General features: G+C 40.8%; 56 protein-coding genes (2 of these 56 cut by a window edge). 25 read left to right on the top strand and 31 right to left on the bottom strand.

From position 1 onward, the window contains the following. On the top strand, window positions 1-265 hold the final stretch of the coding sequence (locus tag AC6UDF_RS04440; RefSeq protein WP_500723919.1) for a winged helix-turn-helix domain-containing protein. The gene continues 485 nt to the left of window position 1, outside the view; only the last 265 of its 750 coding nucleotides appear in the window; its start codon lies beyond the left edge, outside the window; its stop codon occupies window positions 263-265. 39 nt (window positions 266-304) lie between these two features. Here AC6UDF_RS04440 and AC6UDF_RS04435 read toward each other — a convergent pair whose 3' ends face one another. Then, window positions 305-1,225: a metal ABC transporter solute-binding protein, Zn/Mn family gene (locus tag AC6UDF_RS04435; protein ID WP_500723917.1), complete on the bottom strand. Its 921-nt coding sequence runs from the start codon at window positions 1,223-1,225 to the stop codon at window positions 305-307. Between the two features lie 118 nt (window positions 1,226-1,343). Here AC6UDF_RS04435 and AC6UDF_RS04430 point away from each other — a divergent pair, with 118 nt between their 5' ends. From AC6UDF_RS04430 to phoU, 7 genes are all read left to right on the top strand, one after another. Beyond that, on the top strand, window positions 1,344-1,973 hold the full coding sequence (locus tag AC6UDF_RS04430) for a TetR/AcrR family transcriptional regulator (protein WP_500699614.1): 630 nt from the start codon (window positions 1,344-1,346) through the stop codon (window positions 1,971-1,973). A 179-nt stretch (window positions 1,974-2,152) separates the two neighbouring features. Then, on the top strand, window positions 2,153-3,040 hold the full coding sequence (locus tag AC6UDF_RS04425) for a phosphate ABC transporter substrate-binding protein PstS family protein (RefSeq protein WP_500706720.1): 888 nt from the start codon (window positions 2,153-2,155) through the stop codon (window positions 3,038-3,040). Window positions 3,041-3,059: 19 nt separating this feature from the next. Then, complete coding sequence (gene pstC, locus AC6UDF_RS04420) at window positions 3,060-3,983, top strand: phosphate ABC transporter permease subunit PstC (protein WP_500723915.1); 924 nt, start codon at window positions 3,060-3,062, stop codon at window positions 3,981-3,983. A gap of 2 nt (window positions 3,984-3,985) precedes the next feature. Beyond that, window positions 3,986-4,888: a phosphate ABC transporter permease PstA gene (gene pstA, locus AC6UDF_RS04415; RefSeq protein WP_500723966.1), complete on the top strand. Its 903-nt coding sequence runs from the start codon at window positions 3,986-3,988 to the stop codon at window positions 4,886-4,888. A 3-nt stretch (window positions 4,889-4,891) separates the two neighbouring features. Continuing rightward, window positions 4,892-5,692, top strand: a complete 801-nt coding sequence (gene pstB / locus AC6UDF_RS04410; RefSeq protein WP_500694046.1) for a phosphate ABC transporter ATP-binding protein PstB — start codon at window positions 4,892-4,894, stop codon at window positions 5,690-5,692. Window positions 5,693-5,702: 10 nt separating this feature from the next. Continuing rightward, entirely contained in the window at window positions 5,703-6,476 is a 774-nt protein-coding gene (gene pstB, locus AC6UDF_RS04405; RefSeq protein WP_500694047.1) for a phosphate ABC transporter ATP-binding protein PstB, read from the top strand. 11 nt (window positions 6,477-6,487) lie between these two features. Further along, window positions 6,488-7,183, top strand: coding sequence for a phosphate signaling complex protein PhoU (phoU, locus tag AC6UDF_RS04400; RefSeq protein ID WP_500709237.1), 696 nt, complete (start codon window positions 6,488-6,490; stop codon window positions 7,181-7,183). Window positions 7,184-7,227: 44 nt separating this feature from the next. On the opposite strand, the gene AC6UDF_RS04395 is transcribed toward phoU, so the two are convergent. From AC6UDF_RS04395 to AC6UDF_RS04385, 3 genes are all read right to left on the bottom strand, one after another. Further along, a complete protein-coding gene (locus tag AC6UDF_RS04395) occupies window positions 7,228-7,944 on the bottom strand; it encodes a gamma-glutamyl-gamma-aminobutyrate hydrolase family protein (RefSeq protein ID WP_500694049.1) in 717 nt (238 codons plus the stop codon). Between the two features lie 140 nt (window positions 7,945-8,084). Next, the gene (locus tag AC6UDF_RS04390) at window positions 8,085-10,031 is read right to left on the bottom strand and encodes an ABC transporter ATP-binding protein/permease (protein WP_500694050.1); all 1,947 of its coding nucleotides are present in this window, start codon (window positions 10,029-10,031) and stop codon (window positions 8,085-8,087) included. 95 nt (window positions 10,032-10,126) lie between these two features. Continuing rightward, window positions 10,127-10,357 (bottom strand): hypothetical protein, encoded by a 231-nt coding sequence (locus tag AC6UDF_RS04385; protein WP_500694051.1) that lies wholly within the window; start codon window positions 10,355-10,357, stop codon window positions 10,127-10,129. 78 nt (window positions 10,358-10,435) lie between these two features. Here AC6UDF_RS04385 and AC6UDF_RS04380 point away from each other — a divergent pair, with 78 nt between their 5' ends. Next, a complete protein-coding gene (locus AC6UDF_RS04380) occupies window positions 10,436-11,449 on the top strand; it encodes a zinc-dependent alcohol dehydrogenase family protein (protein ID WP_500694138.1) in 1,014 nt (337 codons plus the stop codon). A gap of 31 nt (window positions 11,450-11,480) precedes the next feature. Beyond that, complete coding sequence (locus AC6UDF_RS04375; RefSeq protein ID WP_500695811.1) at window positions 11,481-12,293, top strand: DUF6198 family protein; 813 nt, start codon at window positions 11,481-11,483, stop codon at window positions 12,291-12,293. Between the two features lie 51 nt (window positions 12,294-12,344). On the opposite strand, the gene spxB is transcribed toward AC6UDF_RS04375, so the two are convergent. The 3 genes from spxB to AC6UDF_RS04360 all read right to left on the bottom strand — a co-directional run bounded on the left by spxB (window position 12,345) and on the right by AC6UDF_RS04360 (window position 15,624). Beyond that, a complete protein-coding gene (gene spxB / locus AC6UDF_RS04370; protein WP_500723913.1) occupies window positions 12,345-14,090 on the bottom strand; it encodes a pyruvate oxidase in 1,746 nt (581 codons plus the stop codon). Between the two features lie 117 nt (window positions 14,091-14,207). Further along, entirely contained in the window at window positions 14,208-14,975 is a 768-nt protein-coding gene (locus tag AC6UDF_RS04365; protein ID WP_500694054.1) for an ABC transporter permease, read from the bottom strand. Next, window positions 14,968-15,624: an ABC transporter ATP-binding protein gene (locus AC6UDF_RS04360; RefSeq protein ID WP_500694055.1), complete on the bottom strand. Its 657-nt coding sequence runs from the start codon at window positions 15,622-15,624 to the stop codon at window positions 14,968-14,970. Before AC6UDF_RS04360 ends, AC6UDF_RS04365 begins: the two co-directional genes overlap by 8 nt. Before the next feature lie 117 nt (window positions 15,625-15,741). Between AC6UDF_RS04360 and rlmD the strand changes: the two genes are divergently transcribed. Both rlmD and AC6UDF_RS04350 read left to right on the top strand, forming a co-directional pair. Next, window positions 15,742-17,154 carry a 23S rRNA (uracil(1939)-C(5))-methyltransferase RlmD gene (rlmD, locus tag AC6UDF_RS04355; RefSeq protein WP_500723911.1) on the top strand — a complete coding sequence of 471 codons (1,413 nt, stop codon included), beginning with the start codon at window positions 15,742-15,744 and terminating at the stop codon, window positions 17,152-17,154. Window positions 17,155-17,164: 10 nt separating this feature from the next. Next, window positions 17,165-17,578, top strand: coding sequence for a hypothetical protein (locus AC6UDF_RS04350; RefSeq protein WP_500694057.1), 414 nt, complete (start codon window positions 17,165-17,167; stop codon window positions 17,576-17,578). A 61-nt stretch (window positions 17,579-17,639) separates the two neighbouring features. Here AC6UDF_RS04350 and rbsU read toward each other — a convergent pair whose 3' ends face one another. The 3 genes from rbsU to AC6UDF_RS04335 form a co-directional block, all read right to left on the bottom strand. Continuing rightward, window positions 17,640-18,560, bottom strand: a complete 921-nt coding sequence (gene rbsU / locus AC6UDF_RS04345; RefSeq protein WP_500694058.1) for a ribose/proton symporter RbsU — start codon at window positions 18,558-18,560, stop codon at window positions 17,640-17,642. A 122-nt stretch (window positions 18,561-18,682) separates the two neighbouring features. After that, window positions 18,683-20,200 carry a glycerol kinase GlpK gene (gene glpK, locus AC6UDF_RS04340; protein ID WP_500694059.1) on the bottom strand — a complete coding sequence of 506 codons (1,518 nt, stop codon included), beginning with the start codon at window positions 20,198-20,200 and terminating at the stop codon, window positions 18,683-18,685. Between the two features lie 114 nt (window positions 20,201-20,314). Continuing rightward, window positions 20,315-20,566: a hypothetical protein gene (locus AC6UDF_RS04335; RefSeq protein WP_010022943.1), complete on the bottom strand. Its 252-nt coding sequence runs from the start codon at window positions 20,564-20,566 to the stop codon at window positions 20,315-20,317. Between the two features lie 149 nt (window positions 20,567-20,715). Between AC6UDF_RS04335 and AC6UDF_RS04330 the strand changes: the two genes are divergently transcribed. Together AC6UDF_RS04330 and tyrS are read left to right on the top strand one after the other, a co-directional pair. Continuing rightward, on the top strand, window positions 20,716-21,510 hold the full coding sequence (locus AC6UDF_RS04330; RefSeq protein ID WP_500699606.1) for a tyrosine-protein phosphatase: 795 nt from the start codon (window positions 20,716-20,718) through the stop codon (window positions 21,508-21,510). Between the two features lie 250 nt (window positions 21,511-21,760). After that, a complete protein-coding gene (gene tyrS, locus AC6UDF_RS04325) occupies window positions 21,761-23,014 on the top strand; it encodes a tyrosine--tRNA ligase (protein WP_500723909.1) in 1,254 nt (417 codons plus the stop codon). 125 nt (window positions 23,015-23,139) lie between these two features. On the opposite strand, the gene apf is transcribed toward tyrS, so the two are convergent. The 4 genes from apf to AC6UDF_RS04305 all read right to left on the bottom strand — a co-directional run bounded on the left by apf (window position 23,140) and on the right by AC6UDF_RS04305 (window position 25,828). Next, a complete protein-coding gene (apf, locus tag AC6UDF_RS04320; protein ID WP_500723964.1) occupies window positions 23,140-23,793 on the bottom strand; it encodes an aggregation-promoting factor in 654 nt (217 codons plus the stop codon). A 280-nt stretch (window positions 23,794-24,073) separates the two neighbouring features. Further along, a complete protein-coding gene (trxA, locus tag AC6UDF_RS04315) occupies window positions 24,074-24,394 on the bottom strand; it encodes a thioredoxin (protein ID WP_500723907.1) in 321 nt (106 codons plus the stop codon). Beyond that, window positions 24,369-25,151: a TerC family protein gene (locus tag AC6UDF_RS04310; protein WP_500696965.1), complete on the bottom strand. Its 783-nt coding sequence runs from the start codon at window positions 25,149-25,151 to the stop codon at window positions 24,369-24,371. The genes trxA and AC6UDF_RS04310 overlap by 26 nt, the downstream gene beginning before the upstream one ends. Window positions 25,152-25,180: 29 nt before the next feature. Further along, window positions 25,181-25,828, bottom strand: a complete 648-nt coding sequence (locus tag AC6UDF_RS04305; protein ID WP_500707429.1) for a glycoside hydrolase family 73 protein — start codon at window positions 25,826-25,828, stop codon at window positions 25,181-25,183. Between the two features lie 187 nt (window positions 25,829-26,015). Between AC6UDF_RS04305 and AC6UDF_RS04300 the strand changes: the two genes are divergently transcribed. Together AC6UDF_RS04300 and AC6UDF_RS04295 are read left to right on the top strand one after the other, a co-directional pair. Then, window positions 26,016-26,939: a magnesium transporter CorA family protein gene (locus AC6UDF_RS04300; protein WP_500694066.1), complete on the top strand. Its 924-nt coding sequence runs from the start codon at window positions 26,016-26,018 to the stop codon at window positions 26,937-26,939. Between the two features lie 57 nt (window positions 26,940-26,996). Beyond that, window positions 26,997-29,732, top strand: coding sequence for an MMPL family transporter (locus AC6UDF_RS04295; RefSeq protein ID WP_500723905.1), 2,736 nt, complete (start codon window positions 26,997-26,999; stop codon window positions 29,730-29,732). A gap of 40 nt (window positions 29,733-29,772) precedes the next feature. On the opposite strand, the gene AC6UDF_RS04290 is transcribed toward AC6UDF_RS04295, so the two are convergent. From AC6UDF_RS04290 to AC6UDF_RS04280, 3 genes are all read right to left on the bottom strand, one after another. Beyond that, window positions 29,773-30,924, bottom strand: coding sequence for an MFS transporter (locus AC6UDF_RS04290; RefSeq protein WP_500723903.1), 1,152 nt, complete (start codon window positions 30,922-30,924; stop codon window positions 29,773-29,775). Between the two features lie 533 nt (window positions 30,925-31,457). Continuing rightward, window positions 31,458-31,895, bottom strand: a complete 438-nt coding sequence (locus tag AC6UDF_RS04285) for a MerR family transcriptional regulator (protein WP_500723901.1) — start codon at window positions 31,893-31,895, stop codon at window positions 31,458-31,460. Between the two features lie 17 nt (window positions 31,896-31,912). Continuing rightward, a complete protein-coding gene (locus tag AC6UDF_RS04280) occupies window positions 31,913-32,569 on the bottom strand; it encodes a histidine phosphatase family protein (RefSeq protein ID WP_500723899.1) in 657 nt (218 codons plus the stop codon). Window positions 32,570-32,703: 134 nt separating this feature from the next. On the opposite strand from AC6UDF_RS04280, the gene AC6UDF_RS04275 reads away from it, so the two are divergent. Together AC6UDF_RS04275 and AC6UDF_RS04270 are read left to right on the top strand one after the other, a co-directional pair. Next, complete coding sequence (locus AC6UDF_RS04275; protein ID WP_500723897.1) at window positions 32,704-34,842, top strand: LTA synthase family protein; 2,139 nt, start codon at window positions 32,704-32,706, stop codon at window positions 34,840-34,842. Between the two features lie 104 nt (window positions 34,843-34,946). After that, the gene (locus AC6UDF_RS04270; protein ID WP_500723895.1) at window positions 34,947-35,759 is read left to right on the top strand and encodes a hypothetical protein; all 813 of its coding nucleotides are present in this window, start codon (window positions 34,947-34,949) and stop codon (window positions 35,757-35,759) included. 40 nt (window positions 35,760-35,799) lie between these two features. Here the strand turns inward: AC6UDF_RS04270 and AC6UDF_RS04265 are convergent, their stop codons facing one another. Continuing rightward, window positions 35,800-36,768 (bottom strand): type I phosphomannose isomerase catalytic subunit, encoded by a 969-nt coding sequence (locus AC6UDF_RS04265; protein ID WP_500723892.1) that lies wholly within the window; start codon window positions 36,766-36,768, stop codon window positions 35,800-35,802. A gap of 86 nt (window positions 36,769-36,854) precedes the next feature. After that, window positions 36,855-37,844 carry an NAD(P)/FAD-dependent oxidoreductase gene (locus AC6UDF_RS04260; protein WP_500699598.1) on the bottom strand — a complete coding sequence of 330 codons (990 nt, stop codon included), beginning with the start codon at window positions 37,842-37,844 and terminating at the stop codon, window positions 36,855-36,857. 150 nt (window positions 37,845-37,994) lie between these two features. On the opposite strand from AC6UDF_RS04260, the gene AC6UDF_RS04255 reads away from it, so the two are divergent. Beyond that, window positions 37,995-38,954, top strand: coding sequence for a nucleoside hydrolase (locus tag AC6UDF_RS04255; RefSeq protein ID WP_500723890.1), 960 nt, complete (start codon window positions 37,995-37,997; stop codon window positions 38,952-38,954). 65 nt (window positions 38,955-39,019) lie between these two features. On the opposite strand, the gene AC6UDF_RS04250 is transcribed toward AC6UDF_RS04255, so the two are convergent. Together AC6UDF_RS04250 and spx are read right to left on the bottom strand one after the other, a co-directional pair. Continuing rightward, a complete protein-coding gene (locus tag AC6UDF_RS04250; protein WP_500723888.1) occupies window positions 39,020-39,829 on the bottom strand; it encodes a Cof-type HAD-IIB family hydrolase in 810 nt (269 codons plus the stop codon). Window positions 39,830-39,890: 61 nt separating this feature from the next. Beyond that, on the bottom strand, window positions 39,891-40,289 hold the full coding sequence (spx, locus tag AC6UDF_RS04245) for a transcriptional regulator Spx (protein WP_010022968.1): 399 nt from the start codon (window positions 40,287-40,289) through the stop codon (window positions 39,891-39,893). 202 nt (window positions 40,290-40,491) lie between these two features. On the opposite strand from spx, the gene AC6UDF_RS04240 reads away from it, so the two are divergent. Continuing rightward, window positions 40,492-42,036, top strand: a complete 1,545-nt coding sequence (locus AC6UDF_RS04240; RefSeq protein WP_500706736.1) for a bifunctional metallophosphatase/5'-nucleotidase — start codon at window positions 40,492-40,494, stop codon at window positions 42,034-42,036. Between the two features lie 43 nt (window positions 42,037-42,079). Here AC6UDF_RS04240 and rny read toward each other — a convergent pair whose 3' ends face one another. Further along, window positions 42,080-43,672, bottom strand: a complete 1,593-nt coding sequence (gene rny / locus AC6UDF_RS04235) for a ribonuclease Y (protein ID WP_500723886.1) — start codon at window positions 43,670-43,672, stop codon at window positions 42,080-42,082. Window positions 43,673-43,802: 130 nt separating this feature from the next. Between rny and AC6UDF_RS04230 the strand changes: the two genes are divergently transcribed. Continuing rightward, on the top strand, window positions 43,803-44,210 hold the full coding sequence (locus tag AC6UDF_RS04230) for a helix-turn-helix domain-containing protein (protein WP_500694080.1): 408 nt from the start codon (window positions 43,803-43,805) through the stop codon (window positions 44,208-44,210). Window positions 44,211-44,219: 9 nt separating this feature from the next. Then, entirely contained in the window at window positions 44,220-45,065 is an 846-nt protein-coding gene (locus tag AC6UDF_RS04225) for an SAM-dependent methyltransferase (protein WP_500699592.1), read from the top strand. 190 nt (window positions 45,066-45,255) lie between these two features. Here the strand turns inward: AC6UDF_RS04225 and AC6UDF_RS04220 are convergent, their stop codons facing one another. Both AC6UDF_RS04220 and AC6UDF_RS04215 read right to left on the bottom strand, forming a co-directional pair. Next, on the bottom strand, window positions 45,256-45,729 hold the full coding sequence (locus AC6UDF_RS04220; protein ID WP_500694082.1) for a hypothetical protein: 474 nt from the start codon (window positions 45,727-45,729) through the stop codon (window positions 45,256-45,258). A gap of 15 nt (window positions 45,730-45,744) precedes the next feature. Further along, window positions 45,745-46,164, bottom strand: a complete 420-nt coding sequence (locus tag AC6UDF_RS04215; RefSeq protein ID WP_500723884.1) for a hypothetical protein — start codon at window positions 46,162-46,164, stop codon at window positions 45,745-45,747. 136 nt (window positions 46,165-46,300) lie between these two features. On the opposite strand from AC6UDF_RS04215, the gene AC6UDF_RS04210 reads away from it, so the two are divergent. Beyond that, a complete protein-coding gene (locus AC6UDF_RS04210; protein ID WP_500694084.1) occupies window positions 46,301-46,741 on the top strand; it encodes a universal stress protein in 441 nt (146 codons plus the stop codon). Between the two features lie 52 nt (window positions 46,742-46,793). Continuing rightward, the gene (locus tag AC6UDF_RS04205) at window positions 46,794-47,678 is read left to right on the top strand and encodes an RluA family pseudouridine synthase (protein WP_500723882.1); all 885 of its coding nucleotides are present in this window, start codon (window positions 46,794-46,796) and stop codon (window positions 47,676-47,678) included. A gap of 56 nt (window positions 47,679-47,734) precedes the next feature. On the opposite strand, the gene AC6UDF_RS04200 is transcribed toward AC6UDF_RS04205, so the two are convergent. The 4 genes from AC6UDF_RS04200 to AC6UDF_RS04185 form a co-directional block, all read right to left on the bottom strand. Beyond that, entirely contained in the window at window positions 47,735-50,143 is a 2,409-nt protein-coding gene (locus tag AC6UDF_RS04200; RefSeq protein WP_500695833.1) for a phosphoketolase family protein, read from the bottom strand. A gap of 235 nt (window positions 50,144-50,378) precedes the next feature. Next, window positions 50,379-51,884 carry a glutamate--tRNA ligase gene (gene gltX / locus AC6UDF_RS04195; RefSeq protein ID WP_500694087.1) on the bottom strand — a complete coding sequence of 502 codons (1,506 nt, stop codon included), beginning with the start codon at window positions 51,882-51,884 and terminating at the stop codon, window positions 50,379-50,381. Between the two features lie 150 nt (window positions 51,885-52,034). Further along, window positions 52,035-52,760, bottom strand: coding sequence for a GntR family transcriptional regulator (locus AC6UDF_RS04190; protein WP_500694088.1), 726 nt, complete (start codon window positions 52,758-52,760; stop codon window positions 52,035-52,037). Window positions 52,761-52,873: 113 nt separating this feature from the next. Next, complete coding sequence (locus AC6UDF_RS04185; protein ID WP_500694089.1) at window positions 52,874-54,478, bottom strand: Nramp family divalent metal transporter; 1,605 nt, start codon at window positions 54,476-54,478, stop codon at window positions 52,874-52,876. Window positions 54,479-54,590: 112 nt separating this feature from the next. On the opposite strand from AC6UDF_RS04185, the gene AC6UDF_RS04180 reads away from it, so the two are divergent. Then, window positions 54,591-55,091, top strand: coding sequence for an aminoacyl-tRNA deacylase (locus tag AC6UDF_RS04180; RefSeq protein WP_500723880.1), 501 nt, complete (start codon window positions 54,591-54,593; stop codon window positions 55,089-55,091). 34 nt (window positions 55,092-55,125) lie between these two features. On the opposite strand, the gene AC6UDF_RS04175 is transcribed toward AC6UDF_RS04180, so the two are convergent. From AC6UDF_RS04175 to AC6UDF_RS04165, 3 genes are all read right to left on the bottom strand, one after another. Continuing rightward, window positions 55,126-55,767: an HD domain-containing protein gene (locus AC6UDF_RS04175; protein WP_500723878.1), complete on the bottom strand. Its 642-nt coding sequence runs from the start codon at window positions 55,765-55,767 to the stop codon at window positions 55,126-55,128. 79 nt (window positions 55,768-55,846) lie between these two features. Continuing rightward, entirely contained in the window at window positions 55,847-56,818 is a 972-nt protein-coding gene (locus AC6UDF_RS04170; protein WP_500701275.1) for an AEC family transporter, read from the bottom strand. A 133-nt stretch (window positions 56,819-56,951) separates the two neighbouring features. Further along, window positions 56,952-57,671: the 3' portion of an AEC family transporter gene (locus tag AC6UDF_RS04165; RefSeq protein WP_500695836.1), read on the bottom strand. Its footprint extends 252 nt past the window's final position; 720 of the gene's 972 nt are visible here — the last part of the coding sequence; its start codon lies off the right edge, out of view; the stop codon is at window positions 56,952-56,954.

The following is a 57,671-nucleotide window of genomic DNA, read 5'->3' as shown; positions in this document are numbered from 1 at the left end:
CAAAAACGGTACTTCGCTCCGACTAACGCCTAAAGAATTCAAGCTTTTAGAGTACTTTCTGACTCACCCTAAACGGATCCTGAGTCGTGAACAAATCCTAAACGGCGTTTGGAACGATCTTTACATTGACCAGTCCTCGCGGATGCTTGAAATGCACATCAGCCATTTAAGGGACAAGATTGAACCTAATCCCAAAGACCCCGTCTTAATCAAAACGATCCGTGGCTTTGGTTATGAATTTGAAGCGAAATTAAATAAACCATAATAAATGACATCCAAACCATTAACGGGCTTGGATGTCATTTTATTTGTTTTTCATTTCATTATTTTGAATTTTGACCACCTGCTGATAGGCATTATCCATCCACTCCAAGTAGTTTTTATCTTCAGGAATCGTTTCGGTCAATTTTACAACCGGCACATCATGATCCTTAGCTAATTTGACGAGGTTCTTGACCATTTTACTGTCAGCCTGCGTGTTATCAACAAAGAAAGCAATCCGATGGTGAGTGATATCATCCCTGATGTTTTGAATACTCTTAGGTGACGGGTCAATCTCCTTCTCGGTCGCATTGGCAAAATCAGGGTCATTTACCTTGTATCCCATGTAACTAAGGGCATCATCGAAAACCGGTTCACTGACGTCGACCTTGCGATTTAACTGGTAATCGTTCAGATTATCTCGTGCCTTTTCCGCCTGCTGCTTAACTGGTTCATATTCTTTTAAATACCGCTTGGCATTATCATGAAAATAACGTTTGTGATTCGGTTGTTTTTTGCTGTAGACGTCTGCGAGTCGGTAGACGAGCTTATTAACGGTGTCAGGATCATACCAAATGTGCTCGTTATCCCCATTTTTTCGGTTCATCACCTTTGAAACGTTGACAACCGACGTCTGATCACTTCCATTCTTTACCAGCTTTTTCATCCAATCGTCGTATCCAATGCCATTTTCAACAACCACGTCTGCTCTTGCAACTTGATTCGCATCACTCGTTGAAGGATCAAAATCGTGTGGGTCACCGCTTCCCTTAATAATCGGCTGAACGCTCCCCTGATTTCCCAAAACATTTTTCGCAATTTGACCATAAAAATTAGTTGAGGTAACCACTCTCAGCTTATGGTTGGCCCGTTCATCTCCTGATTTTTTGCCACAACCAACTAGCACGATGACACAAAATAAGATTAAAATTGCTGTTATACTTAACTTAAACTTTTTTATCATTGTTTTTCTCCTTTGAAACATCATCCGAAGTTAAGTTGACCATCATTAAACAAATAATACTCACTTAATATAACACTGTTATCTTAAATTGAGCAATCAATCCACTGGAGGAATTTTCATGGCAAACGTTCGTAACCAGGATAAAACCCATTCCCTATTACTAGAGGCCGGGTTTAAGGCCTTTCTAAAAAACGGGTTTGATAAGACAAAGATTCGTGAAATTTGCCGAAACGCTAACCGGACAACCGGTTCCTTTTACAAACACTTTGAATCAAAGGATGCGATTCTAGATGAAATTCTTGATCCCTTTATTAAGCAATTAAAAGACGAATATGAGAATCAGTTTAATCAGGGAATGGCTAAAATCAGTCCAGCCAGCGTTCAAACGGTGTGGAAACAAAACATTTTGAATATGAATCCAATCATCCACACCCTTTACGCTAATCCGAAGTATAAGGAATTAATTCTTTTTAAATCAGAGGGGTCGAAGTACGACAATCTAGCCGAAATGCTAACGAAGTACTTTACCCAAAAAATTGCTAACGCCATTGGGATCATGCAAGAACGTAACATCATCCTTGTTAGCTTTAAGTTTAACTACCAGGAACTGCATTTTCACGTGTTCTCGTTTTATGCTACTTTTTGTGACATTTTGAAACATCGGTATAACGAGCAAGAGGCCATCATGCTGTGTAACAACCTCTACGACTTCTTCTACCCGGGATGGATGGCATGGCTGTCCATTTAGTTTGTTTTTAATAACACCGTTATTTAAGAACCCTTTCAATAGCACTTGAAGGGGTTCTTTTTGGCTTTACCAAACATTTACATAAAAAGACCGTAAAATTTACTTAACATTTACATTCACCTTATATACTTGGTTCGTAAACAAAATAATGTCCATTTAAACCAAAGGAGATTTCGTCCATGTCATTAGGCAAAAAGAAAAAGGTTGCATTGATATTAACGTGTGGACTGCTGGCGCTGGGACTAGCCGCGTGCGGATCATCTTCTTCCACCAAGGCCAAAAACGGTAATAAGATTACCGCCGTTGGCTCCACGGCACTTCAACCACTGGTCGAGCAAGCGAGTCGAGAGTATCAGGTTAGTAACCCGAAAGTTAACATTAACGTCCAGGGTGGTGGATCTGGAACTGGCCTAAGCCAAATCCAACAGGGAGCCGTTAATGTTGGTAATTCAGATGTCTTTGCTTCCCAACAACCAGGTGTTACTGCTAAAGATTTAGTTGATCATAAGGTTGCCGTTGTTGGAATTGCCCCGGTCGCCAATAAAAAAGTGGGAGTGAAAAATCTCTCAATGAAACAACTTGAACAAATCTTCACTGGTAAAGTCACCAATTGGAAGCAGGTCGGCGGAAATAACGTCAAGATCGTGGTGATTAACCGGGTCGAAGGAAGTGGAACCCGGATGACCTTTGAACAATCCGTTTTAAAGGGCAAAAAAGCCATCAACGCTCAGCAACAAGACTCAAACGGAACGGTGCAACAGATTGTCTCATCGACTCCCGGTGCGGTTAGTTACCTCTCGTTTCCATATTTAAACAATAAAACGCAAAGTATTTCCATCGATAAGGTGCAACCAACCGACCCCAACGTGGAACATAACAATTGGAAAATTTGGTCGTACGAACACATGTATACCAAGGGCAAGCCCACTGGAACCACCAAAAAATTTATTGATTACATGCTTTCAGATCATGTTCAACAGAAATTAGTCAAGCAGATCGGATACATTCAAGTTAAAAACATGAAATTTGAAAAGAATGCTGAAGGTCAAGTTCAAGCGATTAAATAATTATGAAAGTGGTTTTTATATGAATGACATTAAAGAAAAATTACTGAAACCATCAAAAGAAACTCATCAAGATAAGGTTGGTCATTTTATCAGTCTCATATGTATCGGCCTGATCGGCATCCTCGTCATTACCATCCTCTTCTTCATCACCACCAAGGGACTGGCGACCTTTACTTCCGATCACGTCAGTATCATCGATTTCTTCACTAAGGGGGACTGGAATCCCAGTCAAACGGGACCAAATGGGAAACCAGAAGTTGGGGCACTTCCAATGATCGTCACCTCATTTGCGGTCACCCTACTATCCGCCATTCTTGCCACCCCATTTGCGATTGCCATGGCCCTTTTCATGACCGAAATTGCTCCCAAACGAGGGCAAAAGATTCTGCAACCAGTAATCGAATTACTCGTTGGAATTCCATCCGTTGTCTATGGGTTTATCGGCCTAATGGTCTTGATTCCCATTGTTAGAACGGTGTTTGGAGGGACCGGTTCTGGGATTTTACCAGCTACCATCGTTTTGTTCGTCATGGTTCTTCCGACCATCACCTCAATGTCAGTCGATGCTTTAAAGGCCGTCCCACGAGACTACCGGAGTGCTGCTCTTTCACTCGGAGCCACTAAATGGCAAATGATGTACAAAGTGGTCTTACGGGCTGCCACTCCGGGAATCCTTACCGCGATGATCTTCGGAATGGCGCGCGCCTTTGGTGAAGCACTAGCCGTTCAGATGGTCATCGGAAATGCAGTCTTCATGCCAACCAGCTTGACAAGTCCAACTGCAACTTTAACCAGTCAACTGACGACCCAAATGGGTAATACCATCATGGGAACGTTGCCTAACAACGCCTTATGGACATTGGCCTTAGTTTTACTAGTAATGTCACTAGTATTCAACGTCATCGTAAAACTAATTGGAAAGAGGAGTGCATTTAAAAAATGAAAATAAATGCCAAAAAAATTAATAAGTTCGCCATTGGGACCATCTGGGCCTTAGTCTTAGTCGTAGTTCTGATCTTAATCTTCCTACTCGGTTACATCCTCATTACCGGTCTACCCGATATCTCGTGGAAGTTTTTAACCACCACGTCCAGTTCAATCAGTGCCGGCGGTGGAATTAGAGATCAGCTCTTTAATTCCGTCTACCTGCTAATACTGACGATCATCATCTCGCTGCCAATCAGTCTTGGGGCCGGAATTTACCTGGCAGAGTACGCCAAGGACAACTGGCTCACAACGCTCGTTAAAACGGCCATTGAGGTTCTAAGTTCATTGCCTTCCATTGTCGTTGGTCTGTTTGGATACTTGGTGCTAGTAATCAAGTTTCAACTTGACTACTCCATTCTGTCAGGAGCGATTGCTTTAACCATCTTCAACCTGCCACTCCTTACCAGAAGTGTCGAAGATTCCATCGAAGAGGTGCCAAAGTTACAAAGAGAAGCCGGGTTATCGCTTGGACTCTCCAAGTTTAAAACCATAACTGGAGTTGTACTACCACTCGCGATCCCGGGCATCATCACCGGTGTCATCCTTAGTTCTGGTCGAATCTTCGGGGAAGCCGCCGCCTTGATTTACACTGCTGGTCAAAGTGCGCCAATCGTAAGTTACACCAACTGGAATCCTTTCAGTCCCAGCAGTTTCCTAAATCCCATGCGTCCAGCTGAGACCCTTGCAGTTCATATCTGGAAACTAAATACCGAGGGAATTGTTCCAGACGCGCACGTTGTTTCAAGTGGCGCTTCAGCGGTTCTTATCATTGTTATCTTAGTCTTTAACCTGTTGTCTCGGTTCTTAGGTAACTGGGCTTACCGCAAGATGACTGGGACTTCTAGAAAAAAGCGAGGTTAAAACATGGCTCAACAAAATTACGATTTAGACCACCATCAAATTATTACACCGCCAGGAGAAATGGCCCTTGAGACCGAGGACGTGAACGTCTTCTACGGTAAAAAGCAAGCTACCTTTGATGCTTCGCTGGCATTCTCAAGGTTCAAGATCACCGCCCTCATTGGAGCCTCGGGATCTGGCAAATCAACCTTCCTTCGCTGTCTCAATCGAATGAATGATGGTGTGGCAAACGTTACCGGTAGAATCATGTACAGAGACGTAGACATTAACCAAAAAAAATTAAACGTCTACGTCCTTCGAAAAAACATTGGCATGGTCTTCCAACACCCCAACCCCTTTGCCAAAACCATTCGTGAAAACATTAAATTTGCGCTTAGAAAACATGGCGTAAAAGATCCACAGGAACTTGATCAACGAGTAGAACAAAGTCTAAAAGCCGCTGCACTATGGGACGAAGTCAAAGACAAGCTGGATACAAGCGCCCTTGAATTATCTGGTGGACAGGCTCAAAGGCTCTGTATCGCTCGTTCAATCGCCATGCAACCTGACATCTTGTTGTTAGACGAACCAGCGAGTGCTCTTGATCCCATTTCAACCTCTAAGATTGAAGAAACGCTTCTAGAGTTAAAGAAAAAATATACGATTATCATCGTGACCCATAACATGCAACAAGCCGCCAGAGTCAGTGACTATACCGCCTTCTTCCATCTTGGACACGTCATGGAGTACGCTAAAACAGCTGACATTTTCACCAGACCACAGGTCAAAGCCACTGAGGATTACATTTCCGGCAACTTCGGTTAAGGAGAAGTAAATGACAACTAAAACGGAACCAAAAGAGATTATCAAAACTGAAAACGTCAATTTGTACTATGGAAAGCGAAAAGCGTTGCACGACATTAATTTAAACTTCAAACAAAATGAGATTACCGCCCTAATTGGACCATCTGGATGCGGAAAGTCAACATACCTCCGTTGTTTAAACCGAATGAATGATCTTATTCCAAACATTACCATCACGGGAAGCTTCACGCTCAATGGTCACAATATTTATGGTCCAAAAGAAGACATCGTGGAACTCCGAAAAGAAGTTGGAATGGTTTTCCAGCAACCCAATCCTTTCCCCTTTTCCGTGTACGATAATGTCACCTTTGGCTTAAAATTAGCTGGCGTTAAGAATAAGCAACTATTGGACGAACGCGTTGAAGAATCTCTAAAGCAGGCGGCTATCTGGGATGAAGTTAAGGACAAACTTCATAAAAGTGCGCTTTCATTTTCTGGAGGACAACAACAACGAATCTGCATTGCTAGACTCTTGGCCATTCAACCAGACGTGATTTTACTGGATGAACCAACGAGCGCGCTCGACCCTATTTCGAGTCAGATGATTGAGGACACCCTCCTAAACATCAAGGACAAGTATACGATCATCATCGTGACTCATAACATGTCACAAGCTTCTCGAATCTCAGACAAAACGGCGTTCATGCTGAACGGTCGACTAGTGGAAGTAGGCAAAACCAAAAAAATGTTTATGAATCCTGATAAGCAAGAAACAAGTGACTATCTCAACGGAAAATTTGGATAAGGAGAATGACTATGGGAGCATTATTTGATGATGAATTAAAGAAACTTAAAGGACACTTCATGGAAATGGGATTTGACAGTAGTGAACAAATCTACCAAGCCACCAAATCTTTCATTGATCATGATAAGGACCTCGCACGCAAAATCATTGCAGAGGATCCCAAGATTAACAACGAAGAAATGGATTTAGAGAAACAGTCCTTACAACTGATCGCACTCCAGCAACCCGTTGCCAGTGATTTTCGTCAAATTATCAGTATTTTAAAGGCCAGTACCGACATTGAACGAATCGGCGATCACGCCAATACGATTGCCAGAGAAACCATTAACGCCAAGGGCCATGAACGAATCCCGGCGGTCGAAAAAGTCATCAGTGAAATGACTGAACAAGTCCGTTCAATGTTAGAACAGGTACTAGAGGCCTTCTTTGAGGGCAATGCCTCGGAAGCAAAGGAAATTGCTGACCAAGATGAATCAATTGACAAGTATTATCATTCCACCAGAAAGTTAGTAACTGAATCCCTGAAAAAGAACAGTAAGACCGCACAAGCTGCCCTAAGTTACCTAATGGTCATCCGATTGCTCGAACGGATTGGTGACCACGTCGTGAACCTCGCCGAATGGTTAGTTTACAATCAAACCGGCAAGATGGTCGAACTAAGTCACAGCACCAATCACGATGAAGAATACTTTGAAAACAACAAGTAACAAAGAAACCACCCTGATATTTCTATCAAGGTGGTTTTCGCTATTTATTGATTACTGGTTCGCTCAAAGAAGTCCAAAAACAACTGTTCCTCTTTTGGATCGTTTTGCCACAATAATTCTGGGTGCCACTGGATTCCCATGATACTAGCATCATCATTTTCAACCGCTTCGATGACACCGTCAGGAGATTTGGCCGTGACGGTCAAACTCTTTCCGACCTTTTTTAGGCCCTGATGATGAATTGAGTTCACCACCGGATGGTTTCCAACGGAATGGACCAACTGGCTTTTGGCTTTCACTTGCACCTCATGAAAATTATGCTTTGGATCGTCGTGTTTCACGTGTTGAACGTTAGACTTGGGTAAATCAGTGGCAATGTCTTGATAAAGACTACCACCAAAAGCTACGTTTAATACTTGAAGCCCCCGACAGATCCCTAAAAGTGGTTTTCTCCGGTGCACCATTTCTTTAATCAGTCCCATTTCCCACTCATCATGGGGTCGATAGTGCGCATCGTCTGGTTCGACTGATTTTTCGTGGAATAATTCCGGTTGAACATCTTGACCACCAGGAATAATTAGGCCGTCAACTAAGTCAACGTATTCGGAAATCATATCAAGCTCAGCCATGGGAATAATAACAGGCAGAATGCCGTGTTTTTGCAGTAAATCAATAAAAACTTGAGCAGTATAATTGGCGTAATCAAGGTTATAGTTAGGCGTCTTAATCCGGTTAACGTTTGCCGCAATTCCAATTCTCAAAATGAACCCCTCCATTACAATTTAGTAATTCCTAATGAATAAGAGCCATCCCGAATTAACGGGATAGCTCTTATTTGGTTTAGAAGTTAGTTTGGTCCAACTTTCCTATAATTGCAATAGCTTAATTAATTTTTTAATCTTTATTCGGAACTCAGACTCACAATTGGATCTAATTTAGCGGCCTTGGCTGCTGGAGCAAGTGCTGCTAGTAAACAAATAATAACAAAGACTAGTGCCCCAATAATGGAATTGGCCGGTGAAATTTGAACAATTGCGTACTTAATCGCTCCATTAGAAATCGTATCCGCTCCCCATTCGGCCAGGTAGGCTATGATAACCGCAAAGATGGACGAGAAGACTCCCAGAATAAAGGCTTCGGAGAAGAATAGGTTTCGAATGTTGCCCTTGGTAAAACCAAGTGCCCTTAGAATCCCAATCTCCTTGGTTCGTTCGGCAACACTAATGTAGAGCACCACGATGATCATAATTGCTGACACAAGGAGCGAGATTGCCGCAATTCCTGCTAGAACCCAAACAGCGACGTTAATGTAAGTGTTCAGTGTTGATACAATCGCACCCGCACCAGTAATTTGGTACTTGGCTTGTTGATTGGGCCCCTTCAACGCCTTAATCTTATCTTGAACCGGCTGAACGTTGGGAACTCCACCAGCAATGTTCACCGCGGCAAAGTTCGGTTCGTACTTCATTGTAGCCTCACTAAACATTGACTTCATCGTGTTGGAACTAACAAGTGCCATTGGGTTCACGTCACTAGTCACCCCACTCACAGTAACCTCTTTTGATAGGACATGGGGCTGCCCGTTGTCATCGGGGGCATTCGCAAACAACTTAATTTTTTGGCCCGTCATGTCGTACGGCTTCTTCTTATTAAAGCTTTGGGCCGTCTTCTTATTAATCAACACCTGATTATCTTTAGTGGGGACTGCTCCGGATTTAATGTTCTTCTTTAAGACCGCTCCTTGATAGTATGTTTGAATGTATTGAACGGAAGCGGTTTTATCGGCCGCTTTAAACTGACCGCCTGCTAAAAACTTACCCAACGTTGAACTTTTGACATTCTTTAGGTCCTGCAACTGCTGGTTATCCTGGTTGGTCAGAAGTTCATTTTTAGGATTTTGTTCCTCTCCTTGTTTCTGTTTTCGACTAACCTGAATGGTAGTGGGATTAACCTCCGAATAAATTTCATGGTTAATGTATCCCTTGACCCCATTGCCGAGACCTAACATGAAAATGACCGAAAAGATGCCGATGGCCGCCCCAAAAATAATTAACAGGTTGCGCTTCAGGTTATAACGAAAGTGTTCGAAGGCCATCGTAAAGATGGAAGCAAGTTTGGCCGGACGCGCCTGAAAGTCCGCCTGCGTTTTATTAACCGGGTAAGCGGGTTTTAAAATCCTATCTTCATCAATCTTCCCGTTGGCTAAATGAACGATCCTCGTTCCATAATTGGCAACCACCTGAGAGTGGGTGACGGCAATTACCAGTTTTCCGTCTTCTGCAATTTCGTTCATTAGTTCCAAGATGTCATCAGTATTTTGAGCGTCCAAGGCACCAGTTGGCTCATCAGCAATGATGATATCTGGGTCAGAAGCAAGTGCTCGAGCAATTGAAACCCGCTGCATTTGTCCACCTGAAAGTTGATTGGGGTACTTGTTACGGTGGTCATACAAACCAACCTTTTTTAAAAGTTCAGTGGCCCGTGCTTCTTGTTTTTTATGCGTTAAAGTTGTCATTTCTAAAGAGACCATCACGTTCTCTTTAATGGTCAGATGATTCACAAGGTTAAAGTTTTGAAAGATAAAACCAATTGTGTTGCGCCGATACTCATCAAGTTGTTTACTGGTATCTTTTTTTAACGATTTCCCGTCAATTAAAACGTCACCGGAATAATCACTGTCTAGTCCAGCGATAATATTCATAAGGGTCGTCTTTCCACCACCAGATTCTCCCAGGATGGAAACAAATTCCCCACGATCGAAGTTGAGACTGATCCCGTTTAAAACATGAAAATCCTGATTATCCACATAATAGGACTTTTTGATGTTTCTTAGTTCTAAATAAGCCATTTGGTTCTCTCCTTCTTTTTTAGTAGTGTCCATTTTAAACTAATTTAACCAAAAGTAAATTTTAACCTGAAAGTAAGAACGGCCTTAACGGAAAATTAAAAAAATAATTTTGTGAAATATTTTCGTAATTTTTTCATAACAATAATTAAAATTAATTGCTTAATTCCCACTCTAATGCCGTTATCTATTTCACTTATCAAATTTCTTCTTTGTTCAATTTTTATTGGATCTATTTCAGAAGCTGGAATGCCCTTGCAAACAGTTTTCAAACGGTTTACATTATTACTTGGAAACAAATCTGATATTCCTGAAAGAAATCTTTCCATTTTTTTCGATCAGTTATGTTCAGATTGTAACGATATTAATTCATCAACTTTTCGAAAGGAAGTTATCTTATGTCAAAAATGAAAGCTTTAGTTATGACAGCTAAGCAACACATGGAGATTGAAGACAGAGATGTCCCAACCCCTAAGGACGACGAAGTCTTAGTTGAAACTGCCTACGCTGGTATCTGTGGTACCGACCACGCCTTATACAATGGTCTCCCAGGTTCAGCTGATGCTACTCCTCCAATCGTATTAGGTCACGAAAACTCTGGAGTTGTTTCCGCAGTTGGAAAGAACGTTAAAGACTTCAAGAAGGGTGATCGTGTTGTTGTTGACCCTAACATTTACTGTGACAAATGTTTCTACTGTCACACTGGCCGCTACGAATTGTGTGAAAACCTATCGGCCGTTGGTGTAACTAGAGATGGTGGTCTTGAAGACTACTTCACTGCCCCAGAAAAGGTTGTTTACCACATTCCTGATGAACTATCACTTCAAACTGCATGCTCAATGGAACCACTTTCATGTGCCGTTCACACGATGAAGATCACCGAAAACATTACCCCTTACCAACACGCTTTAATCATTGGTGATGGATACATGGCTAAGTTGTTTGCTCAACTACTTAGAATCTACGGAATCCAGAACATTGACATGACTGGTAGACATGATGAAAATCTTGCTTGGGAAAAGAAAGAACTTAACTTAAACAAGGTTATCAACACGACTAAGGAAAAGATCACTGACAAGTACGACATGGTAATCGAATGTGTTGGAAAGCCTGAAACCCAAGAACAAGCTGTTGAAGCAACTAATCCTGGCGCTCAAGTTATGATGTTTGGTGTTGGTGCACCAGGTCAAACATTTAACATGAACACTTACGAAATCTTCAAGAAGCAATTAACCATCAAGGGTTCAATGATTAACCCCCACAGTTTCGAAGATTCAATTGCTTTACTTTCAGATGGTTCCGTTAAGGTTACACCTTTCCAACACAACATCCTTACTTTAGAACAAGTACCTGGTGTATTAGCTGGTACTGACAAGGTTCAAGGCAAGTCAATTGTTAAAGTTAATGGTAATCTTAAATAATTGAACCAAAATCTGATCGTGGAGGGAAACTATGGCGAAGAAAACCGCTAATAGAAAAGCCAAACGTACCATTTCCATGACAGCTTCAATTATGTTCTTTATCCTTTCATTAATAATTAACTCTGCTGGAAATGTTTTGACTCTAGTAACAACTGCTAAGATTCATCCATCTTTTCTAGGTTCAGCTTACTGGACCGCAGCCGAAACCAACCTTGGAAATGCATTTCACTGGAACTTATTCTGGGCATTTCTAATCTTGGGAGTTGCCATTACCATTTTGAACGCCTTTTTAGTCGGTCACTGGGATTGGGGACGTGCCATTGGAAACGTCATCTTCATGGTTCCGTTCTCAGCACTCATCCAGGTCTTTGATGACTTCTTCATGGATGGTTCACTGCCAGTAATTGGAAAAGTATCATTTTTTGCTGGATTCCCTGAAGCCAAGGGTTGGATGATGGTCGCTTTCTATGTCCTCTTAAATTTCTTCGGGGTAGCATTGATTGCAACCGCCATCTCAATCTACCAACGAGTCAACTTAGTCTTGCATCCCGCTGATGATTTGATGCAGATCCTGCGATTTAAGTACTTCAATGGTGCTGCTGGGAAAGCCATGTGGGCTTCCTACATCCCACCGACTGTCATGGCAGTGGTTGCCTTTGCAATTACTCGTCAATTTACTAACTTAGGAGTAGGAACGATCTTTGCGTTCCTATTCCAAGGTGGAATCACTGGACTTGCTGATAAATACATCTTCCCTCACCTAAAGCATCAAGCGTTAGATGTTGGTGATGAATCAACGGTTGCCGTTGATATTGACGAAGACGAAAAGACAAAGAAAAAATAAGCAAAAGAAATAACCGATCTCAACCGAGATCGGTTATTTTTATTTAAACCACTATTTCAAACTTTTTAAAATCTCGCTCAATGCTGGTTGACCATAAACGTTATAACGTTTCTTGTACGCATCAATCGTTTTTTGGTCAAAGTTTTCTGGGTCAAGTGGGACAAAACTAGTATCAATTGGATCAAACGCCTTAATCTTAGCGTCAATCACAATCGGTTTCGTGTTACCTTCAGCCTGCATTCGGTCAATCTCAACCATGACACTATCAAGTTCATCTTGACCCGAAACCTTAAAGCCATGAGCACCCATGCCTTCAGCAACCTGGGCAAAATCCGCTTGATAGAGGTCAACACCATAATCACTAATGCCAGATTGAACGTCTTCGTGTTCAATGTAACCAAAGCGTTCGTTTGACAAAACGACATTGATAATCGGCAAGTTGTACTTGGCCTGCGTGATCACATCCTGCATGACCATTGCGAATCCCCCATCACCTGAAATCGACCAAACTTGACGATCAGGATATGAGAGTTTAGCAGCAATGGAAGCTGGTAGACCAAAGCCCATTGTTCCAAACCATGGTGACATGGCAAACTGCTGCTGCTGATTAAAGGGAAGTTGACGAATGGAATGCATGGTGTTGTTTCCAACGTCAAGTCCATAAACCGCATTCGACTTAGAATGGTCAGCAATTGCCTTCAAAACAGTCTCAGCTCTAAGACCCTCGTCGTAGTCAGTCGCAATGCTATCAAGCCACTTTAACCAATTCTCGCGATCAATTCGAGCGGCTTTTAAGAAATCACTTTGAGGGAGATTAACTCCTGAATTAATTAACATTTCCAAGAATTCCTTGGCATCACCGTGAATCGTGAGGTTGGCCTGATACTGACGACCCAAATCAGCTAGATTGTTATTAACTTGAATGATTTTCTTATCTTTAGGCATGAAGCGAGCAAACGGAAAGTCGTTTCCAAGCATAATAATCAGATCGGCAGCCTGAGAAACTTCAAATCCGGGTTTTGTTCCCAGTCTACCACGAGCACCCATGTAGCTCAGATTGTCGTTTGGCATAATCCCAGTTGCAGGAGCCGTGGACAAAACTGGCATGCTAAACTGATCGGAAACTTTCACGATCTCATCTCGGGCACCCTTAGCACCTCTTCCGTACCAAAGAACCGGATGTTTGGCTTTCTTAATCATCTTAATGGCTTCATCAACGTCAGCTTGTTTAGGGTGAACCGTTTTAATGCTACTTGAAACGTTGGCTGTCTTAGTTGGTTCATAGTCAATCTTAGTTCCAAGTAAATCATTCGGTAAGATGACGACTGCTGGCCCCTTCTTTTGATAGGCCGTCCTGATGGCTTCATCAATAATCTTTGGTATCTGATCGGCAGTTGACGCCTGGCGGTTGTAAACCGAAACGTCAGCAAACATCGGTAGTTCATCCATTTCCTGAAAGAACCGCGTGTTCATCATTGGTTGGGGAACTTGTCCAACGAGGGCTAGCATTGGCGTATTGTCCTCTTTAGCGTCATACAAACCGTTAAACATGTGAGTTGCACCAGGTCCTGCCGAACCAAAAGCGACCCCAATCTTACCGGTATACTTATGGTCAGCGGAAGCGGCCAAAGAACCGACCTCTTCGTGTCTAACCTGAATATATTTAATGTTCTTTTTTTCCTCATCTAGCGCATTCAATAAGTTATTCAAAGAGCCAGCTGTGATGCCATACAAATGGTCGACATCCCAACTCTCAAGCACTTTCACCAGTGCTCTACTTGCTGTCATTTTACTCATAGAATCCCTCTTTTCGTTTTTCCAATTTAACTGTTGACCCAATTAAATTATAAACCACTCCATCAATTTATCCTATCAGAAGCAATAAAAAAGACTCCTAGTCAGAGCCCTTACTTATTAATTCATATTTCTAAGCTGGTCATTTTTAGTGTAAAAACTATGATAACCCATGTAACATGCGATGATTGAACTAACGGCCGTAATCCCAAGCAACATGAAAGTTACCATGATCTGGTACTTAATGGCCTTAACCGGATCAACACCAGCAAAGATTAAACCAGCCATCATCCCGGGTAAACTAACCAGTCCAACGGTCATCGCGGTATCAATCGTGGGCTGCATCCCGGTCTTAATGCTGTCACGCACAATGTCAGAACAGGATGTTTTCACGTCGGCTCCCAGAGCTAATTTTTCAATAATCTGCTGTCTCCGGTCTTTAAACATGGAATTCATACTTCGATAACACAGTCCCAGGGCAACCATTGAGTTACTGGCAACCATTCCGGTAATTGGTACCACTTGAGACGGGATAAACTTAATTGCTCCCGCAAAGACTAATACCGCAAGTACCACAATCGTGCTACTTCCTAATGCAATGATGGAAATGGGGAGTGCGTGTTCCATACCGTCACTACGTCCTTTGGCGTTATAAGCTGCGTTAAACAAAATAATTAAGATTAAAATCAGGGTTAAAAAAACGTTATTGATCCGAAAAACGAATCGTAAAACGTACCCAACTATAAATAACTGAACCACACAACGGATGGTGGCAATGATAATTGACTTATCAATGCCCAACTTTTCTTTCCATCCGACAAATAACGCGATTAAGACCAGGAGTCCAGTTAATGCGAGCGCTTGATTTGAAACAATTAAATTAGGCATCTTTATCTCCTTTAACTAGTCGTCCGTTAACAATTGTGACTAACTCGGTGGCATGGTCAATCTCACCTTGATCATGAGTAATCATGATGACCGTGGTGTGATCTTTTTGATTAATATAATTAATCATCTTGTGTACACTTTCCTTGGTGTTCTCATCAAGGCCAGTGGTAACCTCATCTAAAATAAGCACATCGGGCACAAACATGATGTTGCGAATTAATGCGACCCGTTGGCGTTCCCCACCAGAAAGATTATCGACCGTCCGATCCAAATCACCATCACCTAGATCGACGGTTTGAAGTGCTTTTAACGCATGTTCTTTATCAAACGGTTTATTTCGAATCTGATATGGGAACTCAAGATTATCCTTGACCGTATTGCCAAACAAGGTGGGTTGCTGAACGGCGTATGATACTTTTCTCCGATACTCAATTGGATTTAAATCAGCGACGTTTTGGCCTTCAAAAATTACTTCACCAGAACTGGGAGTCAAAAGATCCGCTAAAAGTCTCACAAAAGTCGTCTTCCCACTCCCTGATGGACCAGTGATCGTAACGATCTCTCCGGCATCAACGCTCCAGCTGATATCCTTGATAATTTCACGTCCATCAGCGTCGTAGCATAGGTTTTTAGTTTCTAGTACTGCCATTTTGATACCTCTCTTTTCTTTTTAACAAATTAACAGTATGATTATACAACACTTTTGTATCATATATGAGTCTGCTATAATGACGTAGACGTTGTTATGAAGAAAAAAGGAGTTCTAATGAGTTATAAAAGAGTTAGAAACGGTTCAAAAAGATCGTCAAATGTTTCGGTAGAACTCCACCAACGAGTTACGGTCACCATCAAGCGTCTCGGAATTAATGGTGAGGGAATTGGTTATTTTCACCGCAAATTAATTTTTATTCCTGGTGCGCTAGTTGGTGAATTAGTTCAAGCTGATGTAACCGAGATTAAACCTAAATACCTACGCGGAAAATTAGTTCAAATTGATAAGGAAAGTCCCTTTCGGGTTAAACCGCGTGATCCATATGCTGGAGAAGTCGGTGGTTTTGAACTCGAAGACCTCGCATACCCTAAGCAACTGGAATTCAAACGTGATTTAGTTAAACAATCGCTTAGAAGATATCATCCGAGGGCTTATGATTATTATGATGTCAGAGAAACGATCGGGATGGATAATCCCTATGAGTACCGTAATAAGGCCCAGTTTCAAGTTCGAACTGAAGCAAACGGAAGAGTCATCGCCGGATTATATAAAGAAGGAACTCACGAAGTGGTCGACATGGAGACGTGCTCCGTTCAATATCCGCTTACCATGAAGGTCATGCGCGCTTTAGTCGAAATGGTTCAGGAACTAAACATCCCAACGTTCGTTGAATCCAATCACTCTGGCATTTTAAAAACCTTGGTAGTTCGAGCAGCTCTCAATACCAACGACGTGCAGGTGGTTTTCATCACTAACACGCCCAAGTTGATTAAGAAAAATCAACTCTTAGAAATGATTTCCGATCGCCTTCCAGAAGTCACTTCCGTCATGCAAAACATCAATCCTGGTGACTCACCCTTGATCTGGGGAGAAAAGACGGTTCATTTAGCTGGAAATGATAGTATTACCGAAAAAATTAATGGTTTATCATTTGAGTTGTCACCAAGAGCTTTCCTCCAACTCAACAGCATCATGACACCAAAACTCTACGATTTAGCTGGAACAGCCCTCAATCTTGATTCTGATGATCGTTTGATTGATGCATATTCTGGGGTAGGAACCATCGGTCTTTCATTAGCAAACCAAGTTTCTGAAGTTAGAGGAATGGATACCATTAAGGAAGCCATCACCGACGCCAATCATAATGCAGCAATCAATCATATTGATAACGCCACCTACTACTTTGGCAGTGCCGAGGATTTGATGCCGCAGTGGATAACCGAAGGTTTTAAACCCACGGCACTGGTGGTTGACCCACCACGCGTTGGCCTTGACCAACACCTAATTGATGCTATTTTAACCGCTAAACCACAAAAATTTGTATATGTTTCATGTAATCCATCAACGCTAGCTCAGAACCTAGTTCAACTAACGAAGTCTTATAACGTGGACTACCTGCAACCAGTTGATATGATGCCACAGACTCCGCACGTCGAAGTCGTCGTCAAATTTACTTTAAAGTCTTAGAAAGGTCCAATTGTCAATGAATCCATTCGATAACGGCAATAATAGTGGGAATAATGGCATGAACAACATGTTCTTGCCACCTAACTACGCCGTCGTGCAAAATAAAGAAACCCAAGAAGTCAAAGTCCAAAAGGTGGGCTTCTCATTCACTACGCTAGTTTTTGGAATCTGGCCTTCTATTTTTCGTGGTGATTTCTATAATACCCTTTGTATGCTAGGGGTGGATTTTATCCTAGCAATGGCACTTACCGTCTTAACTGGATTAAACATCGCATCCTCTGCCTATGAGATTTTTGCAATCATGCCATTAGCATGGAGTTTTGTATACAATATGATGTTTTTCCGGCATTTGCAAAATAAGGGATTTGTTCCAATCAATAAACGTTCAGCTGAACTTTTAAAACGAAGTCATTATTATAAATAATTAGGAACACAAAAAACACTTCACATAATGTGAAGTGTTTTTTTGTTTGAGATTAATGATTTTATAGCATAACGGTAACGGCAGCAGCAACGATGATCAAAGCTAAACCGATCAAAGTAGCAACCATTTCCTTTGGAGTCTTCTTCTGGTGTAAGAAGTAAACACCGGTCAAGGTAGCAACAACTACTGATACCTGTGATAGAACGAATCCAGTTGAAAGACCTAACATGTTTGGTTGTGCAGCAATCAAGTATGAGAATGCGGCAATTGCAAAGAAGAAACCAGCAATAATCTGTTTGTATGAAACGCCCTCAGCAAACACATTTTCACTCTTCATGTTCATCAAACCGTAGATAATAGCCATCAAGACCATTCCCATTGCCTGTGGCAAGAATGCTTCCATTGGGGTCATTACTGAAGTGGACTGTGGCAAAATTCCCTTAGCCCAAGTCAAGTTATTAACCTGTGGAGCGGCTGAGTATAACCAGTAACCAATAACACCAATTAACTGTAAGATAACGGCTTTTTCAAGCGCACCTTTATTAACGTTTTCTTTGTTTTGACTCCAAGTGGTAAGAGTGGCACCGATAATGATAACGATCAAAGCAAGGATTCCAATGATCTTGTGACCAATACCAGGCCAACTACTTAACGCAAATGCACCCCACAAAGCAGTTACAATCAACTGAAATGCGGTCGTGATTGGCATAACTCTTGAAGAACCAATCAAAGAATAACCTTTAAAGGCCATGATTTGACCGAAGCCCCAACCCATACCAGACAAGATTCCGTAGACTAAGTTCCAGCCCATTGGGAAGCCAGCTTGTGTGAATAATAAGACAACAATCGCAAAAATCAATGTACCAACTGTGGCACCAAAGATTTGGTTCGTTGGTTTACCACCAATTTTTGATGAAATAGTTGGAAATAGCCCCCAACCAATCACTGGAATTAATCCAATTAATATTGCTTCAAAACTCATATCCCATACCTTCTTTTCAAAATACTTTTGTAACCCTTATTTACGAAATTAATTATAACACGTCAAAAATAAAAAGAAAACGTTTTCATTAAGAAAAATTTAAAAACTTGCCAAAGCAAGTCTTAATTAATGGGTTTAAAAGCTTGCGTGGCCTTAACCGCTCGCTTCCATCCCTGATACAATTTATCTCGTTCAGCTGCTTTCATTGAAGGGGTGAAAATCTTTCCCTCTTCGTAAATGGACTGAACTTCATCCAAATCTTTCCAGAACCCGGTTGCTAGTCCACTCAAGATGGCAGCCCCAAATCCGGTCGTTTCTTCATCGCTGGCTCGTTGAACCGGAATATTCAAAATGTCAGACTGAAACTGCATTAGGTAACTATTGCGACTAGCTCCCCCATCAGCTCGAATCTGTGGAATATCGAGGTCGGTATCGGACTCCATCGTGTTAACGATATCCTTAGTTCCGTACGCAATTGACTGAAGCGTGGCCTTTACAAAATCATCACTGTTAGTTCCTCGGGTAATCCCAAAAACGGCTCCTCTGACATTCTGGTCCCAGTATGGGGCCCCTAATCCATTAAAAGCGGGAACAACGTAGATTTCATTGTGGTCGGTCGATCGTTTAGCCGCCTGTCTGGACTCAGGAACACTGGTGATAATCTTCATTTGATCTCGAAGCCACGTCAACGCACTTCCAGCCACGAAGATTGAACCCTCAAGTGCATACGTAATTTTTCCGTTAATTCCATACGCAATGGTCGTCAATAAATTCTCGTCTGAGTACTGCGGCTGGTGTCCCGTATTCATCATGATGAAAGCACCATCACCATAGGTGTTTTCAACCATTCCCTTTGAAAAGCCCATTTGTCCGATCAACGCCGCCTGCTGATCACCAGCAATTCCAGCAATTGGGACACTAACACCATAAAATTGGTAGTTTTCGGTCGTTCCATAAACTTCATCAGAAGCATGAACGGTCGGAAGCATGATCTTTGGAATATTTAAAATCTTCAAGATTTCGTCGTCCCACTTTAAGTCATTAATGTTAAACATCATCGTTCGACTGGCGTTCGTATAATCAGTAATGTGATATTTCCCACCAGACAATTTCCAGACGAGCCACGTATCAATGGTCCCAAATAACAATTCACCATCAGAAGCGCGCTTCTGTGAACCATTAACGTGGTCTAAAATCCACCTGACCTTGGTAGCGGAGAAATACGAGTCAATAACTAGGCCCGTTTTTTTATGAATTAGGTCCTCGTACCCCCTGTTTTTTAGGTCTTCAGCAATTGAATTAGTTTGTTTTGAAAGCCAACCAATGGCATTGTAAATGGGTTTGCCGGTCACTTTGTCCCACACTACCGTGGTCTCACGCTGATTGGTAATCCCCACTGAGGCAATGTTTTCGGGGTGAATGGAGGCGTCAATCAAGGCACTCGCAATGGCAGAAAGCACGGAGTTCCAAATCTCGTTTGGATCCTGTTCAACCCATCCGTCACTATTGATAATCTGAGGAACTTCCTTGTAACTCTCAATGACTTTTCTACCACTATGATCATAAATAATCGCTCTCGTACTAGTCGATCCTTGATCAATCGCTAGGACGTAATCTTTATTGTCAGACAACTGGTTCATCTCCGTTTCATCGTATTTTTGATACTCATATTAGCACGATTCAATTCATCTCACTACTTGAAAATAAAAGAGAAAGTAGATTAAAATCTACTTTCTCTTTTATGGCATCATTAATTAACGCTTAACTTCAACCCGAATGTCAGCATCAATGTCTTTTGGCTCAACCTGTTCGTCATAAGAAAAATCAGCATCTTTAAAGTATTCCTTAATTTCAGCATTAATCTCGTTTAAATCACGAACATCATTATCCTGACGTTTAATCAATAACGTGTACTGCTTGTTATCTTCATCAACGTTTTCAAAATCATAACCAACGTCAACCGTGTTTAAGATTTCTTGAATCATTTGTCTTTCAGTCATTGCCATAATTCATACTCTCCTTAATAATCTTCATACGCTAAGCTTATTCTATTTTCTAATATTTGTAAAATCATATCTCAAAAAATCATGTGGAACACGGGCTTCATGATATAATTATATTACACTGACATTGAAAGGTGGGTTACATGGAAAACATGGAAAATAAAAGAGTTCTAGCCATTCCAACTGGTGAAAATTTTCGTGAGTTAGGTGGATACCAAACTGTTGATGGTAAAACCACTAAGTGGCACAAGTTACTACGTGCGGGACACTTAGGTGAGCTCAGTGAAAATGATCTAAAAACCCTTGAGCATTACGGGGTTCGCTTTGACGTTGATCTCAGAAGTCAACCTGAAGTCGACATGCTGGCCGATCAAGTGGAAACTTCTGCCGTCGACTACATTTTTGATCCGATCTTTAAAGAAGACGCAACCGACAATTCGAAAAGTCCAGCTGAAATGAAGAAAGTCCTGTGCAATCACCCTAATTATGGTCATGATCATATGGAACACGTCTATAAAAGCATGATTAAAACGAAACACTGTCGTTTGGCTTTTAAAAAATTATTTGAAGTTCTACTCGATAACAGGCAAGATGACGAGTCCGTCCTATTTCACTGTACAGCTGGAAAAGACCGAACCGGGATGTCTGCGACCATGATCCTCTCTGCCCTAGGAGTCGATCGTAAAACCATCGAAGAAGATTACCTGTTAACCAATCAGGTGGCAAAACCAGTGATTGATGCTCGATTAGAGCAAGCCAAAGAAGAAGGATATAATGATGCAGCCCTAAAGAGTCTAAGATCCCTTTATAGTGTCTCATTAGACTTTTTCAATGCCGCAATGGATGAAATCAATCAATTATACGGCGGAATGAACCAATTTCTCCATGAAGGTATTGGATTGACCAATGCCGACATTCATCAGTTACGTCAAATTTACCTTGAATAATTTGCATATTGTTAATTCGGCTAGGTAATGATACGATGAGTTTATCAAAAGTAGTCTAATATTTAAGTGATAAGAGAAGTGGCGGTTGGTGCAAGCCACACAGGATATTAGATGAACTACCTAAAATTACACATTAAGATAAGTGCAGGTACTTTTGTATCTGAACGTGGGTGGTACCGCGCACAAGCGTCCCAGTAGTCAATTACTACTAGGACGCTTTTTATTTATCAACAACAGGAGGAAAACAACAATGAATATCATTGAAGATTTAAAATGGCGAGGTGCCATTAACCAAACAACCGACGAAGACGGACTAGAAAAATTAACCAACGAGAAAAAGATTGCCCTATACTGTGGGGTCGATCCAACTGGTGATAGTATGCACATTGGTCACCTAATTCCGTTTATGATCATGGAACGTTTTTCACGGGCTGGTTTTCACCCTTACATCCTAATCGGCGGGGCTACCGGTTCCATCGGTGATCCAAGTGGGAGAAACACCGAACGTCCCCTTCAGACCAAACAGATGGTCAAACACAACGTTAACGCCTTAACAAAGCAAATGAAGCACCTCTTTGGCAGTGACAGTAACATTCACATCGTGAATAACTACGACTGGACGTCTAACGTGTCACTGCTTGATTTTCTTCGTGACTACGGAAAACTCTTTAACGTCAACACCATGTTATCAAAAGAAGTGGTGGCCAGTCGCCTGGAAAAGGGCATTTCCTTCACAGAATTCACCTACCAAATCCTACAAGCATTGGACTTTCTCACTCTTTATCGTGACCATGACGTTCAACTTCAGATTGGTGGTGGAGACCAATGGGGAAACATCACGGCCGGAATTGACCTCATTCATCGCGTTGAAGGTCAAGACGCCGAGGTATACGGATTAACCATCCCATTAATGCTTAAATCAGACGGAACTAAGTTTGGAAAAACCGCTGGTGGCGCTGTTTGGCTTGATCCAGAAAAGACCTCACCGTATGAATTTTACCAGTTCTGGCTAAACCAAAACGACGCTGACGTTATCAAATACCTCAAATACTTCACCTTTTTGCCTAAGGATCAAATTGATGAACTGGCCCAAAAAGTTAAAGATGAGCCTTGGAAACGAGAAGCACAGAAGACATTAGCACGTGAGGTCACGAAATTTGTGGACGGTGAAGACGCCGTTAAGCAGGCCGAAAATATCTCAAAAATTCTTTTTAAAGGCAACGTTCAAGACCTATCAGTAAAGGAAGTTAGTCAGGCATTTAACAGTGTCCCAACGTCTTCGATTAGTTCTGATCCCGTAAACGTAGTCGATTTAATCATTGCAGTTGGAGTTGATAAATCCAAACGGCAGGCTAGAGAAGACGTTAATAATGGCGCTATTACCATCAATGGTGCAAAGGTTACCGACGTCAATACTGAAATTAACCCCCAAGCTCAATTTGACGGGAAGTTTATCATCATACGACGCGGCAAGAAACGTTACTTCTTAGCTAAGGTTAAGTAAATAAATCCCGGTATCATAAATATGGTACTGGGATTTTTTGGATCCAAAAAAGGGGCGAAGAATTATTCTTCGTCCCTTTTGCATCTTGTTTTTCGTTTGAGTAATCGTTAACTTGAAATTAAATCTTACCAGTAGTTATGTGATGCTCGAAATTGAGCAGCGGCAGCGATTGAACCGTAACGTGAAACTGCGTATTGACGAGCCACACGTTCTTGGTTAGCTGGAGAGTAATCACCATTTAGATATGATGAAGACAATTGGTATTTACCAATGTACTGACCATTTCGAGCACTGTATGAGTTACCAGATTCAACTTGTGCAATTGATGCTAAACCAGAGTTATCACCGGCATTGCTTGCATTATTGTTACTGCTTGCAGCAGGTTGAGTAGTGGTTGTAGTTGTTGCTTGTTGTTGTGTTTGAGCAGGTTGTGCGTTTTGCTGTGGTGCAGCAGTGTATTGTGCATTGCTACTTACCTGAGCAGATGGTTGTGTTTGAGTATTGTTACTTTGGTAAGTCATGTTGCTTTCGTTAGTAGGTAATGTTAACTTTTCTCCGACATGAATCAGGTTGACATTCTTAAGGTGGTTAGCCTTAACAATGCTGCTGATGCTAGTATTGTGTTGCTTTGCGATTTTTGAGACTGTGTCACCGCTCTTAACGGTAACTTGATTAGTGTTAGTGGCAGCGTTGGCGTTGAAGCCTGCAGTCATTAACACACCGGCTACTGTGAAAATAGATGCTAAAAGCACCTTTACGTTTCTAGATTTTAATAAAATGATAAATCACTCCTATAAATTTTTGTTACTTCCGTTTTCTTAAAACTGAAATATACTCAAACAACAATTTCACATTCTAAATACTGTTATTTACATGGCAAAAACAGCAATGTTAAAAAAACCGATTATTTTGTCACGTTGTAACATCAATGTAACAAAACTCGTAAGAATGCCCGCTTTCAAGGATTGATCAACAATTCACAACACCAATTTTTAGCAAAAGAAAAAGCCTTCTGCCATAAAAAAAGTTATTAAAAGCATAAGACTTTACTTAATTTCATCATTTTTCAGCTAATTTTCGATTAAAATAGTGCTCTAATTTACTCTTAGGATACACTCCGGTGACCTTCTCAACGCCCTTTCCGTTACGAAATAATAGTAGTGTTGGAATACTCATGACCCGGTATTTTCTGGCAATCTCCTGATTATCATCGACATTAAGCCTTAAAAACTTGATTCGACCTTTGTACTCACGTTCCAGTTCTAAAATCAACGGATCCATCATTTTACATGGACCACACCATGGTGCCCAGAAGTCAACCACGGTCATTGGTCCCGTAATTTCTGAGTCAAAATTATTCTGGTTTAGATCCACTGCCATAGTCTTTCCCCCTCTTCACGTTAATCACATGGATAACTAAAGTAGCCACTAGTGTGACAATTACCAAGATTCCAAACCATCCCGCTGGAATCTCAATGTCAATCATTGGAATCGATAAGAAAAGTTTCAATGCAATGATAATGATCAAGAAGTACGCCATCGGCTGTAGTTCAGGAATCTTTTTCATCAACATCATTATGACTTCAGCTACCCCACGCATCGCTAAAATCCCAATCATCCCACCAATTAAGACGATCACTGGATTAGGTGAAATGGCTAACGACGCTAGCACCGAATCAATTGAAAAGATAATGTCCATGAATTCAATCTGAACTACCACCCACCAAAAGTACTTGCGAGTGTGGTTTTTCTTATTTGGTTTGACCTGATGAGTTCGGCTCTTTTTGTGCTTATTCTTGTGCATATTATAGAAGAAACTAAACGCAAGATAAAACAAATAAGCTGCACCTAATACCTTAATGATCCAGAACCTAATTAGGTACACTCCGACTCCGATGATCAAAAAGCGAAAGATGTATGCTCCCCACATTCCGTAAAACAAAGATTCTTCCTGCCACTTTTTAGTAGGAAGAACTTGAGTCTGGGCCGCAAGGACAACTGCATTATCAACGGATAAAAGACATTCAATCACTACCAATGAGAAAATAATCAACCAGTCATTTCCAGACGTTATGACGGTTTCCCAGTTATGTAGATCAAAAAAAGGACCATATAATTTAGCGAGTAGGTCGAACAATCAAAGACTCCTCCATTAGTTAGTTGTAATTAGTAATTGTTAATTGCTTTAACGTCGTATTTCATTAATTGATGGTTCACGATGACACCAATCAGCTTATTAGCGTAATCGGGATCGGTAGCGTAGCCATTTTTTTGCAACAAGTTGGCTTCTTGCCTAAAGCTCGTAATGCCCGTTTTCTTTAAAAACTTGGTATTTAAAGTCTCATTATGATCCTCGATGGCATCAGCAACCGATGGATATTTTCTAAACTGACCCACTTCGGTCGTTTTCTTGTTATTAACGTACTCGGTCGTATCGTACGAGATTGACTGACCATTGTACGTTCCCTTGATTCCAAACGGATTATTGGCTTTCTTATAGAGTTCGGATTGCCCCCAATTCGATTCGAGAATAGCCTGTCCGATCACGATACTTGGCAAAACCTGTTGTTTTTTCTCGTAAATCTTAACGGCTGGGTCACCAATTTTTTGAATAAACTCTTTGTGCTGAGTTTCGATCTCTTTATCACGTTTCTTGGTTGCGTTATTCATTTGCTCTTGTCGAACTTGATATGAATGATTAATCAACATGTGTCTAATCTTAAATGCAGCGAACACAAGTAGTAAGACGACGACTACTCCAATCACAACTGCAATCCACACGTTTTTCTTTTTACTGTGTTTCACGGACAACATCTCCCTATGTGGTTATTATACCTTAGCCAACCATTTTTTGTTGAGTATTTATGATTACTTAAAAAAGTTTCTTACTCATTTCCAATTACGCATTATAATAGAAGAAACACTCACTAAAATCGACTAACTTAGCCATTTAGTGTAGTATGAAGATATCTGACAATATAGTAACGGGAGTAGTTTTGCATTGATTAAAATTGAAAAAATCAACCAAAATATTAACTGGATTAAAACCATCGATTGCCGTCCGGCTGATAAGGAAATTTTAAAAACAGAATACCATTTAAACAACGAAATGCTCTATTATGCACTTGATCGTCACGAACGACCTCGGGTTGAATATTACGATGAAGAAGGAGTCCTCCTCTTCATTTTTGATGTGGCCGAACCGACTCGTTTTAACGGGGATGTTTCTGCTGAACCAATTGGAATCATAACCCATGACAACATGTTATTTACGTTCACGGCCGATAAAACTAACTTCGTTAACGAACTCATTTCTTCCATTATAAAAAAAGCCGGTTCAAAACAACTCGCAGAATTACAACCAATTGACGTAATTAATAAAACGTTGTACCAACTATCCGTCCAATACTTTGATTATATTAACCAAATCAACAGTGTCAGAACTAACATTCAACGTAACTTACGTGGCAAGGCCAATAAAAGTGCCATCAACCACCTGCTTAATCTACAGACCGACTTAGTATATTTCCTAACGTCACTCGGATCAAACAACGATATGATTAACGACTTCAAGCGGCGTTTTACAAGGGACCTCACTGAGGATCAAAAAGCTGCCGTTGAAGATATCAGTATCGAACTTCAACAGGGACTTTCAATGGCAGAGATGGCGAACGCCGCGACCCAGCAAGTAGCAAGCGCTTATTCCAACCTCCTTGATAGTGACTTGAACAACACGATTAAGTTTTTAACCGTTTTTTCGTTAATTCTAAGTGTTCCAAACATCGTATTTGGGTTCTATGGTGAAAACGTAAAACTTCCATTTATGGATAAACCATCAGCGTGGATTATAACCATTATCATCACGATCATTTTTATCATCATTGTGTTGCTGTTTTTACGCGCAAACCATTTCTTTAAGAACTAATTTAATATAAAATGAGCATGAGGGGGTAGTGAAATAAAATGAAAGGAATTTTCTTCGATGAAACATTTTATAAGGACGTTACACGAAAATAGGATTTTCTCTTTAATTATTTGGCTAGTTGTCATTTTTATGGCAATTGTCAGTCTCCCCAACCTGAGTCAGGTTGTGATGCAGGCTGGCAACCCGGAAATGAACTCAAAGTCCCAGATGTATAAAGCACAGAACTTACAGAACCAATGGGGCGAAGGCTTAGATGGAACCACAAGTATGAACATCGTTTACCACGCCAACAAGGGTAAAATTACCAGTTCTGAGCAAAAGGACATTTACAATCGGGTTGGTAAGATTCAGAAAAGTAACGGGGACAACGGTATTAGTCGGATCACCACCGCTCACACGAGCCCGAATGGTGCCTCAAAGTTTATCTCCAACGATCAATCAACCGAGATTGTGAATATTCATGTTCCAAAAAGCAATGCCACAAGTGCAAGTTTTGCTAACACGCTTCAAAAGCAATTCAACGTTGATAATGGACTGAAGACGTACGTCACCGGTCCGCAATTAATTAATCAAGACAACAATGAGAAGATTTTAAGCGTCACTAGCATTGTGACCATTGCAATTTTCATTCTTTCTTTAGTCTTTATTGCCATTGCATTTAGATCACTATTAGCACCGGTTTTTACCTTTATCACCCTGATCATCGCTTACCTGGTTTCATTAAGTGCAACAGCTTTAATGTCAACTCAACTTAGTCTCCCGTATTCGCCATACATTCCTTTAGTAACTGGCTTGGTAGTAACTTTATTTGGTACCCTTGCTAGTTTCTTTTTGTATCGACGTTTTGAATTGGCACTTAAAAAAGAAAGCATTGACCCCAGTAAAACAGCCACTAAAAGTCTTACATATCCACTTGGGGCGACCGCAATAATTACGTCATTAGCATTTGGATCACTTTACCTGCTCAAGTTTAGTTCGGTTCGGGCCATTGGTAGCGTCGCCATTGTCGTACTAATAACTTTATTAGCCGTGATGACCGTGACCCCAATGTTCATGCAACTCCTTGGACCAACTTTCTTCTGGCCAAAGAAGAAAACTTTAAAATTAGCAAACGAGGGCTTCTGGGGTAAACTTGCCCATGTCTCGCTTTTAAAACCTCTCCTAGGCCTACTAATTGCATTAGTGATTACGGTCCCACTGGTTTTATTCTATCGTTCTAATGTAACCTACCTTACTAACAACAATTTAATTGCTAATGATCAGGCTGAAGTCGGTAAACACATCCTTCAAAATCACTTTAATAAGGGAAAACCAACTCCAGTCACTATTTATATCAAAAATAACCGACCTTTTAATAATGACAACACCATTAGTGCCATTGACCAGGTTACAACGAAGCTTCAGTCTCAAAAAAACGTTGCGCAGGTGTACTCTGTGACTCAACCAGGTGGGGATGAAATTGATAAATACTATTTACGAAATCAATTGAATAAGACCACTTCAACCCTTAATGGCATTAGTAACTCTCTTAAGGGATCACAAAGAACCCTTAAGGGTGCAAACAAGACACTTCAACAGAAAAACATTAAGAATCAGACTAAATCAGTCGATTCACTGATTAGACAACTTGATCGGATTAGCGATACGAGTGAACAAGCTGACACCAACAATTTCAGCACATTCACTCCACTTGAAACGGCTCAGTCATCTAATCAAGCCCAGAAGTCCAAAAAACTTCGCCAAAATCTCTCACAAGTGTCTGATCAGTTGAGTACCACCAGTCAAAGCTTGACCCAGTTAAGCAACCAAATCTCTGACGCCCAAAATTCTGGACTGGAAGCGCAAGAAGCGGTCCAGCAATACAACGAACAAGCGTCTAAAGTTCGTGGTGAAATTGCGTCCGTTAACCGAACTTTAAGGGAAAGTAAAGATAAGTTAACGCCCGTCACTGGTTATTTAAATGGTGTCAAGAAGTCAAGTGCTGGGAATACCTTCTACATCTCACCGCAACAGATTAATGACACCGATTTTTATCAAACTAAGTATAATTTTGCAAGCGAGAACCAAAAAGTAACCAAGCTTGAAGTAGAATTTAACAATGAGCCCACCGGAAACACGAACTTAAATAACGTTCACAACATGCAAAATACGGTTAGAAACCAGTTACAAAACACCAGCCTTGAAAATGCTAAGGTCGCTTATACCGGCCAGCCAATTGAAAACGCCAACGTTCAAACTAACTTTGACCACGACTTTATTATTGGAATGATGATGATCATCTTAATCGTTTTCGCCTCCATCATCATCGTTAGTCGTTCCATTCTCCAACCATTTTGGTGGTTAATCACATACGTGATGAGTGTCTTTTCCGCACTGAAGGCCACCCAACTTATCATGTACTATGCCGCAAGTGACGGTCAATTAAACTGGCAGGCATCCGTTTCCATGCTGGTTCCCCTTTCCATAATTGGGATATTTGAATTAACCTTTTTGGCCATTTCCTACCGAAAACAAAATCCGGACTTACTAGGATGGTTGACCGGTGGGACAAGTGCATTTACAAAAACAGTTAGTTACGTGATGTTTGCTACCATTATCATTACATTCGGCCTTTTCGTTAGTCTGCTTCACTCGCTTGACTTCATCGGGCTGACCGTCATCATCACGGTTATTATCTTTAATGTCATCCTGCCACTTGTCACGACTGGACTTGGCAAACTAGCAATCACGTTACCTCGTTCCGATTTGCATCATTGGCCCCTTTATAAAAACAAACGAGCCAAAAATAAATAATCAAAAAGCCATCAGTTAAACTGATGGCTTTTATTATGCCCTAAAAATTCATTTTACGAATTGATTTAAAGTAAAGAAACAAGATGACCAAAGAACCAAACATTGCCGTAACACCAAATAATACAAAAATCACCTGTATGTTAATAACCTTTGAAAAGGCACTGATAAACAATGACTCAAGCGCCATCAAAAGAGCCGTAATTAGATTGCAAAAAGACATCAACGTAACTCGGAGTCGTTTCACCACTGTATCCTGCAGTTCAGCGTTTAGTGTCGTATCCCACACTTCAAAAAGTGAACTAAAAATTACAAATGCAATTAAAGCAACGATGAAATTCGAAATCCCTAAGAGCAGTGACATCAATAAGCCAATTGCCATGCTTAAAGAAATCACCCTCATTCGGCCATATTTAGCAACTACTTTAAAGACGTTTGCCGAAAAAACAGCTCCAATGATATCAACAATCGCTAGGATCATCGCAATGTTACCGGTTCTAAATCTTGTAATGTGGGATAGATACAACGACCCGTATTGATACATAATCGAAGCCGTAGCCTGTGAAATCGCCACTACTAGGATTAACTTCTGGTAGTTTTTATTACTAACCAGGAAAGTCCGTAATTGCTTTAAGACACTTGGAGCATTGGGCTCATTAACCACCGGTCGGGGTTTGATCACTAATACCGTCATGATTGAAAGAACGTGGGCCATAATTGAGGCGGTAAAGACCAGTGGCCACGAAACGTCTGCCAAATACCCACCAACCATATTACTGAAAGCAACCGTACAAATCATGATGGCGTTGTATCGTCCCCAAAATTTCTGGTAGTGTTGTTTTTCATCCGCCTCATAAATGATGGCCTCATCGGTTCCCGAAATTAGCGAAAGTCCAATTCCAAACAAAATAAATCCACCAAATACTAACAAGTGGTTACGTGCGACAAAAAAAGTTGCAACGTATAATACACACATTACCTGACCCAAAATCAAGGTGGTCTTGTAGCCAATTTTGTCAGCAATGATTCCGGATGGTAGTTCACAAATAACCTGCGTTGCGTTAATCACAAGTTGTAATAATGCAATTTGGCCAACTGACCATCCCATATGTTTCAAATAAAGCATCCAAATTACTAATTCAAAGGTTAAGTTAGAAAAGAATGCGTACGTATACATTTTCCTGATATTTTTCATAATTTCCCTCATTTCAGTTTAACGATTACTAATGAAGTTGAGGAAATTCAATGATTGATTCAGGATGAATGTTTCACCCAAATAATCGAATGAAATTATGACTCAACTTCATTTCACAACTATTTGGGGAACAGTTTGTCTTTGAATAAATACCGTTACATGACGTGCTGAAAACTTACTGCCAATTTCTTGAAATTCGCTTTCCATCGTTCACACCTCCGACATAATTAATGATTATTCAAAAGTATATACTTTTGGTCCCTAAAAACAAGGCTCCTAACAAAAAGGGAATCGGCACCTCTGCCGATTCCCCACTGGGTTAAATTCTAAAATACTAACAAAACAGCAACTAGTATCAAAATTGATACCAATCCCAGCATTGTCAAAATGACTTTTTCAAGCAATGCCATTATCAAATGACCCTTCCTAGCACTCTACTTTTTCTACTGCCAATAAACATGCTACCGTACATGAGTCATTCCGTCAAAAAACGCCAAAACTAATTATCAGCTTTGGTGTCTTTTTGAGTAATTTTAGTTATCTTTTAAGAGGTACTTAACTTCCCCGTCGTCATCAAGGTAGCCATACAAACGCTTCGTGTGCGCATCATCAAAGTATCCCATGTCTGCCATTCGTTTTCCATTCACCTCGTCACAACCATGATCCACTCGCTTAAAAAAGGAATACAAAAAAGCAATTCGTGATTTAAACTGCGTCGCCTTTTGATAAGCAGACGTCAGGGTGTAACCGTCATCTAGATATTCTTTCATTAACTTAATCAGTACAAAATTTGAAAAATTGAAAACTCGTGACGCTAATTTTTCAACCCGGGTACTTCTCACGTATCCCTTTTTCTCCCAGTATCGGAGTTGTCTTGGTGATACCCCCGTCATCTTACTAACTTCACCAATTCGAAAAATAAAGTCCTGCATGTTAAATGAATTGATGATCTTGTCATTAGCTTCATGCATTTGTCGCCTCGCCTCCACTACTTATTGTATTCAGTGACCTTGATTTGATTACCATCAACACTCATCTTAGTAATACTGCCATTTTCGGGACGTTTTGTCATATCATACTGTCCGTCAGAAAAACGTTCTACTAAACTAAGCAGGGTATTTCCGTGACTAATCAAGAGGACGTTGTCGCCATCTTGAACCTTAGCATCGTGAGTAATCATATCTAACCCCTTATCAAGTCGTTTCCAGTAATCAGCTGCATTTTCAGCCATATGGAAAGGATCAGCCTCTTTCATATAGTCCTTAGCCGTATTGATATCATATTTATTTACAATGTCTTTAAAAGTTGGTACTCCATGAGGTGCTCCGGCCTCGTACCACGCTTCATCCATGTTTAATCCTTCAAAATAACCATAAAATTGTTCACGAAAATTGGGAGATACAACAGGCTCATTAATATCTGAAACTAAATTATCGTTTAGAATAATCCCGGCGGTATCTTCAGCACGAGTAGTATCACTACAGTAAGCTTGAACAAATTTGATGTTAGATAAACGTTTAGCGGTCTTTTTGGCACCAGTAATTCCCTTGTCGGTTAGTGGTGAATTACTCCAGCCTTGTAATTTGTTAAAAATATTGAAATAAGTTTGTCCGTGTCGGACAACGTATAGGGTAAATTTTGCCATTGTATCTCCTCCATTCACACTCTAAGTATATCACTTGTGGGCTTTAACTTTTCTCTAAGATTCTCCCTCAATCCTACCCAAATTTAATAAATCTGATAAGATAGGGGTTGGACTTAAAAAGGGGACTTTATACCTTGAAAACGATCAAGAAAATTCTGTCTAAATGCAATACTAGAATCGGGTTTTTCGTCTTACTAGTAGTGCTTTTTTGGGCTAAAACAATTTACGCATATTTCACTGACTTTAATTTGGGTGTCGACAGTATCTTTCAACTGTTTTTGCTCCTAATTAATCCAATCGCAACCACCGTTATTATGTTAGGTTTGGCGCTTTATCTAAAACCAGCTAAACTTTTTTATCCAGCAATCCTGTTTCTGGATTTTCTAAACACGGTTCTTTTATACTTAAACGTAATTTACTTTCGTGAATTCACCGACTTTATGACGGTGTCGACCATGACCGGTTATTCCAAGGTCAACCAGGGGCTAAGCGGAAGCTCATTAGCACTAACTTCGCCCCACGACGTTTTTTACTGGATCGACATCGTGATCGTCATCCTCTTACTTTTGTTTAAAGTGATTAAGATTGACAAACGGCCACTACAGGCCCGAGTTGGTTTTGCGGTTTTCTCACTTGGAGCCCTTATGTTAGTTGGTAACATTACTTTGGCCGACATGGATCGTCCCCAATTATTGACCAGAACCTTTGACCGCACTTACATCGTTAAATACCTGGGGTTGGATTCTTTTACCGTCTATGACGGAATTAAGTCTCAACAAACCAATAATATGCGGGCCAATGCCAATAAGTCTGACTTAACGGGTATTCTTAAATTCAAAAAAGAACACTACGCCGCTCCTAATAAGAAAATGTATGGGATTGCCAAGGGTAAAAATGTCATTATCATTCATCTAGAAAGTTTTCAGCAGTTCGTGATTGATAAAAAGATCAATGGCCAGGAAGTCACTCCATTTTTAAACAAGTTGTATCACAGTAAGTCAACTTATTCCTTTGATAACTTCTTCCATCAGGTTGGCCAAGGTAAAACGTCCGATGCAGAAAACATGCTCGAGACTAGTACTTATGGTCTCCCACAGGGATCCTTATTTGCTCAACTTGGCAGTGACAACACCTTCCAGGGTGCTCCTGCCATCCTTGGTCAAAAGGGATACACGTCCGCCGTCTTTCACGGAAACGTTGCTAGCTTCTGGAACCGAAACAACACTTACAAAAACCTAGGATATGACTACTTCTTTGACGCCAGTTACTACGATACCTCGGGTGATAAGTCAACCGGATACGGACTGAAGGATAAGCTCTTATTTAAAGATTCAACCAACTATCTTCAGCACCTCCAGCAACCGTTCTATGCTAAATACATCACCGTTACCAATCACTTCCCGTATCAACTAGACGCTGAGGATCAGAAGGATTCTGATTTCAAGGCCCCTGATACTAATGATGAAGCCGTTAACAACTACTTTGTAACGGCCCACTATCTCGACCAATCAGTTCAGGAACTCTATGAGTACCTTGACAAAGCCGGTTTACTAAAGAACTCCGTGATTGTCCTATACGGGGATCACTATGGCTTATCGAACTCTGAAAACACCAGCTTAGCACCGCTACTTGGAAAAGACCCCAACGACTGGAATGACTTTGATAACGCCCAGTTGCAACGAGTTCCGTTCATGATTAACATGCAAGGAATCAAGAATGGTCACGTGGATCATACCTATGGTGGTGAAATTGACGTACTTCCAACCTTGATGCACCTTCTTGGAATCAGTTCCAAGAAGTACATCCAATTTGGGACGGACCTCTTCTCCAAGCATCATGATCAAGTGGTGGCCTTCAGAAATCGGGATTGGGTTTCTCCTGAGTACACTTCGGTTAATGGAACGGTCTACGATAACAAGACCCAAAAAGTAATCCATCCGGATAAAAAGTTGAAACAGAAGTTAGAAAAGACGCAGGATAAAGTCAATCTGGAACTCTCGTTATCCGATACACTGAATGAACAAAACCTACTTCGTTTCTATCATCCTAAAGGATTTAAACCAGTTAACCCGCAGAAGTACAATTATGCTAACGGATTGGACCATGAAGAAAACATTGAAAAGAAGCTTGGAAAAACCTCAACCAGTCTCTACTCAGAACGACATGATAAGAGTACGAACAGTTTATACCATACCGATGCTCCTGAGCTTTACCATAGTTCAACTAACTCTAATCGAATTCAAATTACCAACCCTGATTCAAACAAAGAATAACTATAAAGAACCCACATCAGTTGATGTGGGTTCTTTTGTATGACTGTACTAGTTTTTACCTGTGCTATAATACGGGTAAATCTAGGGATGGAAGGTTATAAATTATGACTAAATATACAGTTACAAAAAGAGCCAAGCAGTATAAACAGCCCCGTGGTGGTTTCATTCCCGTCTCATCCCTTCACATCAAGCAGTTTACGCCAGACGAATTTCTGCCGATTGCTAGTGAAAACATCACGCCCAGCTTTATGGGACTGGTCGTCGACTATCTAACACGGTTTGAAGTCACCGGAGACGTCGTGGCAGCATTCAGTATTCCTGAAATTGGTGCCCATAACGTTGACCTACTAGCGGCCGAAAAGACTGGTCACCATTACGATGGTAATATGGACCGTTTTAAACAATTAACCAGTGAAATCAATTCCGGACTTGATGATGATAGCATTCAGTGCGCCATTCAACTCGTTAATTATGACATTGCCTACCGGATGGGGCCTAGTTACTACGTTCCTCGTCCCAAGTACCAAGCGAATGAGGTTACCATTGAGCACATCAAACAAATGGTTAACCGGGGCGTTCAGTTCTTGAAGCAAGTATCAGAAGATGGTCCCATTACAATTGACTTTGATTTTCCCGGTGCGTACACCGACACCGTCGTAAACGGCGATGGTGACTACCTGACCAAGGATGGGCTGTGGGATTTCAAGGTATCAAAAGCTAAACCGACCAATAAATTCACCCTCCAGATTCTGATGTACTACATCATGGGACTCCATTCAGAAAATAAGTCTTATTTTGAAATGGTTAAGCAGTTAGGCTTGTTTTATCCACGCCAAAATTGCCTGTATTGGATTAACGTAGCCGACATCAAAACCAAGACGCTAGAAACGGTGGCAGAGGATGTCATTGGATACTAAAATACCACTATCATTGAGGTAGTGGTATTTTTGTCATATTTTAGTTTGCGGTTGTCTGAATAATTCGGAGGTCTCCCTTTAACTGATACGTTTTGGCTTGAACTGGCAAGACATACGTACTTCCCTTTTCAAGCGAATATGATTTGTCATCGACAATTAGTGTACCTGTTCCATCAATAACAACGTTCACTGAATAAGTCTGCATGTCTTTAATCTCGGCTTGACCGTGAACCACAATTTGATAAACGTTAAAGTACTTTGATTTCAATAGACGCGTCCGGGCTGGATTATTTGAATCGACAACCAGTTGGGTTTGCTCGGGGTCTGGTAGAACGTTCGGAGTATTGGTTACTTTAATGGCATCTTCTACCTGGAGTGGTCGTTTCTTACCCGTCTTTTGATCCACCCGGTCGAAATCATAAAACCGGAGCGTGTTGTCAGAATTTTGTTCCACCTCAAGAGCGACAATGCCTGCTCCCAAAGAATGAAGCGTCCCAGCTGGTACATAAACCATCTCACCTGGTTGAACCGTTTTCGTTTCTAAAATCTGGTCTAACTGGTGGTCTTTAATGGCCTGCCGAATTTCATCCTTACTTTTGGCGGAATGACCGTAATATACCTTTGAATCTGGTTTGGTGTCTAAAATGTACCAGCACTCAGTTTTTCCATTCTTTTCATTAAAGTACTTTTGCGCGTTCTCATCACTTGGATGAACCTGGATTGACAAGTTTTCCTTGGCATCCAAAATTTTAACCAATAGTGGAAAGGAGGCGTTAGCCGGATGCCCACCAAATAGTGCTGGATGTTTCTTCCAAACTTCTTTTAAAGTCTTTTCATCATAAGATCCGTTATAAACCACTGACAAGTCATCACCATAAGTCGAAGCAATCCACGCCTCTCCAACGTGATTACTATTTAACTGATAGTGATACCGCTTTAGTTCGGTTCCACCCCACATCTTATTCTGTAAAACGGGCTTTAAAAATAAGGGAAATACTTCATTTGTCATGAACATCATCCTCCAGTTAAGAAATTTCAACTAGTTTCATGATAGCATCATGTTAATGATTTCACAACATTTATCCTTTCTTGAACCTACTTGCGGTGAAGCGAAGTACTGTGAACGGGTCCCCTGCGGTCGGGATAAATTTCTTTCATTAAAACGTTAATGGCGGTGGGAGCCTCACCAAATCCAGTCGCAATCAAGTCTTGTTTGCCGGGATAAGTGATCTGATCCCCAATCGCAAAGACTCCTGGCACACTGGTCTCAAAAGATTGATCAACCTCAAGTAAGCGATGATCAAGGGCTGGTTGGATCTGCCATTCCTTTAACTGGCGATTATTCGAAATAAACCCGTAGTTCACCACGAGATCATCCACCATCATTTCCATCTCGTCATCTTCAGTCTTAACTTTTTTACTGGTAACCCTTAAACGATTATCAACCTCATCCAGTCGTTTGATTAAGTATGGAGTAACCACTTCAACGGATGACTCTTTCAATCGGTCAACCATGTACTCAAGACCACGAAATTCGTCCCGCCGGTGCAATAAAAATACCTTACTTGCAACCCGTTCAAGCATTAAAGCCATGTCAACGGCGGAATCGCCACCACCAGCAACCATAACGTCTCGCCCCTTAAACTGGTTTAAATCATTGATACTATAAAAAAGGCGCTTCCCAGTGAGCTCTTCGGCATTTTCAGCCCGTAGTTCACGTGGCTTAAAGGCACCGTTTCCGGTCGCAATGATGACGGCTTTACTCTTAGTGGTCCCCTTACTGGTTTCAATCTCAAAATAGTCATCTTTTTTAATCACATCGACTACCTTACTCTCGACCTTTTGGTCAACATCAACGGTGTCAAGTTGTTTTTGCAGTCGTGCAATCAGCTCGTCACCCGTGACGCCCGCAAAACCAGCCACGTCCAAAATGGTCTTTTCAGGATAAAGCGCTTTGACCTGGCCCCCAAGTTCAGGAAGGCTCTCAATGATCTGCGTTTTAGCATCCCGCAGGCCAGCGTAAAATCCCGCAAACATCCCAACGGGACCGCCGCCAATAATTGTTATATCGTACATATTTTCCATTTTTATCACTCTTTATCTAATTTTATCTTTAACCAAAGTTTACCATGCGAAGACAAAATAAAAAAACCAATTTCATATCTATCGCAATTTCCTACATATTAAAGTATTATAAAGTTGTACTGTAACTGAAGTTATATAGGAGGACTTTATATGAGTACCAAAAAAATGATTTTGGACCTTGATACTGGAATCGATGACTCAATGGCACTAACCTACGCGGTTGGCAATTCTGAGATTGATTTAATCGGGGTCATTGCTTCGTTTGGCAACATCGAAGCCGAACGGGCAGCCGTTAATACCCTTAAAATTTTAGATTTACTTGGTGCTTCAGACGTTCCGGTCTTTATTGGTGAAACTCATCCATTAAGCGAAGATTATGTCAGAATGCAAGTCAGCGCTGACATTCACGGTGAAAATGGGATTGGCGACGTTGACCTTCCCGAACCAAGCGGTGCGGTCCAAAGTAAAAACGGGGTCGACTTCATGATTGAATCCGCTAAAAAGTACGGCAATGATCTAACGATTGTGCCAACTGGTCCTCTTACTAACTTAGCCCAAGCAATCAAACAAGCTCCAAAAGCCATGGAGAAGGTTGGCAATGTGACTTTAATGGGTGGTGCTTTAACAGTTCCGGGTAATGTCACCCCCGTCGCCGAGGCCAACATCAACCAAGATGCCATTTCAGCCAACGAAGTTTTTACCAGTAACCTTCACATCAACATGGTCGGCCTTGACGTTACGTTACGAACCCTTTTGACCAAGCAAGAAACCCAAAAGTGGCGTGAATCTGGGACAATGGCTGGAAAGAAAATGGCTGACATCGTGGATTTCTACATCAACATCTATGCTGATATGTATCCTGAACTTGGCGGCTGTTCACTTCATGACCCACTCGCCGTTGGTGTAGCGGTCGACCCCAGTTTCGTAAAATTCATTGATATGAATATGATCGTTACCACCAAACCCGACGCATACTATGCTAGAACGATTGGTGACAAGAATCGATTAGATGATCCTAACACCAACGTTAAGGTTGCTGTAGCGGTGGACTCCAAACGTTACCTAAAAGAATTTATGAAAAATATGAATAATGCGTTTGAGACCATGTAAAGAACAAAATAAAAAATGAGCTAAACATAATTGTTTAGCTCATTTTTTATTGGTTGTGTTTATATTTATTGATCTGCTTTAAAATATTGCTTTAAAAAAACTGCCACACCATCATCATCATTCGATTTGGTCACATCCGTCGCAATTTTCTTGATTGGCTTCTGCGCATTCGCCATTGCAACACCAACCTTGGCTTTCTTAATCATTCCAGCATCGTTTTCAGCATCACCAAATGCCATTAGATTAGAAAAATCATCACCATAGTGACTAAGCAATGCTCCTAATCCATAAGCTTTATCAACACTGGGTGCCAAGAATTCTAGGATTTGGGGTTGTGAACGAACAATGTGATACTGCTTTTTCACATCTTCGGGCATGTTACTAACAGCTTTATCAAGAACGTCTGGTTCGGCTGCGATAACTGCCTTAGAGTAGCTTTCGTCTGGCATCTCAGAAAACTTAGTTGGTACAAACTGCATGTCAGCATTCAACATTTGTTGATAAATCGATGGTTTTAAATCGGAGATTGGATAGACCTGGGTAAAATCAAGAATATCTAACGGGAGGCCGTTTCTTTGAGCGTATTCATAAAGTAATTTGAACGCATCTCGATTCATCCCACGCTTAAATAATTCATACTTATCGGCATTTTGAACCACGAGCCCACCATTAAAGGTGATGGTATAATCATCCGGCTCATCAAGGTCTAGTTGCTTAATGTACTTCCAAATGGCATTGATTGGTCGTCCAGTACAGAGCACCACTTTGATACCCTGTCGGTGTAACTTTTTTAACTCGTCTTCGTTTACTTTACTGATCTTCTTATCACCTGTAAGCAGTGTGTTGTCAAGATCGAGTGCGATCATTTTAATCATATTAATTCCTCATCATTTAAATTATTCATAAAAAAACGCCCATACCGGGCGTTTTCATATCTTAAGAAGTTAACTTCGACTCTAATTGTCTCAATTCTGCTTCACGAACATCTCGCGGTAGGAACCGTCTAATTTCTTCTTCGTTGTAGCCAACTTCAAGACGTTTGTCATCAAAAATGATCGGACGCTTGATTAGGTCAGGGTACTTTACTAATAGGTCAACTAACTCGGTTAAAGATAAGTCATCTAAGTTCAAGTGCAGTTTCTTAAAAACATTTGATCTTGTTGAAATAATATCCTCACTGCCATTTTCGGTTAAACGAAGAATTTGTTTTACTTCGTCAGCGTTAAGTGGGTTTGAATTGATGTTTCGTTCCTTAAATGGAATATTATGGTCTTTCAACCAAGCACGGGCTTTACGACTTGATGCGCTGCTTGGTGCAACATATAAATTCAACATGTAATAACCTCCTCATGTCTAACATTTAACATGACTTGTTTAAATTAGTACGAATGTACTTATTAAACAACTAAATTGTATCATATATTATTACTTCGTCAACGTTATTTTAAACTTAAATAAAGCCTGATTTCTAGCTTTTATTTACACTTTCCTTAATAAATATTATAATTTGTATTATATAAGAGGGAGAGGCCAAACTATGAAACTCAAAATACTATGTACGAGCGATATTCACGGTTATTTAGCGCCAACAAATTACGTTAAACCAAATGAAAACATGCCCTTTGGTTTAGAAAAGGCAGCAACCACAATTAAGCACGAACAGGAAGGCTTCGACCACACCTTAATTTTAGATAATGGTGATTTTTTAGAGGGGTCTCCTCTCGCCTACTACACGGCCGAAGTTTTAAAACTTCCGAGTGCTAAGGCGATTAATAAAGCATACGATACGATTGACTATGACTTTGGATCACTCGGTAATCACGAATTTAACTACGGACAAAGCTACTTAAAAAATACCATCAAAAACACCAAGCGCCAGTTTATCTGCGCGAACATCTTAAACGAAAAAGATGAGCCAGCCTTTGGGTCGGCCTATGCCATTAAAGACTTTGGGGATCTAAAGGTGGGAGTATTAGGTCTTACCACTCAGGCCATTAACCAGTGGGAGAATAAGGCCAACGTTAAAGGGCTTAAGTTTAAATCTGGCTTAGAAACGGCCAAAAAATACGTCCCAATTCTTCGCCAAAAAGCTGACGTGGTGGTTATTTTGTATCACGGGGGCTTTGAAAGAGACAAAGTAGGCAAACTTAGTGAAAAATTCACTGGTGAAAACGAAAGTTATCAAATTTTAAAAGAAGTTCCCGGAATTGACGCTTTAGTGACGGGTCACCAGCACCGAAAGCTCGCTAACCATCTCTTTGGTGTTCCATACGTTCAACCGGGACATCGTGGTGATTACGTAGGCCAAATTACCCTTGATATTAATGATGACGATAAAACGGTGGTTGATAGTAACGCCAAACTAATCTCAACGGCTCAAAACAAACCATTTCAGCCGACCAAAAACGTCGTTGATCCAGTCGACCAAGACGTTGAAAAATGGCTCTCAAAACCACTCTCAAAGATTAAAGGTAATCTCAAATATAAAGATCCCTTCGAAGTTCGAACCCATGGATCGGCCTTTATCAATTTTATTCAAAGGGTCCAAATGGAAACAATGGGAGTTGATATTTCGGCAACCGCGCTCTTTACCGACGAAGCCCATGGATTCGAAAATCCAATCACCATGAGAAACATCATCACCAACTACGTCTATCCAAACACGTTAGCAGTCTTAAACATTACTGGAGCGGACTTAAAAGCTGCCCTTGAAAAAACTGCTGATTATTTTGCCTTAAAGGATAATAAAATCATCGTCAATCCAGTATATACTTATCCGAAACACCGGGACTATAACTATGACATGTACGCGGGCATTGATTACACTATTGACGTCTCCCGGCCGATTGGTTCCAGAATCGTTAACTTAACCTATCACGGTCGCCCAGTTCTGGACCATCAACCCTTGAAGATCGTCTTAAACGCGTACCGTGCCGTTGGTGGTGGCCACTACCCCATGTACGACGAAAGTAAAATTATTTCCTATAACACCATTACCATGAGTAATTTGATTGCGAAGTACCTTCAAGATCATCCCGTAGTTGACGCTAACAACCAACAAAACTTCAAAGTCATTAAATAAAAAAGTTCCTCACCACGTAAATGCCAATGGTGAAGAACTTTTTTTATCCAGCTTTTTTCTTTTTATTGTTTTTCGGTTTACCGCCCACGTACTGAACGGCTTGCAACTGTCGAATTGTAGTAACCTTAATTTTACCAGGATAGGTCAATTCGTTTTCAATTTGGTCCTTTACTTCATTGGTTAACTCACTACTTTGCGTATCGTTAACCTTCTTTGGATCAACCATGATTCGAATCTCACGACCGGCCTGAATGGCGTAACTATCCTTAACACCGGGATGTTCATTCGCAATTTTTTCCAAACTCTTTAATCGATTGATGTACTCTTCGACCGATTCGCTTCTGGCACCTGGTCGAGCTCCTGACATTCCGTCTGCCACTGCGACCAAAATAGCGTATGGGTTATCTGGTTCAACGTCCCCATGATGAGACGCAATTGAGTTTATGACAATTGGATCTTCACCATAAGCCTCAGCTAACTTTACTCCCAGTTCAACGTGTGTTCCGGAAACTTCTCTGTCAATCGCCTTCCCGATATCATGGAATAATCCAGTCCGTTTAGCCATCCGAACGTCTAAACCAAGTTCAGCAGCCATCACAGCTGATAGTTCGGCAACTTCGATAGAATGCTCTAAGACGTTTTGACCATACGACGTTCGAAACTTTAAGCGTCCCACCGTCTTCATTAGGTCCGGATGAACCCAACCAAGGTGCAAGTGACTAACGGTCATCTCACCAGTCTTTCTTAATTCATCCAAAACTTCCTGTTGGGTTTGATTGATTTCATTTTCAATTACACCATTATTAACCTGCTTAATGGCCAGCAGATCGTTAATGGAATTGCGCGCAATCTCTCTTCTAACCGGATCACTGGTACTAATGATTAACGTTTCCGGGTGTTCTGGATCAAAAATTAAATCAACTCCGGTAAGGGTCTCAATCAATCGTAATCGTTGGTCATCTTTGCCAGCAATCTTGGCGCGCATTCCGGCATCTGGAATAATCACTGAGCGCTCAATGTGGTCACGAGGAACATCAACTGGCCCATCTTGAACTGCCTCAATCATAAGATTACGGGCCTGTTTGGCAGCATTAAATGCCATTAAGTCATTATTTTCCTTAACGGTAGTATCAAAGTCACGTTTTAAATCAGCTTCAAGAGTGGCCAAAACGAGCTGTTTGGCTTGACCTTCAGTTAATTCACCCCGATCGTGGATGATTTGTTTTCTTTGCTTCTCAAGTTCTAAGACGTCATTACGAGCCTTTTTGAGGTTTTCAACTAGAAGGTGATTACTGTTCCTTTTAATTGTCAGAGCGGCCTCTGACTTGTCCAAGCGGGCAACGGAAGTCTCCAAGCTTTTTTCTCTATGATCAATTCGCAGTTTGCGGCTCTCATTTTCTTGAACTTGGGCATCGAGTTCAGTTTCTTCTTCTTTACGATAATTTTCAGCTGCTGCTTTACTTTTATCTTCAAGTTTTCTTTTAGTATCATTAATCTTAACTTGGTTATTATCTTTAATCTCACTAGCAGCGGTTCTGGCAGCTGTCAGTCCCTTGTAGACGTGGTTTTTTCGTACGTAGTAGCCACATGCTGCTCCAAGTAAGAGTGCAATAATAATTGCAATGGAAGTTATCAATTTGACACTTCCTTTCTTTTCAATTCATTTTAATCTATTTAAATAATAACATTTAAATCTTTATTTTAAAATAAGTCACTCGTGCTTTTTGATGATATCATGAAGTATAATGGTATTAAGGAGTGATTCTATGTTTCCTGAAAGACTCAGAGCTTTACGAACCGGTCAGAAAATCACATTGACTGACCTTGCAAACGGATTAAACACAATGTTTCCCACTGACAAAGAGCATGAGAATACCGCCTCACAGATCGGCAATTGGGAACGTGGAATCCGTAATCCTTCTTACATTGAAGTCAAAAAATTAGCTGAATTTTTTGGGGTGTCAATGGACTATTTGAGTGGCCGAGTTGACCATGAAGAATCCGATCTTTCCAAGTTATTTATCTCTGGAAAGCAACTCTTCTTCAACGGCGAAGCCATTAATAACAACGATCGGTACGAGATTTTTCAACTTATCAACGGCTACCTTCACGGTAAACAAAACAGAGACGATGACCACAAAAATCACCAAGAATCGCTTGACTTACACTACTAAGGACATCAAATGGATAAACGTAAACTCAGAAAAAAACTCAAAAAACGTCATCAGCTGAAACAGGCGACTCCACCTTACATTCATCAAATGGAACAGTATCGTGACGAGTATCGGGAGTATCCTGAGATTAAATACTTAATTAACAACGTCTTAGCAGCCAATCAATTACTTACGGCTGGTAGACTTCCGCAGGATTTGCCCAAGCTGATTCTTCCTGATGACATTCAGGACCAGATTTATCAAAAAATCAATTCCAAGTACGCCATGAATGATCGTAGCGGTGATTCCGAATGGAACCGGCTTTCAGGCGATCTTTCTGACCTTGACAAGCACTTGCGTGACTTTCGTGATTATCTCGAAAATCAATACGGGATGTGGGCATACATCTCCTCATCGTTTACCTACCATCTTGCAAAATACTTAGATGGTCATGCTGCCCTTGAAGTAATGGCGGGTAACGGCTACATCTCAAAGGGACTCCGTGATAACCACGCAAACGTCATCGCAACTGACAGTTTAGATTGGCAAAACGAGAACGAAACTGGCAGACATCCCGTCACTAACGTGGAAAAGTTATCAGCTCTCGACGCATTTCACAAGTATCAGGACCAGATTGACTACGTAATTATGTCGTGGTCTCCAGATGGCATTCCAATCGATAATGAACTTCTTGAAGCAATCAGAAAGTCAAATCGTGATATCAAATTAATCGTCATTGGTGAGAGAAACGGGGCCACCGACTCCAAAGAGTTCTGGCAAAACGCACAACTTTACGATGACGAGGGCATTAAGAACCTGAATCAACACTATTCAAACTTCGATTTAATCCAAGATCACGTTTATTTAGCAAAATAAAAGAGCCTCCAACTTTTGTTGGAAGCTCTTTTTGGCATCTGAACAAGTCAGACGGACTAACTAGGTGTTCACATCACCTGCTAATCAAACCATCTGCAATCCGGCAGATAAACATGGTTCCCACAATCAGACTAAAAAGTCTGCTCGGCTCGTCGCATCCTTATATTGTATCATAATTTGCAATTAAAAGCTATTTGGAACTTGCGTCATCCTGTTCATTAGCCGCAATCTGATCTAATTTATCCTGAGTCCAGTCAACGAACTGCGCCAAATAAGTCCCATCGGGCTCCTTTTCAAAACTAGTTGAATCCGCCAACTCATCAATTCGCATTTTAGAACGGTTGACGTTGGGAGAAGCAATGATCATGTACACATTAACTGATTTTATACCGTCTCCCACCGTTATTTTAGCAATGTTTTTAGCGTAGTCTAGCGGTAAATTAATGACCGAGGTCTGCAGTTTCAGCTGAATGTCATGATCAGAAACGGTGATTTCCGCGCTGGCAATCCTGTCTTCTTTCAGATTACTTGCGATAAAATCAGTCATCTTCTTCAAGTTTCCCTTTAAGTCAGATTGCAACTTTTTAAGGGACATTTCCGACACCTGTTTCTGAAAATCATCATTTCCAGCTGCTTCAACAAACTCTTTTTCATCAATTTTCATTTCATTCACCTAACTTTATTTTCTAAACTTCATATAATGAGCCACACGTTCTTTCGTCGTTGCCTTTCGGACCTGATAAGCAATCATGAACCAGTAAATATTTACACCAATGGAACCAATTACCAGCACAATGACGGCAATTCGAAGTGGCCATGTTGCACGACTAATGGTAATCATCGCAATAATCGCTGCGATTAACCCAATCGTGTAAATAACCTGAACGGCTGCCAACAAATAATATCCTAAACGACTTTTAAACGCAACCAGAATCATCGGAATCAAATACATAATGGCTGCAATGGCTGACGTGCGAACTAGGCCACTGACACTCGACTTGACCGTTAATTTCATGATTGGCATCGTCATAACAATGTTTACAATCCAGAACAATATCAGTGAAATAAACGCCCACGTTAACGTCTGTTTTCTTTTCATTTTACTCATCCTTTTAGCTTCAGTATAACGAACTTCTCAATTTGATACCAACAATTTTTGTTTTAGCTAAATTCGTTACGTAAATTCTTAAAACATGGTATAGTTAGTGTATAAGAAAACAAATGAGGTGAGCTAAATGGCCAAGAATTACAAGAGGATTTTAGCACCGGTGGATGGTGCTGAAGATACAATGCCTGTTATGAGTCGTGCAATCACAATGGCTAAACAAAATGACAGTCACTTAGATATTTTAAATGTAATTGAAGTTAACCAATTCAACCGTAGTTACGGGGATGCAATTACCGCCGACGCTGTTTACCAGTTAACTGACAAGACAAAGAAGATTCTTGAAACTTTGAAACAACAAGCAATTGACGCTGGGGTAACCGACGTATCAATTCATATGCGTTTTGGTAATCCCAAGAAAGTCATTGCCAAGGAATTTCCAAGCGATCACCATGATGACCTGATCATCATCGGTGCTACTGGTCTTTCAGCCGTTGAACGTTTGATGGTTGGCTCGGTCACTAGCTACGTCACACGTGCTGCTACTCAAGACGTCTTAGTAGTCAAATAGTCACAAAATCTCTACCCACTTATTGAGTGGGTTTTTTATTTTGAGGAATTTTATGAAGAAATGGAAATATGAATTAACCGTCCCAAAATCATTTGATCAACAAACCGTTCGGGAGTATCTGCACGAATATCTTTTAATTCCCAAGCATTTGATTTTCTCACTAAGAAAAAATCATCGCGTGTTAATTAACGGTCAGTACCTGCCCATGAACTTTCTGGTTAAGCAAAATGATCGAGTCACACTCGAGTTTATTGCTGCCGATTTTAAAGTCCCGTTCCCACACGTTCCATCAGATTCATCGAAACCACTAAACGTTGTCTACGAAAACTCTGACTTTTTAATTGTTAACAAGAATCGCGGCGACAAGACTCATGCCAATCAACCTCACGAAATGGGATCCACCCTTAATTTTGCTGCCAACTACCTTCAACCCCAAAACGACGCTTACATGGTTCATCGCTTAGATCAACAAACCAGTGGTGCACTTATCATCGGCAAGAATCCATCCGTGGTCCCCATCTTAGTCAAAATGATTGAAATTAAAGCAGTCAAGCGAACTTACTTGGCCTGGGTTCATGGTCATTTTAAAAATCAATTGGGAGTAATCAATCAGCCAATTGGTTTTGATCCTTACGACCAGCGTAAACGCAAAATTAACGGACCAAATTCTAAATCAGCGATCACAAATTACAAGGTCATAAAAACGGATCCAGACAAAACCCTCGTGGCCCTTCAACTTCAGACCGGTCGAACCCATCAAATCAGGGTGCACTTGGCTTCCATTGGTCATCCGATTATTGACGATCCCTTGTACGACCCGAACGGTTATCCTAATCATCCCATGCTGCTTCATTCTTGGCGGGTCCAAATGATGACACCGTTCTACCATCAACCACTTGAAGTTATTGCCCCACTACCGCCTGAATTCAATATGTAAACAAAAAGAGTGAACTCATATGAGTTCACTCTTTTCTAATTAATTAGTTACATTAATTATTTCTTAGCTGGTTTTTTAAGTGGTTCCCATTTCCAATTTTCAACTTCTGGCAAGTCAGTACCATACTCTCTAATGTAGTGGTCGTGCTTGTCGAGCATGTTGTTCATTTCTTGGATAAATCCAGTACCCTTAAGGGCGTATTCTGGAATATCAGAAACAACTTCCTTAGACAAATTGAATCGGTCTAATTGGTTCAAGACACGCATGTCAAATGGTGTAGTAATGTCACCATTTTCACGATATCCATGAACGTGAACGTTCTTATTGTGACGATCAAAGAAGATGGTTCTGATAATATCTTCGAAACCGTGGAATGCGAATACAACCGGTTTGTCCTTAGTAAAGAGTTGATCGAATTCCTTGTCACTAATACCACGAGGGTCTAGTTCTGGGTTACGTAACTTAAGCAAATCAACAACGTTGATGTATCTAATCTTCATTTCAGGGAAACGCTTGTGCAAGATTGAAATTGCAGCAAGGGTTTCAAGAGTTGATTCAACACCAGCAGATGCCATAACAACGTCAGGTTCTTCACCATTGTCAGTTGAAGCCCAGTCAATGTAGCCGAGACCGTTCTTAACAAGGTTTGAAGCTTCGTCAATGTTAAACCATTGTGGACGTGGGTGCTTTGAAGTAGTAATCAAGTTAATTCTTTCGTAACTATCAAATGCTTCGTTACCTACAGCCAATAATGTGTTTGCATCAGCTGGGAAGTATTCACGGATAAACTCAGGTTTCTTTTCAGACAAGTGGGTAATCATACCTGGATCTTGGTGAGTGTAACCATTGTGATCTTGTTGGAATACAGTTGATGAATCGATGAAGTTCAATGCAGGATACTTGTTTCTCCATTCGAGTTCAGAAGCTTTTCTCAACCACTTGAAGTATTGAGTAAGCATTGAATCTACAACTCGACCGAAGGCTTCGTAAGTTGCGAAGAATCCATGACGACCAGTAAGGGTGTATCCTTCAAGCCAACCTTCGTCTTGGTGTTCTGATAGTTGTGAATCAATCAAACGACCATAGTGAGCCATGTACTCATCATATGGTGGGTTGATATTTGGCAACCATTGACGACGAGTAACATCGAATAAGTGCCATAATCTGTTAGACCATGTTTCATCAGGGCCGAATCCACGGAAGTTATTAGGATTTCTCTTAGTAACGTCACGTAGCCATTCGGACCAAACAACCATGTCTTCGTTTTCAGTAGCACCTGGAGTCTTGATATCAAGAGCGTAATCACGGTAGTCAGGTAAGTCTAATGGCTTAGGATCGATACCACCGTTAGTGATTGGGTTCGTTGACATCCGTTTGTCACCCTTAGGAGCTAATTCTCTAAGGTATGGCTTTAAAGTACCATTTTCATCAAATGATTCTTCAGGTTTGTAACTCTTCATCCATTCTACGAATTCATCAGCAGTACCCATGTCATCTGCTGATAGTGGAATTGGAACTTGGTGAGCTCTAAATGATCCTTCAATTGGAAGACCTTCAGCGTTCTTCTTAGGGCCAGTCCAACCCTTAGGTGAACGGAAGATGATCATTGGCCATTTTGGTTCTGTAGCAGTTTCTGCAGTTTGGTTCTCACGAGCGTTCTTTTGAATGGCTTTAATTTCTTCAATTGAAGCATCCATAACTTTAGCAAGCTTTTCGTGAGTTTCCATTTGGTCGGTACCATAAGGCATGTTGGTTTCAACGAAACGAGGCTTCCAGCCCATACCTTCAAAGTACTTAGTAATGTCTTCGTCAGTCATACGAGCTAAGACAGTTGGGTTAGCAATTTTGTATCCATTTAAGTTAATGATTGGTAAAACAGCACCATCAGTAACAGGGTTGATGAACTTACTTGACATCCATGAACCAGCCAAAGGACCAGTTTCTGATTCACCGTCACCGATTTCAACGGCAGCGATAACGTCAGGATTATCAAAGATTGCACCAACACCATGTGAAAGTGAATAACCTAATTCTCCACCTTCATGAATTGAACCTGGAGTTTCAGGTGCAGCATGTGATGCAATTCCACCAGGGAATGAAAATTGCTTGAACAGGCGAGCCATTCCGGCTTCATCTTGAGAAATCTTAGGATAGATTTCTGAGTAGCTTCCATCCATGTAAGAATTTGAAACCATAACTTGGCCACCGTGACCTGAACCTTCAATATAGAACATATTAAGGTCATACTTGTTGATGACACGGTTCAAATGGGTGTAAACAAAGTTTTGTGAGGCAATTGTTCCCCAATGTCCAATTGGCTTAACCTTTACATCTTCAGAAGTCAAAGGCTTCTTAAGCAAAGGATTAGCACGTAAAAATAGCTGACCTACTGACAAGTAATTCGCAGTATTCCAGTATTGTTGCATTTTTTCAAAATATGATTTGGAATCATAATCTACTGCCATGCTATAACACTCCTTTTAAATAATCGGCAGCTCGTTTTCGAGCTGGATCTAATCTGTTTTTGAAAGCGCCAAACTTATTGGCTTACCTACAACAACTATGATAAAGACTTTTGGTGAAATGTCAACCATTTCGACAATTGATACGAACCAATTTTAAGCCCTTAAAAACCCTAATTTCAAGCAATTTTAAGCACTAAAAAAGTCTCCAATTTTTCAATTGGAGACTTAAAATATTTTATTCAATTCCACGAAGCGCTTTATTAATTAATGCACTGATAACTGACGGTGAAAATAGTCCCATAATCTGCGCAACTTGGGGAGCAGATGTGTCACCAGTAAAGATGACGTTTAGTGGGAAATAAAGCTGTTTACCTTTCATCCCCGTCTCTTTGCCAACCTCATTAACAATTGGACCATAATCAAGTCCTTTATTTTGACCATTTTCACTGGCCTCATGAATCTTGTCTTCTAAAGCATTGAATAACTTTTCCAAATCATCGTGTGAAAAGTCGCTAAGTTTTGAGTAATCAATGTTTTGACCCAAAATATTGTAATAGAAATCCATGTATTCCATGATTTCAGTCAACTTAAACACACTGTGTTTGTAAATATCAATCACCTGTTCAGCGTAATCGTGCAGGTTGGGAATGTCATCTTCTTGAATTTTCTTGGCAATGTCAGTCTGCCCTTCGTCAACGAGTTCGACCACTCGATCGGCAAGTTCACTTGATGGCATGCTCTTTACGTATTGCGAGTTAATCCAGTCTAATTTGTGTTGGTCAAAGAAAGCTGGCGATTTTGACATTCGCTTTGGATCATACGCCTTAATCAGTTCGTCCTTTGAAAAGATTTCCTTTTCACCAACCGGTGACCACCCAAGAAAGGCAATGAAGTTAAAGATTGCTTCACGTAAGTATCCCTCACGCTTATACTCACTGATGAACTGCAAAGTATCCTTGTCACGCTTACTTAATTTCTTACCGGTCTTCGGATTATAAATCAATGAGATGTGACCAAAGTTAGGGTGCTGCCATCCTAATGCATCATAAACGGCCATTTGCTTAGGGGTGTTAGCGATGTGATCGTCCCCCCTTAAAACATCAGTAATGTCCATTAAATGGTCATCGACCACCACAGCAAAGTTATAGGTTGGTAATCCATCACTCTTTTGAATGATAAAATCGCCACCTAAATTGTCAGAATTAAATTCAACCTTACCTCTCACAATGTCGTCCCATTCGTAGGTATGATCCTTTGGTAAATGTAAACGAATTGTGTAAGGTAATCCCTTATCTTCAGCGGCTTGAATATCAGCTTCAGAAGCACCATACCAACGTCCATCGTAATGTGGAGCCTCTTTATTTGCCCGTTGCTTTTCCCGCATCTCTTTTAGTTCGTCTTCAGTGGCAAAGTCCTTGTATGCCAGACCCTTGTCCATTAATTCACTGATGTATTTATCATACAAAGCTCTTCGCTCCGTTTGATGATAGGGAGCATACTTCGGATTAGGCTTATCAGGGCCTTCATCCCAGTCAATCCCTAACCAGCGTAAGTTGTCCATCTGGCTTTTTTCACCACTGTCAACGTTACGCTTTAAATCAGTATCTTCGATTCGAAGAACCATCGTTCCGCCGAAATGTTTTGCAAACAGATAATTAAATAAAGCAGACTGTGCATTTCCGATGTGTAAAAAACCAGTTGGGCTTGGTGCATATCTAACTCTAACGTTCTTTTTCGCCATCTTAATACTTCCTTTTTTGCCAGCATTGGCACTCTTTTAAATCTCTTCGTACATTCTTACATTACGTTAATTCCGAACCAATGTACGTGCTTACAACAATTCCATTATATCACTTTTAAACTAACTCAAAAAATTGAGTAAAAGTCGATTCTAGTTATTCAAATCAACAAACGTGTTGTAATTAAAGTACTTATAATGAATGCGCATGTTGGAAATTTCAAACGGGGTTCCATCGTCTAAAAAGAAAATCCCACCCATGACCACGACTGGTTCATCAGGCTTTAAGTTCAATAGTCTTTGATCATCAATCGTGGACGGTTGGGCTTCAATCGACATGTAGGATTTGGTTCCCGTCTTGTTTAGCTTTTCCTCTAAGTAGTTAAAAATCGAACCCTTAACCACTCGCTTACTCATCTTGGGCGCCACTTTAACCGGAATATAACCAGACTCGATAATAATAGGTGTCGAATCAACCGAGCGGAGCCGTTTAATCTCATACACTTCATCACCTTGATTTAGAAACAGATCTTCTAAAATCTCAGGGGTGGGGGCAACAACTTTAAATTCCAGTAAATCAATCTTTGGATCGTACCCCTCAACCTTCAGATTATTGGTAATTCCAAGGTTAGATCCCTCGTAACTAAAAATGGATTTATTCTTCAAATAAAGTGGATTAATAAAGGTCCCAGAGCCACGTTTCTTAAAAATAATTCCTTGTTCCGCTAGGATACCTAAAGCTTGCTTAACCGAGCTCCGACTGACGTGGTACTTTGAACTTAAAGTCCGTTCATCCGGTAAACGATTATTATTGAAATAGTTGGAATCAATCTTCTTTTTTAAATCATCCATTACCCGTTTATAAACTAGATCAGCCATTCAATACTCCTTATTAGACGTTTCTTACCCATTATTTTAACATATTAAAAATAATAAATTTTGGCTAAAAAAATAGAGCTCCGATCAAATCGAAGTTCTATTTTTCTAATTAATTATTCGTACTGATCGACTTCTTTTTTCGCGTTCTTATGTTCCTCCATGAATCGTTTATTACTCTTGTACAAGTCCCAAACGACCCAAGTCAAGAGGGCCAGAACTAAAACAATCAAGATGTAGGCAATCCAGTTCCCCATATCGGTTTGAGCTGGAGTTGGATTATCACCAAAGAAGCTGACAATCTGACTTGGCAAACCATACAGATTCAAGAAAGTCAAAGCAATCACAGATACCCAACCAGCAATTTTAACCCAAAGGGCATTAACGAACCGTTTTCCACGCATTTCAAATTTACTATCGGTAAAAATCAGAAGCGGCAACATGGAGAATGGTAAAGCAAACGCCAAGAAGACCTGTGAGTTGTTCATCAGAGTATTAAGCGCTTCATGCTCTTCAATGGCTGGTTTTCCACTACTCAAAAGTACACAAATAACAACTGGGATGATTGAAATGACACGGGTTACCAAACGACGAGCCCACAAAGGCATTCTCATATGGATGAAACCTTCCATAACAACCTGACCAGTCAAAGTACCAGTGATAGTGGAGTTTTGACCAGAAGCAAGCAAAGCCACGGCAAACAGGATTGAAAGAACTCCGGTTTTAGCAACACTTGCTAGTAATGGGTTGGTCATAAAATCAGGATTCTTTAAGGCAGCAAACAAACCAAAGAATGATGGGTCTTTAACGGCACCAGACTTGAAGACCGCAACCCCCATAATCAATAACAATGCGTTAACAAAGAACGCCATTGTTAATTGGATGTTGGAATCCCAAGCTGAAAATTTAACTGAGCGTGCCACTGAATCCTCGTCGTTATTATCAGTCTTACGGGTTTGCGAAATGGCAGAATGTAAGTATAGATTATGCGGCATAACGGTGGCTCCGATGATACCTAAGGCACCACTTAACGGAGTTTGACCACCTACAAATGGATGGGTTTGAACGGTTTTGATGTTTGGAACTAAGTTTAAGAAAACCTTTGACCACTGTGGGTTTGAAAGAGTTACTTCATAGGCAAATACCAAGAAGATGACACAAATCAAACAAACAACAATGGCTTCAATCTTTCTAAATCCAATACTTGTAAGTAGTAACAGTACCAAAACATCAAGAACCGTAATTAAAACGGCAATCAACAATGGAATATGGAATAGCAAGTACAACGCAATCGCTGCCCCGATAACTTCCGCGATATCGGTCGCCATAATTGCTAACTCAGTTGTTATCCAAAGGATAACCCCTAATGTCTTACTACTTCTTGCACGAATCGCCTGCGCTAAATCCATTTGTGTCACGATACCAAGTTTAGCCGCCATGTATTGAAGTAACATCGCGATCAAACTTGAAATCAAGATAATTGACATCAGCAAGTATCCAAAGTTCTGACCACCGGTAATTGAAGTTGACCAATTTCCGGGATCCATGTACCCCACCGCAACTAACGCTCCTGGTCCTGAATACATGAATAATGTTTTCCAAAATCCTAATCCTTCAGGGACATCAACGCTTCCGTTAATTTCTTGGAGGGATTTACCATTCGCATACTCAATTAGGGCATGCTTTTTCTTTGGTGCTTTTTTTTCATCTTTCTCACTCATTTTCCTTTGCATCTCCTTCCACGTTGATTCTACATAAATAAGAATTAAAAGTAAATGAAATTTTTACTTATATTTTATTAATATGATAAAATACCTCCGAGAGGTGAGCCATTTGTCCAAGAAAAAAAAGAATCAAGTCCACAAAACCTTAGTCGAACAAATCCTTAAAAAACACAATATTCCTTTTCAACAGATGATTTTTGCCACCCATCAAGAGGGAGACGTTCAACAAATCACCACTAACGAAGCTGACGTTGATCAACATTTAATCTACAAAACGTTAGCGCTGACTGGAAAAACAACTGGTCCCGTCATTGGAGTGGTTCCTTTAGATGAACGCTTAAGTTACAAAAAGTTAGCCAAAGCTTCTGGCAACAAAAAAGTGGGCATGGTTCCCCTAAAAGACTTAGTTAATACGACCGGATATGAGCACGGTGCAAATACCCCCATCGGAATTTATGAACAAAAGGGTTATCCCATCTATATCGATGAAGAAGCCCAAAAACAGGGTGACATCATTGTGTCATCCGGTCAGATTGGTCGTTCTGTTAAAGTAAATGCTGAAGACGTCAAACAATTAGTCAACGGAACCTTTGCTGATATTACCGAATAAACTAAAAACGTCGATCGTTCGGATCGGCGTTTTTTTATCCATCCCACTCGTTTTTGAATTCAGCAACAAATTCACGCATGTACTGGGTTCTCTTCTTTCCAATTTGTTTAGCAGCATCGGTATTTAAATCGGAAGCAATCTTAAACAACTTTTCGTAAAAATGATTAATGGTAGTATCGTCAGTTGCGTTGCGATAATCTGCTTTAGTAGTTAAAGTCCGTGGCTTAATCATCGGATCATAAATGGTCCGATGATGTGCCCCGCCATACTGAAAGGCCCGCGCAATTCCAATCGCACCCAGAGCATCTAATCGATCAGCATCTTGAACGATTTGACCCTCTTTTGATAACGGTTGTTTGTGTTCAATGTTGTCACTAAAAGACATGTGGTTGATGATGTCCATCACCTGCAAAATCTCATCAGGACTAAAGCCAAATTCTGCTAACCGCTCTTTGACTTCCTCCCTTTTAGCGTCCGGATCATCCACCAATTTATCGTCAAAAACGTCGTGTAAATAAGCAGCTGAAAGGGCAATCTCACCGTTAGCTGGTTCGGTCCCCATCAATTGTAAGACCATGTTTGCGACCCGTTGGATGTGGTCAAATCCGTGTCCACTCTTATCCTTACTCATGTTCTCTTTGGCGTATTCTTTTACCCTTGCAATTTTATCGTTCAAGTCTCTCACTCCTACTAAAATAATTTCCCACATTATAAATATATAACTAAAAAAGAAGCCATCCAATAGCTTCTTTTACTTACATAATAAAATTAATAATTTCCATCAGGATCGGAACCACGATAACAAACAACACGGTGCTGGTTACCACTAAATTAGTGGCGTAGTCCACGTCCCCGTGGGATTGACTAACTAAAATCGGCAAAACCGCTAGTTCGGGTGTTGCCGACTGAATTACCAACGTCCCAAACTCTGGAAGGGCCATGTTCACGCCAAAATGCATAAACGCTAAGAGGGTTCCAATCATGATTGCTGGCGCAACCACAAATCTTCCTACCAGTCCGGCAATGGTATCCTTATCAAAATGAATTGAAGATAAGCCGGCATCGGCTAAAATGATTCCAATGTAGATCAATGCTAACGGTGTCACTAATCCACCAATCATGTTGCAGGTCTTATCAATCCAAGCTGGCAATTTGACGTTCACGATCAAAATCCACGCCAAACCTAAGATAAATCCAACCAGTGGCGGCGGTAAAATCTGTTTGAGGGTAACCTTCTTTTTCTTTTTTCCCCTTTGTTTCGTTGGGTCATCTCCTGAAATGAAGAAGATTCCGATCGCCCAGGTTGAGACGGTGTTCATCACATAGTAGACCAAGAAATACGTCATCCCGGCGTTTCCAAACAACGCAATATTTAAGGGTAATCCCATAAAAATCGTGTTGGCGTTGACCGACATGTTGATAAAGGCCCCTCTTCGACCCCTTCTGATCCTTAAAACAAAAACCAATGCGATTGCGATTACATAACCCAGAGTAAAACTAATCAACGTGTATAGTAGTCCGCCAACTAGTCCAACTAATTTTCCCCGATTCAAATTATCCAAAACGGAAATAAAAATCGAAACTGGTAAGGCAATGTTCATAATTAAGAACGAAACATTTCCCTTAAAACCATCCGTCATTTTGTTGGAACGACGAAGAAAATACCCTAAAGCAATAATAATAACAATCTCAGCGACACTCTCTAGTGAGGCAATAAATGCGGTCACTGTTTAATCCCTCCAATTAATTAATAAATGAAATTGTGCATACTTCTACGTTACCACTTTCAAACCGGGACCGTGGCATAGCACACAAAAAAGAAGCCAGATTGAACGTCTGACTTCTTTATTAATTACTTATTTATACAATGAAGTTGATAATGGCCATCAAGATTGGAACCACGATCACGAACAGAATCGTGCTGGTTACGACCAAGTTAGTAGCGTAATCAACGTCACCGTGGGACTGACTAACCAGAATTGGAAGCACAGCCAAACCAGGGGTGGCAGATTGAATTACTAAGGTGCCAAATTCGATGTTTGGAATCCCAGCGCCGGTGTGCATGAAGACCAGTAAGGTTCCGATCATAATTGCCGGAGCAATCACGAAACGAGCAAGTAGTGCGGCAATGGAGTCCTTATCAAAGTGAATTGATGAAAGACCGGCATCGGCCAAAATAATCCCAATGTAGATTAAGGATAATGGTGTTACAAGACCACCAATCATGTTACAGGTCTTGTCGATCCACATTGGCAACTTAACGTTAACAATCAGAATCCAAACTAACGCAACCAAGAAACCAATCAGTGGAGCTGGAAGCAACTTCTTCCAGTTAAAGTTCCCCTTGCTTTCACCCTTCTTCTTGGTGGGATCGTCTCCTGAGATGAAGAAGATTCCGATGGCCCAAGTTGAGATGGTGTTCATTACATAGTAAATCAGGAAGTAAGTCATCCCAGAAGTTCCAAACAGTGCCAAGTTCAACGGTAGCCCAATAAAGATGGTGTTGGCGTTCACCGCCATGTTAATGAAAGTTCCCCTACGACCCTTTCTAATTTTTAGGATGTAGACTAGGGCAATGGC

The sequence above is a fragment of the Fructilactobacillus sp. X2R6C1 genome (assembly GCF_059901295.1).
Note: the sequence above shows the minus strand (reverse complement) of the source record. Positions and strands in the feature narration are given on the sequence as shown.

Excerpts from the sequence above, each read along its gene's own strand:
- AC6UDF_RS04435 (WP_500723917.1), bottom strand. The coding sequence starts at position 1,225 with ATGATAAAAAAGTTTAAGTTAAGTATAACAGCAATTTTAATCTTATTT.
- AC6UDF_RS04430 (WP_500699614.1), top strand. The coding sequence starts at position 1,344 with ATGGCAAACGTTCGTAACCAGGATAAAACCCATTCCCTATTACTAGAG.
- AC6UDF_RS04425 (WP_500706720.1), top strand. The coding sequence starts at position 2,153 with ATGTCATTAGGCAAAAAGAAAAAGGTTGCATTGATATTAACGTGTGGA.
- pstC (WP_500723915.1), top strand. The coding sequence starts at position 3,060 with ATGAATGACATTAAAGAAAAATTACTGAAACCATCAAAAGAAACTCAT.
- pstB (WP_500694046.1), top strand. The coding sequence starts at position 4,892 with ATGGCTCAACAAAATTACGATTTAGACCACCATCAAATTATTACACCG.
- pstB (WP_500694047.1), top strand. The coding sequence starts at position 5,703 with ATGACAACTAAAACGGAACCAAAAGAGATTATCAAAACTGAAAACGTC.
- phoU (WP_500709237.1), top strand. The coding sequence starts at position 6,488 with ATGGGAGCATTATTTGATGATGAATTAAAGAAACTTAAAGGACACTTC.
- AC6UDF_RS04390 (WP_500694050.1), bottom strand. The coding sequence starts at position 10,031 with ATGGCTTATTTAGAACTAAGAAACATCAAAAAGTCCTATTATGTGGAT.
- AC6UDF_RS04385 (WP_500694051.1), bottom strand. The coding sequence starts at position 10,357 with ATGGAAAGATTTCTTTCAGGAATATCAGATTTGTTTCCAAGTAATAAT.
- AC6UDF_RS04380 (WP_500694138.1), top strand. The coding sequence starts at position 10,436 with ATGAAAGCTTTAGTTATGACAGCTAAGCAACACATGGAGATTGAAGAC.
- AC6UDF_RS04375 (WP_500695811.1), top strand. The coding sequence starts at position 11,481 with ATGGCGAAGAAAACCGCTAATAGAAAAGCCAAACGTACCATTTCCATG.
- spxB (WP_500723913.1), bottom strand. The coding sequence starts at position 14,090 with ATGAGTAAAATGACAGCAAGTAGAGCACTGGTGAAAGTGCTTGAGAGT.
- AC6UDF_RS04365 (WP_500694054.1), bottom strand. The coding sequence starts at position 14,975 with ATGCCTAATTTAATTGTTTCAAATCAAGCGCTCGCATTAACTGGACTC.
- AC6UDF_RS04360 (WP_500694055.1), bottom strand. The coding sequence starts at position 15,624 with ATGGCAGTACTAGAAACTAAAAACCTATGCTACGACGCTGATGGACGT.
- rlmD (WP_500723911.1), top strand. The coding sequence starts at position 15,742 with ATGAGTTATAAAAGAGTTAGAAACGGTTCAAAAAGATCGTCAAATGTT.
- rbsU (WP_500694058.1), bottom strand. The coding sequence starts at position 18,560 with ATGAGTTTTGAAGCAATATTAATTGGATTAATTCCAGTGATTGGTTGG.
- glpK (WP_500694059.1), bottom strand. The coding sequence starts at position 20,200 with ATGAACCAGTTGTCTGACAATAAAGATTACGTCCTAGCGATTGATCAA.
- AC6UDF_RS04335 (WP_010022943.1), bottom strand. The coding sequence starts at position 20,566 with ATGGCAATGACTGAAAGACAAATGATTCAAGAAATCTTAAACACGGTT.
- AC6UDF_RS04330 (WP_500699606.1), top strand. The coding sequence starts at position 20,716 with ATGGAAAATAAAAGAGTTCTAGCCATTCCAACTGGTGAAAATTTTCGT.
- tyrS (WP_500723909.1), top strand. The coding sequence starts at position 21,761 with ATGAATATCATTGAAGATTTAAAATGGCGAGGTGCCATTAACCAAACA.
- trxA (WP_500723907.1), bottom strand. The coding sequence starts at position 24,394 with ATGGCAGTGGATCTAAACCAGAATAATTTTGACTCAGAAATTACGGGA.
- AC6UDF_RS04305 (WP_500707429.1), bottom strand. The coding sequence starts at position 25,828 with ATGTTGTCCGTGAAACACAGTAAAAAGAAAAACGTGTGGATTGCAGTT.
- AC6UDF_RS04295 (WP_500723905.1), top strand. The coding sequence starts at position 26,997 with ATGAAACATTTTATAAGGACGTTACACGAAAATAGGATTTTCTCTTTA.
- AC6UDF_RS04290 (WP_500723903.1), bottom strand. The coding sequence starts at position 30,924 with ATGAAAAATATCAGGAAAATGTATACGTACGCATTCTTTTCTAACTTA.
- AC6UDF_RS04285 (WP_500723901.1), bottom strand. The coding sequence starts at position 31,895 with ATGCATGAAGCTAATGACAAGATCATCAATTCATTTAACATGCAGGAC.
- AC6UDF_RS04280 (WP_500723899.1), bottom strand. The coding sequence starts at position 32,569 with ATGGCAAAATTTACCCTATACGTTGTCCGACACGGACAAACTTATTTC.
- AC6UDF_RS04270 (WP_500723895.1), top strand. The coding sequence starts at position 34,947 with ATGACTAAATATACAGTTACAAAAAGAGCCAAGCAGTATAAACAGCCC.
- AC6UDF_RS04265 (WP_500723892.1), bottom strand. The coding sequence starts at position 36,768 with ATGACAAATGAAGTATTTCCCTTATTTTTAAAGCCCGTTTTACAGAAT.
- AC6UDF_RS04260 (WP_500699598.1), bottom strand. The coding sequence starts at position 37,844 with ATGGAAAATATGTACGATATAACAATTATTGGCGGCGGTCCCGTTGGG.
- AC6UDF_RS04255 (WP_500723890.1), top strand. The coding sequence starts at position 37,995 with ATGAGTACCAAAAAAATGATTTTGGACCTTGATACTGGAATCGATGAC.
- AC6UDF_RS04250 (WP_500723888.1), bottom strand. The coding sequence starts at position 39,829 with ATGATTAAAATGATCGCACTCGATCTTGACAACACACTGCTTACAGGT.
- spx (WP_010022968.1), bottom strand. The coding sequence starts at position 40,289 with ATGTTGAATTTATATGTTGCACCAAGCAGCGCATCAAGTCGTAAAGCC.
- AC6UDF_RS04240 (WP_500706736.1), top strand. The coding sequence starts at position 40,492 with ATGAAACTCAAAATACTATGTACGAGCGATATTCACGGTTATTTAGCG.
- AC6UDF_RS04230 (WP_500694080.1), top strand. The coding sequence starts at position 43,803 with ATGTTTCCTGAAAGACTCAGAGCTTTACGAACCGGTCAGAAAATCACA.
- AC6UDF_RS04225 (WP_500699592.1), top strand. The coding sequence starts at position 44,220 with ATGGATAAACGTAAACTCAGAAAAAAACTCAAAAAACGTCATCAGCTG.
- AC6UDF_RS04220 (WP_500694082.1), bottom strand. The coding sequence starts at position 45,729 with ATGAAAATTGATGAAAAAGAGTTTGTTGAAGCAGCTGGAAATGATGAT.
- AC6UDF_RS04215 (WP_500723884.1), bottom strand. The coding sequence starts at position 46,164 with ATGAAAAGAAAACAGACGTTAACGTGGGCGTTTATTTCACTGATATTG.
- AC6UDF_RS04210 (WP_500694084.1), top strand. The coding sequence starts at position 46,301 with ATGGCCAAGAATTACAAGAGGATTTTAGCACCGGTGGATGGTGCTGAA.
- AC6UDF_RS04205 (WP_500723882.1), top strand. The coding sequence starts at position 46,794 with ATGAAGAAATGGAAATATGAATTAACCGTCCCAAAATCATTTGATCAA.
- AC6UDF_RS04200 (WP_500695833.1), bottom strand. The coding sequence starts at position 50,143 with ATGGCAGTAGATTATGATTCCAAATCATATTTTGAAAAAATGCAACAA.
- gltX (WP_500694087.1), bottom strand. The coding sequence starts at position 51,884 with ATGGCGAAAAAGAACGTTAGAGTTAGATATGCACCAAGCCCAACTGGT.
- AC6UDF_RS04190 (WP_500694088.1), bottom strand. The coding sequence starts at position 52,760 with ATGGCTGATCTAGTTTATAAACGGGTAATGGATGATTTAAAAAAGAAG.
- AC6UDF_RS04185 (WP_500694089.1), bottom strand. The coding sequence starts at position 54,478 with ATGAGTGAGAAAGATGAAAAAAAAGCACCAAAGAAAAAGCATGCCCTA.